We start from the raw sequence: 57,671 nt of genomic DNA on the forward strand, positions 1-57,671 counted from the left end.
TTCTTTAACCCGGTCCAGATAACCTTTTTGTACACGGTTTCCGGTTTCATTTAAGTGGTTGTTGAGGTAGGTGATGGAATCGCCAATGGCTGTCCACCTGATTACTTTTGCAGGGATAAACGAAAAATTAATAATGGTGCTGAATAAAAAGATTAAAATAATTCGGTTATAGTTTTTCTTGCTCATAAAGCCTTTATAATCATCCTGGTGTTTAAAAAATGCCTGGCGATGAATTTAAGAAGAATATTTTAGGTTTTATTGTGATGTTTGGTTAGAAAAGATGCTGAAAGATAGTGAATTTTAATTCCGGAGAGCCGTGAAGAAATATTTTAACGACTTAAAGTCCTTCAGTGTAAAAGCAAATGTTTAAAAATGGTTTAAGCATTTGACTAACCAACATTAATAAAGCACATATTTTACCGAAGAACGCTGTCAATTAAAAAATCTATGACAACCTCGTTATTCCCCTCCAATTACATCAATCAAAAAATTAATTGCGTCAGCAGAGTGAAGTGCTTTTGTTGATTGCATCGTCATATCTGCCGTTTCCGAAGCCCTTTTTAACATTTGTTTTTCATATGCTGAAATGGCCTCTTTACTATTTTGGAAATGATTATCCTTAAAACATTCACTAAGCTCTAAAGCATCGAGCATGGCCATATTTACTCCTTCGCCAGCATAAGGAGGCATTAAATGTGCTGCATCGCCAAGCATGGTTAAATTTGAGATGGTTTCCCAGCTTTGATCCAGCGGCATACAATATTGCGGGCGGGGAACAAAAGCAGCAGATGCATTTTCAAATAATTCAAGCCAGATCGGATCCCAGTCGGAAAATTCCCTTTTAAACCAGTTTACCACCTGGTTTTGATCAGAAAAGTTGATCCCTGATTCCTTAGCCCAGGCTTCCGCCGTATTGCATCCGGTATAAAATACCAAACTGCCATCACCTTTTGAACTTACGATTAATGATTTTTCATTTCCCATGGCAAATATTTTTCCGCCGTTAAGCAGGGCATGCATTTTAGGTGTGGCAGTTGCTGACGAATAAACAGCACCTTCAACAATGGTAATGCCTGAATAAAAGGGCCTAACAGGTGTAATATACGGTCGGATTTTAGAGTTTGCGCCATCAGCTGCAATAACAATATCTGCTGTTACAATATCCCCGTTTTTGAACTCAATCAACCACGATCCGTTATCGGGTTTAAGTGATACAAAGTGACTGTTCCAGATTACAGTATCCTTTTCTAATGAATCTAAAAGGATCTTTTGCAGCGGACCACGGTCTATTTCAGGACGGAATGCCTCTCTATTTTCCGTGTCATTATCCTCAAATACAATATTTCCATGCTGATCAACGATGCGGGTACGGTCTGCTCCGGGGCGATAATTGGCCATAAATGCATTCATAAGTCCGGCTGCCTGTAGCGCTGCAAGTCCCGATTCTTCATGTAAATCCAATGTTGCACCTTTTGGCCGTGCATTTTCGTTAGTGTCGCGTTCGTAAACGTTTATGTTAAAGCCATCCATTTGTAGCAAACGGGCTAAAGTTAAACCACCCGGACCAGCACCGATAATGGCAATTTTTTTATTTTTAATGTTGTTCATTGTTTTTTTGATTGGTGATGCCTTTAATTATAATCTCACAGCAGGTTAAAATCACCTCTTCCGTAATAATCTGTACCGGACGATCCAAATGATCGAAATATTCTGCTACCAGATCCTGAATAGGCGAGAAGAGTAATGCCCGGTGCACATCGTGTGGGAAATCGGGTATTAATCCGCCCTCCACATTTGTTTTTAAGAACACATGGATCGGTGCAAAAAACGCACCTTGCTGGATATTTTTCGTCTGAAAAGCCTTGTTTAAAAGTGGAGAAGATTTACCATATTGGATGAGTGAAAAAGCAGGTTTGTTGTTTTTGAGGTAGCTGAACGTGTTTAACCAGAGTTTTTTCATTCCTTCGGCAAAGCCCATTTCAGGATCGAAATCTTTTAACACTGCATTTTCATAAGTACCGAGTACTTCTTCAATAAACAGTTTTACCAGCAAATCTTCCTTGTTTTCGTATTTGATGTAAATGGTACGGGGCGATATATTGGCTGCCTTTGCAAGTTTTTGCATGCTGAGGTTTTCCAAACCTTCTTCAGAAATAATCTGTAAGGCAATGGATCGGATGGCTGCTTCTTTCTCTAAACTTTTAGGCCTCATTTTGTTTTATCATTTAATAAGCATCAAAAGTAAGTAAACGTTTGTTTACTTTTAAATTTAAAATAAATTTTGACAAATGGATTAATTTAGGGCTTACCGAAGAATAATTAACCATGTAAGAATATAAGATCATGTAAGCTTATATGTTTCTTAAATGCCTTAAATGGTTAAAAAATATAATAATAAATAAATGGTGATAAGAATTTATTGCATAACCTTGCCTCGGCTCGCCGCTGCCGAAGGGCTCTTTCTTTTTGGCATCAAAAAGAAACAAAACCGAGGCTTGCCGAGCTCATTAATGCAAATAAAAAAAGATAAACAGCTTATTAATAAAATGCCGGCTGAAAATTTTTCTTTGGGAGTCCGTGGTTTGGCTGGGCCATTGGAGCCCGAAAAATTTATTAGGCCGGGTTCTAGCTGAACGGGGATGAGGTGCTTTGGCCTGGCTGGGTGGAAATGCAAATACCAGTAAATTATTAATTAATAAATAATTACAAAATAACGTCAATGGTAGCTTGTTGAAGGACCTTCGATTACTCCTTTGCGAATCTTTTCGACAAGCTCAATATGGCAGCTTCTTGAGAAATACCTAAAGTAGTTTCCAGCACTAAAACTTATCTTTCATCCCGAACAAACCCATCAATCCTCCGGTATGAATAGCAAGGATTTTATCGTTTTTACCAATAATACCCTGTTTTTGTAAATCGACAATGGCATAAAACATTTTTGATGTATAAACCGGGTCTAAAAGCAATCCGGTTTTAGCAGTAAAGATTTTAATAGATTCGATCAGTTCGGGAGTGGTTTTGGCATAACCACCAAAATGATAATCGAGATGGAGTTCTAAATGATCCGAAAGGGGTGTGTATTTTTCTATTTCATCCTGAATAAATGATCCACCTTTTAACACCGGGATAATGTTGAGTTTGGTATTTAATTGATGTTGCTGTATCCCTTTTAGTAAGCCTGCTGCTGTAGTTCCTGTTCCGGCGGCACAGAAAATATGATCGTAAGTTTCAGTCAATTCGCTGATGATCTCTGCACAACCTGGTATGGCTTGGGGTGATGCGCCACCTTCATCAATAAAAAATGCCTGTTTATCATTCGCAAAATGTCGTTCAAATAACTTGTGTTTGTCCTTATAACTTTCCCGGTCAACAAAAATGAGCTTCATGCCAAATAAGCTGCATAATAATAACATCTCATTTTTAACTTCTTCGCCACGGACAAAAGCAGTCGATTTTAGTCCTGATCTTGATGCTGCCGCGGCCGTTGCCACCAGGTGATTGGAATAAGCCCCGCCAAAAGTGATTAAATGTGTTTTGTTTTCTTCTCTGGCTTTAGCTAAAATGTATTTGAGTTTGCGCCATTTATTGCCCGAAATGTAAGGATCAATCAGGTCATCTCGCTTTACAAAAAGATTGTTAAAAGGAGCCAACCCAATTTTTTGTACAGGACTATTTATTTCTTCGAACACGCGTAAAAATAAAAAACACCTGAGTATTTCAGGTGTTTTTAAGCATTATTATCTATAATAATTTATTATTTACCAATACCTAAACCAATCCCCGCATTAACCATGCTGTATTTGGCTTGTGTATATGAACCGTAAAATTTAAAGAAACCAAATTTCAGCTGAAAGCCTAAACTTGCCCTTACGCCATCAATATCAGTTTGTTTCACCGAAACCGGATCAACATAAGTTGCCGAAGTTGTAGCACTGGTGGCGAAACGATAAGTACCCAGAGCTTTTAAATTGGTGTTGGAAGTTTGATAACCCACACTTACAAATGGCGTAAAAAAGAGAATCTTTTTAGAAAAAATGGCATCAAAATTTACACCGTTAAATTTAGCGTCAATGCGTTGATCTGAATTTCCTGTATTGTCGATATCTAAAGGCAAGGTGTATTTATACTGAGTAAAACCACCTGCTATGGCAATATCTACCGGAATTAATTTTTCTGTTGATCCCATAATTAAAGGTAAAAGTTCCACTTTAGCACCAAAACCGATCATTGATAAACTTCCTAAATCACTACCGATTTTTATTTTAGGCATGGCCCTTAAAGTAACATCGATATTTTTGGGCAAACCTAAAGTAGCCTGGATTTGGGCAGATGGCACTACGTGAAAGCCCACGCCTTGTGGCAGGTTGAAAAATTTACCAGTAGGGATACCGTTGCTGGTGTAAATTTCCATTTTACCACCTTCATGGTCATCGCCAAAAGCAGTTGGTCCGATTGAAGAAGCGCCGGGAGCAGGTTTGATGTTACTTAAACCCAGGGTATTTACATCATAACTTCTGGCCGATTGCGGAACAAAAGCAGCGGAGGCCGAAACCCTGACATCGAACTTTAAAAAACCTTTTGATTGGGCAGTGTTCGACCAGCCATCGGTTAAACCGAGCCCCAGGCCTTTATATAAAGGGTCGAAATAAGCATTAACCAGTTTTGTCGCATCTGCCGGACCGCCTACAAACAAGCCTCCAACATCTTGCTGCGCACTCGCTTTTTGGGTCATTACCAATAAAAATAAAGCCGCCAAGGCCTTTAAAGAGTAGTATTTTTTCATATAAATGATTTAGGATGATTTGATTGTATTAAAGATAAGCCTCTTTTTCCGAAAACTGCAATCATTAAAAAATTCTTGAAGTTAAAAGTTTATTTTTGCCCCATGGAAAATGTGGTCGAATTGCAGGAATCAGAAGAGCAGGAATTATATGAACATTTAAAAATCATTGTCGATAAGGGGCAGTCTTTACTGCGCATTGATAAATTTTTGATGGTGCGTGTAGAAAATGCCTCGCGAAACCGTATTCAGAATGCAATCGATGCAGGCAACGTTCTGGTAAACCAGAAACAGATTAAAGCGAGTTATAAGGTTAAGCCTTTTGATGAGATTTCGATTGTTTTGCCTCATCCGCCACGCGATACCGAGGTTTATCCGGAAGATTTGCCGCTTGATATTATTTATGAAGACAGCGATCTTTTAGTAGTAAACAAGGCTGCAGGGATGGTGGTGCATCCGGGATTTAACAACTATACCGGAACGTTGGTTAATGCTCTGGCCTTTCACTTTGAAAAATTGCCTCAATTGCCCGGCAATGATGGCCGACCGGGTTTGGTGCACCGCATTGATAAAGATACCTCAGGTTTATTGCTGATCAGTAAAAACGAAAAGTCGATTACCCATTTAGCCCGCCAGTTTTTCGATCACAGCATTACCCGTAAGTACATTGCGTTGGTTTGGGGCGATATCGAAAATGATGGAACAGTAACCGGTTATATCGGCCGCAGTGCGAAAGACCGCCGTGTGATGGATATTTATGACGATGAAGAAAAAGGCAAATGGTCGGTAACGCATTATAAAGTATTAAAGCGCCTGGGTTATGTAACGCTGATCAGCTGTGAGCTCGAAACCGGCCGTACCCACCAGATCAGGGCACACATGCAGCACATTGGTCACCCGCTTTTTAATGATGCGATGTATGGTGGCGATAAAATTTTAAAAGGCACCACTTTTAATAAGTACAAGCAGTTTGTAGATAATTGCTTCGAATTATTGCCCCGTCAGGCCCTGCACGCACAAAGTTTAGGTTTTATTCATCCCACTACAAAAGAATATATGTACTTCGAATCACCATTGCCGCCCGATTTTAAAGCGGGCTTAACCAAATGGGAAAATTATATCGTTACATCATAAAATATGCTTCAGGAGTACCTCTTATTTAATGATGAATTTCAGGCAGCTGATGTTCCATTTTTAACGGCTGCCAACAGGAGCTTTAAATTTGGCGATGGCTTGTTCGAAAGCATGCGGATGATTAACAATAAGCTGCAGTTTGCCGATTTACATGCCGACAGGCTTACTGCCGGAATGAAAGCGCTTAAAATTGATGGTCATGCTTTAATGGACGATTATTTTTTGCGTCAAAAAACGGCTGATCTTACTAAACGCAATAAATGGAACGGCAATGTCCGCTTTCGTCTTTCCGTTTACCGGGGAGGCGCCGGCGTATATACGCCCGAAATTAATAAAGCCGGTTATGTTTTAGAGGGGATTCCTTTAAAATCATCAAATTATGAACTCAATAGCAAAGGTTTAATTATTGATGTTTATGATGAAATGACCAAACCGGTAAATAAGCTATCGAATTATAAAACAGCCAATGCTTTACTTTACGTGATGGCCGGACTTTTTAAAAGCCAGAACCGTTTGGATGAGGCCATGATCCTGAACCAACACGGATTTCTGTGCGAAAGCATCAGCGCCAACGTTTTTATAGTATATAACAAGCAGATTTATACGCCATCACTGGCCGAAGGCTGCGTAAGTGGTGTTATGCGTACGGCCATTATGCAATTATGCAAAATGAACGATATGCCTTTAATCGAAGCACAGATTAATCCGGAGATTTTAAAAGAAGCTGAAGAAGTTTTCATTACCAATGCCACGCAGGGTATCCAGTGGGTGATGGGTTATGGCAGAAAACGCTATTTTAATGAAGTTTCGAAATTTTTGAACGAAAAATTGAACGTTTTTTAGTTCATTGGTTCATTTGCCGTTGGTTTATTCGTCAGGTTAAGCGGTTAATTTATGCCAAACGTAAAATTACAAGCGGTCATTTCGAGCGAAGTGCAACAAAGTCGAGAAATCTGTTTAGATAGATCTCTCCACTCCGCCATGCTCCGGTCGAGATGTCAACTCTTTTGGAATTTCTTCGCCGTCAAGACTCCAGACTAAGAACTTCTGACTATTGCGATTAATCCGTACTAAACGCCAACCGCTCTCCTCCAACCGCACTACAACCTCATTCCCCTTAAAAAATCTTCGATCAGCATGCGCTTTTTACCTTCGTATTGGATGTCCAGCAATTTGATAAATCCATCTTTAGCCGCAAATTTTAAATAGGTTTTACCATCAGTTAAAAAACCACCGGCTGCAATACCCGGTTCCTTATCTTCGAGTTCTGCCTTAAATACCTTTAAAGTTTTATCATTAAGCGCAGTAAAAGCTGTTGGGTATGGACTTAAACCGCGGATTAAATTGTGAATGTGCTGTGCACTATTGTTCCAGTCGATTTTGCAGTCTTCCTTAAAAATCTTTGGTGCATGTTTTAAATCATCGCTTAGTGGCTGCGGTTGTTCTTGTACTTCACCTGCTTCAATGGTGTGGAGGGTTTTTACCAGTAAATTTGCACCAACAACCATCAGTTTATCGTGCAGGTCTCCTGCGGTTTCATCATCTGCAATGGCCACACTGTCACTCATAATGATATCACCTGTATCAATTTCCTCCTTAAGGAAAAAGGTAGTAACACCACTTTCTTTCTCCCCGTTAATAATGGCATGATTAATCGGTGCTGCACCACGGTATTGTGGCAATAATGAGCCGTGTAAGTTAATAGTTCCTTTGGCTGGCATGCTCCAAACCACCACCGGTAACATTCTGAATGCCACTACAACCTGCAGATCGGCCTGGTATGATTTTAATTCCTCAATAAATTCGGGATTCTTTAGTTTTTCGGGCTGCAAAACAGGAATTCCTTTTTCTACAGCGTATTTTTTTACAGCACTTTCGTTCAGTTTCTGGCCACGGCCGGCTGGTTTATCTGGTGCAGTAACCACGGCAACCACATCAAAACTGGCTTGTACTAAGGCATCTAAAGAAGCTACAGCAAAATCGGGCGTACCCATAAAAACTATTTTCATAAAGAAAGTGTTGTGTTTCTAAAAATAACGTGATACCCACGTTAAAGTTTTGCAAAATAACTAAAAATAAACCCATACTTATAGGCAAAAAATGGTACAAGGCAAAGATGTTGTTAAAGCAAGTGGATTGGTGTACGTAACTGATGCCATGCCTGGTATTTACCGTAAAGGCAAACCAGGTAAATTTCATTACGAAGATAAGGAAGGAAAAAAAATAACCGAAGAAAAGCACCTCGAGCGGATAAAAACGTTGGTTATTCCGCCTGCGTGGCAAAACGTGTGGATTGCCTGTAAACCCAATGCCTACCTGCAGGTTACCGGGATTGATGCAGCAGGCAGAAAACAATATAAATACCACAACAAATGGACCAGCCGCCGGTCGGAAGATAAATATTTCCGCTTGCTGGAATTTGGAAAGGCTTTACCCAATGCCAGAAAAAACCTGGAGAAAGACCTCCGCCGCAAAGATTTTGACGAACGCAAAGTACTCGCCATTTCGGTTGATGTGCTCCAAAAAACACTCATTCGTGTGGGTAACGAAAGTTATAAGCAGCTTTACGGCTCTTTTGGCCTTACAACCTTGCGTGATAAACACGTAAAAATCAACGGCAGTAAAATTACCATGGATTTTATAGGTAAAAAAGGTGTTCAGCAGAAAGTAGAACTGAATGACAGGTCTCTAGCTAAACTGGTTAAAAAATGCAGGGACATCCCAGGGCAGGAATTATTTCAGTTTTATACCCATGGAAAAGAACATAAAAGCATCGACTCGGGCAAAATAAATAATTATATCAGAGAAATTACAGGCGATGATTTTACCGCAAAAGATTTCAGGACCTGGGGCGGTACACTGGAAGCATTGCGCCAGTTTTCGAAATGCAGCGCCGATGAAAGTTTTAATTTAAACTCTAAAAAGGCCATTATAAACGTTTTGGATTGCGTTGCCAAAAAATTAGGAAATACAAGAGCTGTGTGCAAGAGTTCTTACGTATATCCTTTATTGCTTACCGCTTACGAGAACAATGAGTTAGGTAAATACATGAAAAAGATGAACAACAATAAAGTTATCGGGAAATTAGCTCTGGCGCATGATGAGAAAGTATTATTGTCGTTTTTGAAAGCGAATAGTAAATAAAAAACCCGTTATATTTGTTTTTTTATCCTCTATATGCAAATTAATCTTGACGATAACGCCACTGTTTTTTATACATTGATCGAAGAATCTCCAATGCCAATTGCATTATATGTTGGAGAAAAGATGGTAATTAAAGTTGCCAATAAAGCAATGCTTAAAGCATGGGGGAGAGATAATAGTGTTATCGGACAAGAACTTGCTATTGCACTGCCTGAACTAAAAGACCAGCCATTTTTAGGAATTCTGGAAGAGGTACGCCTCACCGGTGTTGCTTACGAAACCAAAGAAGACCGCGTATTGCTGATCAATGATGAAATACTGCAAACGTTTTATTTTGATTTTATTTACAAACCTTTAAAAGATGATAACGGACAAGTTTGGGGTATTGTTAATAATGCAACCGATGTTACTGAACTGGTAAATGCCAGGTTAAAAGTAAAAGCAAGTGAAGAACTTTTTCGAAAAATGATTCAGGATGCCCCGGTGGCGATTGGTATTTTAAGAGGAGAAAATTTTGTAATAGAGCAGGCAAACGAAGATCTGCTGAAATTGTGGGGAAAAACAAAAGACGTTATAGGGCTCAATTTAATTGATGGTTTGCCAGAACTAAAGGGACAACCCTTTCCCGATTTACTTGCCCAGGTTTATAAAACAGGTGTAGCCCACTATGGTTACGAAACCATGGCCAGGTTAGAAAGAGAAGGCAGGCTTCAGGATTATTATTTCAACTTTGTATATGATCCGATCCGCGATCAGCACAATGTGGTTACCGGTATCATGGTTGTAGCCAACGAAATTACTTCTTTGGTACACTCGCGTATGGAAATGGCCAAAAGCGAAGAACGTTTCCGGAATTTGCTATTGGATACCCCAATGGCCACGGGCTATTACGAAACAGAAGATATCATCATTTCTTTAGCCAACGATGAAATGCTGCGCTTTTGGGGTAAAGATAAAAGTGTAATTGGCAAACCTATGGAAGAGGCTATTCCTGAATTAAAAGGTCAGCCATTTATTGGTATTTTAAAAGAAGTTTATCGTACGGGTATTCCTTATCATGCCGATCAGCAGGAGGCCTTATTACCTGTTAACGGTAAATTGGAAAAAGTATGGTTTAATTTTACCTATAAGCCTTTAAGAAATGTAGATGGCAAAGTTTACGCCATTTTACACGCTGCGATGGATGTAACCAAACAGGTGCAGCTACAACAGCAAAAAGATGAGTTTTTAGGAATCGCCAGTCATGAACTTAAAACACCTGTAACCAGTATTAAAGCTTATGCGCAGGTATTAGAGCGGATGATCAGAAATGATGGTGATGAGAAAAAGGCTTCGATGGTACATAAAATGGATGTACAGTTAAACCGGTTAACCGGCTTAATCGGCGACCTGCTCGACGTGACCAAGATTCAATCCGGTAAAATGACCTTTAATCCGGTAAATTTTGATTTTGATCTTGCTGTGGCCGAAATTGCTGAGGAAATGCAGCACATTAGTGCCAGGCATCATATCCATACCGATTTGCAGGGGCATGCTAACGTTTATGCTGATAAAGAACGTATTGGGCAGGTAATTACCAATTTCTTATCAAATGCCATTAAATATTCTGCAGATGCCGATCAGGTTGATGTAAAAACTTACACAACAGACAACGAAATTATTTTAAGCGTAAAAGATTTTGGTATTGGCATATCGAAAGAATTACAGCACCTCGTTTTTGATCAGTTTTACCGTGTTGGCGGTCAGTTGCAGCATACTTATCCCGGTTTAGGCCTGGGACTTTATATTTCTTCCGAAATTATAAAAAGTGAAGGCGGAAGGATCTGGGTAGAAAGCGAAGAGGGGCAGGGTGCCACTTTTTATTTTGCTTTAAAAAGATGATTCCACTGATTTGATTAAATCAATGGAATCATCTGTTATTCTTTTGGTGCCTTTTTTATCGGGTGTACCGGTTGTTCTTCCTGTTCGCGCTGTTTAGCCGGATTATTGGTTTTTGGCGCTTTATTCGGCGTGCTGTCGTTTTCTTTCCTCACCGTTTTATGGTCAACAGGTTCCCTGCCTTTTGGCACTTCTTCCTGATAATTGCTTCCTGGTTTATCGCTTTTAACTTTTGGACCGCTCATGGTTATAGTGATTGAATAAATAAATTTTGAATGATTAAATGTTGTAAGTTTATAATGTTGTAAAGTTTAAGGTTGTAATGTTATAAAGTATAAAACCTGTAGGTAATAACAATTCTTAATCTGTTAAGTTTGAAAATATTCTCATCAGCGGCATTCCTTCCTTCATTCAATCAATCCCTCATTCTCTCATTCAATCAATCTCTCATTCAATCAATCCCTCAATCTCTCATTCAATCATTCTTTCCCTCAATCCTTAATTATACAGCAAATATTTTTTACGCATCGTTTTATAGGCACTTAATCCCGGTTCCCAGCTTGCCCGTATTTCTGCTTCGCTTTTTCCGTCAATTACCTGCTGTCTGAAATCGCCCACACCAACCAGTCTCTCAATTGTACCCATTTCTTTGCTCAGTTTGGTGTTAAAGAAATCTTCTTTTCGTGGCGATGCTTTGTAAAGTTCAATTAACCAGCTGATGTTTACCTGTTTCGATTTTATCAATTCTGCAGTATCATAATTTCTCAGATCCAGACCATAACAAACCTGATCCTGGAATAAAGGTGTTTCCGACATGCCTTTTATGCTTTTTGGCGTAAAACTGAAATCAAACTTACCTTTAAGGTATGGTGCCCCAACAATGGTAAAAGGAAACATCGTACCACGGCCATGGTTTAAATAAGTACCCTCAAACAAACAGGTAGAAGGATAAAGCAAAATAGCCTGCTGTGTATTCAGGTTTGGAGAGGGTTTAACGGGTAAAACATATTCCATATCATGGTTGTAATTCGCATTTTTAATAATCGTGATTTTACATTTCACTTTGTCTTTTAGCCAGCCCTCGCCGTTTAGCATCTGTGCATATTCGCCAACGGTTAAGCCATGTGCTATTGGAATGGGCTGTACACCAATGCCCGATTTAAATTTTGGGTCTAAAATTGGTCCGTCTATTAAATAACCGTTCGGGTTCGGGCGATCTAAAATCAGCAATGGTTTGTTGTTTACCGCACAGGCTTCCATTACATGCTGTAACGTATTAATGTAAGTGTAAAAACGTACGCCCACATCCTGGATATCAAAAACCATCACATCAACATCGGCCAGGTCTTCAGCCGTAGGCGTGCTGTGTTTGCCATAAAGCGAAATGGCCTTAATGCCTGTTTTTGTATCTACATCATCATTGACGGTAACGCCAGCGCTCGCATTGCCTCTAAAACCATGTTCAGGGCCAAATATTTTCTGGATTTTGATGCCGCGTTTTAATAGGCTGTCAACCGAGGTTTGCTCACCTATAACCGAAGTAGGATTTACCACCATACCCACACGTTTGCCTTTTAATAACGGAAGGTATTTTTCGGTCTGTTCTGCTCCCGTTTTCAAGGTTGATGGCAATTTTGGCGTCCTGATCATCAATTTTCTATTTTCAGGACTTTTTTTGCCAAGAGCTTCCTGTTCAAGTGGTTTTGGCTGTCCACAGGCAGATAATGCAATTAAGCTGGTTAAAGCAAAGCTGATGTATTTTTTCATTTTTTTATGATTCTAATCTTCCGGTAATTACAGCAAAACAATTTACCCTGTATTTTGATTTATGCTATTGGGATTTGTGCGAGCTGATCTTTAAAGTTGGTTATTTATTTTCAAAAATGCCATTTTTAAAAAGGAATTGAGCATTTTTGTTACTTAACAATTGATTAAATTGAATTTCGAATATTTCATAGCAGGGCGGATAGCCATTAAATCTGAGCGTACTTTTTCTAAACTGATTGTCCGCATTGCAATAGCAGGCGTAATGCTGAGCCTCGCTGTTATGATTCTATCCATTGCCATTATTAAAGGCTTTAAAACCGAAATTCAGGATAAAGTGAGGGGATACCTGGGTGATGTACAGATTACCCGTTACGACCTGAACAATTCTTTCGAACATTCGCCCTTTGTGTTGGATGCGGAAACCCAAAAAATGCTCAAAACCAATAGAGATATCGAGTTTTATTATCCTTTCGCTACCAAACCCGCCATTCTTTCGGCCAATAGTGAAATTGAAGGCATTAATTTTAAAGGGGTTGACAAAAGCTATAAATGGGATTATATCAAACAGCATATCATCAGCGGTACAATTATCGATTTTTCTGATAGTACGGCTGCCATGCAGGAATTGTTAATTTCAAATTACACCGCTAAGCGCTTAAAACTCAAAACCGGTGATGATTTCATTATGTACTTTGTTCAAAACCAGCTCCGTCCGCGGAAATTCAAAATCGTTGGTGTTTATGATATCGGGGTAGAAGATATTGATAAGGGATTTGTTTTGGGCAACCTGAATATCATCAAACGTTTAAATAACTGGCAGCCAAACGAAATTGGCGGCATCGAAATCAGGATTAAGGATTTTAACAAGCTAAAACCCGTTGCCGATAACATTTACGAAAAACTGCCGCGAAATTTACGTTCCTATTCTATTGAAGAAAATTTCCCTAATATTTTTACCTGGCTGGGTTTACTTGATGTAAATACAAATGTGATCCTGAGTTTGATGCTGATTGTTGGCGTTATAAACATGGTTACGGCACTATTGATTATGATTTTAGAACGTACCAACATGATCGGGATGCTAAAATCATTTGGGGCCAGCAACTGGAGCATTATGAAAATTTTCCTGTACAATTCGGCTTATCTCGTTGGAATTGGCCTGCTTTTAGGCAATATTTTAGGCTTAGGACTTGGTTTTTTACAGCAATCTACCCATATATTTAAGCTTAATCAGGCATCATACTTTTTAGCTTACGCACCGATAGAATTTCACTTTATGGATGTATTGCTGCTTAACGTAATTACGGTGGTGGTGTGTTTAACCGTTCTGATTATCCCTTCACTTTTAATCAGCAAGGTTTCTCCGTTAAAGGCCATCAGGTTTAAGTAATTCAAAAAAAACTTGGGTCACCAGGCAGATCAAAACCCGGTGCCCAAGCAAACCTAAACCTAAGCTCTTTTTAACTCAATTTATATTGGTGTGTTAATTGGTTCTCTTTAAAATATACTCGTAACTCATTGTAGCGTATGAGGTTGCCGGATCGATGTTTGTTTGTGGTTTCGATCTTCTTTTCAATGTTAAATCTGCACCGCTGCTTCTAATATCATATTCGCCGTTTAATATCATGCCCCAATCAAAATCTGCCGTCCAAACACCTTCATCAGCAAAATAGCCGATGCCGTTTTTAAAATTATAAGTGCCTTTGCCGCTTAATGATTTTAGGGTAGAGCCAACATCGGATGTAATATTAAATTTGCCGTCTTTTAACGAAATCGAAATTTGACGGGTTACCGGAACCGATTTCGCACTATTGCTGATTACCAGTACACCAGTATAATTACCGTCCATTAAAACATTAACACTTGTTGGCTTTTTACAACCGAAACACAGGCAAATGGCAAATAATAGCATGCTGATTTGAACTTTCATATCCCTTAAACGGGATTCAAAATGAAAACGCTACAATAAATTTAAATCCAGTCTGTTTCTTGTATGCTCTGGATAAATTCGGTACGTGGCTCGAGGTTAAGGTAAGGATAAGTCACCTTCGAAAGGTATAAGCCTGTTGGATGGGCGGGCAACGATAGTTTGGAGGGTTTTAAGCTGATCAGTTCACTTTCAAATTCATCCAGGCTGAGTTCTCCTTTACCAACCATTAACAGTTTACCCATAATAATGCGGATCATTTTACCCAAAAAGCGGTTGCTTGCAATGTGAAACCTGAACCGGTTGCCTGCAGGATTTACCAATAAACGGGCTTCCATTACATTACAGATGGTATGTTCGTATTTATCCGGATGGGTGCAAAAGGCCCTGTAATCTTTATATTGAGGTAAAAGTTCTACAACAGCTTTCATTTTATCAAAATCGAGATTATTGAGCTGATAAAAAGAACTTTGCGTACTTAAAAAGGGATCTTTACAGGTGTGTACAAAATAATCGTATTTACGCTGTACGGCATCGAACCTTGCATGGGGCTTTCCTTCCATTTTAATAATGTCGAATACCGCAATATTATAGGGCAATGCTTTGTTTAGGATGTAAAGCAGGTCGAAATCAATTTCTTTTTCAATATCGGCATGGAAAAAAAACTGACTTGCATGTACATGTGCATCTGTGCGGCCACAGCCATTAATGGCAATCGGCGATTTTAGGATTTTAGAAAGCGTTTGTTCAATAACTTCCTGAACGCTTTTAACCCCGGGTTGTTTTTGCCAGCCACTGTAGTATTGACCTTGATATGCAATATGGAAGAAGTATCTCATTATTTCGGTGCAATTTTACGGAAATTTTAGCAGCAGGAATATTAAATCCTATTTTTGCGGGGTAAAATTTAATCATGGATTTAATAAATTGTCCCTGCGGAAGCGGCATTACCTTTCAGCATTGTTGCCAGCCTTACCATTTAAAAGCGAAAACTGCACCAACTGCCGAGGCTCTAATGCGGTCGCGGTATTCGGCATTTGTAATGGCCAATGCCGATTATCTTTACGAAACTACACATAGCAGCAAAAGAAAAAACCATTCGAAAAGCGCTTATTTAAATAGTGCAAAAAATACCAGATGGCTTAAGCTCGAAATTATTTTTTCGGATTTTGATGTGGTGGAGTTTAAAGCCTATTACCTCAACAAAAAGTTCCAGACCGAGGTATTACATGAAAAATCTAATTTCAGGCTAGAAGACAGTAAATGGTATTATGTGGATGGGGATTTTTATTTATAACAAAAACTCAGTTACATTATCCGGCGTAATTACTTTATTTTCAGCATTTTCATAGGCATCTAAAAATGTTTTTGGAAATTTCGTATTAACTTTTGGATTCCATTTTATTTCATAAGCGCTCATTAATCCGTTTCTTTCTTCAATATAATCTATTTCCTGCTGGGCATGTGTACGCCAAAAATATTGGTTACAGTTAATTTGTTTATAAGCAAGAAACTTAACCCGCTCACTAATGACGAAATTTTCCCAAAGAGCCCCAATATCCTGTCTTAATACCGCCGGACTAAATTGATTAATCACAGCGTTTCTGATTCCATTATCGTAAAAATAAATTTTTCGACTTTTCTTTAGTTCATTTCTTAGGTTTCTACTTAAAGATCCGAGTCTGAATACAATAAAAGCCTTTTCAAGCAGATCGATATATTTCTCTGTTGTTTGATTATCCAAACCTGATAATTGGCCCAGTTCGTTGTATGATACCTCATTACCAACCTGAAAAGCTAAAGCCTGGATTAATCTTTCCATCTTATCTGGTTTTTGTATTTTCTCCCAGGTTAAGATATCTTTATATAGGTAACTATCTGATAATTGTTTTAACCGTATTTCTTCTCCGCCAGGGTTGTTTACAATTTCTGGATAGTAGCCATAAACCAGGCGATGGTGTAATAATCTTTTTTCGGTAAGTAAGCCATGCTCTTCTACCATTTCTCCAAAAGAAAATGGGAACAGATTATACTCCCATTTCCTGCCAGTAAGCGGTTCATTGATATGGTTGGCTAACTCAAAAGCTGATGAGCCTGTAGCGATTACCTTTACATCTTTAAGCTGATCAATAATTAATTTGATAGACAGACCGATATTATCAATTCTTTGCGCTTCATCTATTACCAGTGTTTTTGATTTTCCAAGTAGTGCACGTAACGATGTAGAGGTGGTATTATTAAGTATTGTTCTGATATCTGCATCATCACCATTCCACCACATAACCGGTTTAGTAAATTCTGAAGACAATTGTTGGATGAGCGTACTTTTTCCAACTTGCCTTGGACCTAAAAGTATGATTGCCTTTTCATCTTTCAGGTGTTTTTGAATGGAATTGGATATTGCTCTTAAAATCATATTCGCAAATTTAATATAAATTTTGCGAATGGAATCGCAAATTTCATATAAATTTTGCGATTTTACTCCTTTTAGCTATAATTGCTTTGCTTCATTCCAATATACATCCATTTCTGAAAGTGTCATATCAGCAAGGGCTTTACCATTTTCTTTGGCTTTACTTTCGAGGTACTGGAAACGTTTAATAAACTTCTTATTGGTTTTTTCCAGGGCGTTTTCAGGATTGATATTGATAAACCGCGCATAATTGATCAGTGAGAAAAGTACATCGCCAAATTCTGATTCTGCTTTTTCGATATCAATTGCTGTATGATCTGCAACATTAAATTCCGCTTTAAATTCCTGCAATTCTTCTTCTACTTTTTCCCAAACCTGGTTTTTATCTTCCCAATCGAAACCCACACCACGGGCTTTTTCCTGTATGCGTGCCGCCTTAACCAAGGCCGGTAGAGAAGAAGGAACACCTGCCAGTACCGATTTATTGCCTTCTTTCAGCTTAATCTGTTCCCAGTTGCGTTTTACATCTTCCTCGTTTTGTACTTCAACATCGCCATAAATATGCGGATGGCGGTTTACCAGTTTATCGCAAACCCCATTTAAAACATCGGTAATGTTAAAATCGTTCGTTTCTGAAGCAATTCTCGAATAAAACACCAGGTGCATCATCACATCACCAAGTTCCTTTTTAATTTCGTCTAAATCGCCCTCTAAAATGGCGTCGCTTAGCTCATAGGTTTCTTCTATGGTTAGGTGGCGCAAGGTTTCCATAGTCTGCTTTTTATCCCATGGGCATTGCGTACGCAAAGTATCTAAAACGGTGAGTAAGCGTGTAAAAGCATCGGCCGGATTGCTGGCGCTGGCAGGAATTGGATTGTTTGGCATGTTTTATTAATGAGGTAAATTATCGGACGCTAAAATACCAAACCCAGCTGATTAAGAAAAGCTGAAAAGGTACTCTGAACCATAAATATTTTGGTCCTGGACCGGGTTTGTACAAGTCTTCATAATTAATGCGGTGTTTAGCCGCATAAATATTGGCTGGTAAAATGGCCAGAAAAAAGATGATCAGTGCAATTCCTGTGTAATACCGCGTACTTTCTATTGCTAAACCGATGGCAAATAGAATTTCGAGCACACCTGTAAAAAGCACAATTTCTACCTTTTTAGGGATAAATAAAGGAATCATGGCCGCCATGCTGGTTTTAAACTTAAAATGCCCGATGGCTGTAAAAAGCAACATTACACCCATGGCAATATTGCCTGCAAAAATATTTCCTTTATCAAAGGTGGTGTGACTGCCAAAAGTTAAAAGTGCCACATATACCAGGAGTAGTACAAATAAAGGTTTCATTAAATTATTTTATCAGGTTAAATGCAATTAAGATGGTTGCTATAAACAATATCACCAGGCCTGATAAAAATATAAAATCTGCTGTTTTTTCCAGCCGCTGACTTGAAGTTTTTATCCTTCGCATGGCGATAAAGGATAAAATACAGCTGGTCATAAAAAACATCACGGCCGCTACGGCAAATTCATCAATTAATGAACCATCGGTAAGTGCCAGCTTTTTTAGGGAAGTGAGCACGATAAAGCAGATCCCCAGCAAGTTTGCAGAAGTACTTAAAATATGTGGCGATCTGTTTTCGGCCATTTTAATCTTTTTCTTCTAATTTAATCTTTTTAGTGATCCGGTAAATGCGTTTCTTTTTATCCGGTTTATGCTCTTCTCCCATTAAAATGCCCCATGGTTTAAGGTTATCTACCCGGTCGAAAATGATTTTTAACATCGCCAGGTAAGGGATGCATAAAAACATGCCCGATATGCCCCAGATCATTTCGCCAACCACAATACCGATAAAGGCAAACAAGGCATTTATTTTTACCTTCGAGCCTACTACCAAAGGCATCAACACATTTCCATCTATAGCATGCACACCTACAAAAGCAATTAAAACCAATAATACCTTACCGGCCCCGGCGGTAGCAAAGGTGATTAAACAGCTCACCAATAGTGCAAAAAATATCCCCAGGTATGGAACAACATTAAAAATACCGGCTACCAAACCCAAAAGAACGGCATATTTAACGCCTAACAAACTGAGTACGGTAATCATTAATACGGTAACGATCAGCATCTGCAGAAATAAGCCAATGATGTATTTTTTGATGATATACTGGATCTGACTTACAATTTCGGTTACTTTTTCTTTGTGTTCTTCTCTAAAAACAGAAGTTAAAAAGGTAAATAAAACCCTGCGGTAATTTAAAATGAAGAAAGTAAACAATAGTGTGAAACCTAAAAACAACAGGGTAGAAGATAGGGTAGCCAGGGTTGTGGCAACAATTGCAGCGCTTGTAGCCAATGCTTTTTCGGTACTATCATTTAAATAATCGAGCTGTTTTTGCGAGTTTACCCCAAAAGTATGCGAAATCCATTTCTGGAGCTCGTGGTACGAAACATTGGCTTTTTCTTTTAGTAAAGGCCAGTCTGCCCATAAATCGCTTAGCTGATTGCCAAAAAAGTAAATGATGCCGCCTATTACGGAAATCATCAGGATTACTGAAACCAGTGTTGATAAACTTCTTTTAAATCTTAACCTGTGTTCTAAAAAATTACCTACAGGGAGCAATAAAATTGCCATTAAAAAGGAGAAAAGTAAAGGCGCCAAAAGTGATTGGCCTAAAATGGCAATGTAGGTTAAACTTATTAAACAGAAAAGAACCAGTGCCAGTTTGGGTAGAAATGATAGTTTGTCTTTCATAAAATTTTAAATCCTGTTTAATACAAAATGCCCGACTAATTGTTTGATTAATCGGGCATTTAAATATAAGGCATTATTTTTTAAAAGCTGCTTGCCTGGTCTAAAAGTGAAATATCTTCAGGCGAGAGTTTTAGGTTTGCTGCATCGGTGAACGATTTTAACTGACTTAAATCGGTAACACTTGCAATTGGGGCCGTAATTGAGGGGTGATAAATTAACCAGGCCAGCGCTACAGAAGCGGGTTCTACCTTGTATTTATCTGCCACCTGATCAAGCGCTTTTAAAATCCTGAAACCACGCTCGTTCAGGAATTTTTTAACACCACCGCCCCGCTGGCTTTTATTTAAATCATCTTCACTGCGGTATTTTCCTGTTAAAAAGCCACTTGCTAAAGAATAATAGGTAACTACACCCAAGCCATGTTCCAGGCATATTTTTTCGTGTTCCTGTTCAAATTCTTCTCTATCGTAAAGGTTGTAACCAGGTTGATAAACCTCATAACGTGGAAGGTTATGCTCGCTTGAACTCAGTAATGATTCCTTTAACCGAGCGGCAGAAAAATTCGAAGCGCCAATCCAGCGTATTTTTCCGGCTTTAATTAATGTTTCGTAAGCACTTAAAGTTTCTTCAACGGGAGTGCTTTCATCATCAAAATGAGAAAAATAAAGGTCAATATAATCGGTTTGTAAACGGGATAAAGAATGTTCCACTTCATTAATGATGTAATCTTTCTTTAACGATTTTCCCTGACCCATATCTGAGCCAACTTTTGTAGCAATAATGATGTCGTGGCGTTTGTTCTGTTTTTTAAGCCAGTTGCCGATAATTGTTTCCGATTCACCACCTTTATTTCCGGGTACCCAGCGCGAATATACATCGGCAGTATCGATAAAATTAAATCCGTTTTCTACAAATTGGTCTAATATCTTAAATGATTTTTGCTGGTCGATTGTCCAGCCAAAAACATTTCCTCCAAATACAATGGGCGCAATATTTAAATCGGTTTTTCCTAAGGTTCTTTTTTCCATGATACGAATGTTAATGTTATGCTAACAAATTATATAGGCTGAGGTTTTATACAGTGGTCTGAATTATGTCAGGATATCGTAGGTTTTAACCGCAAAGTACACAGAGAGCAAGCGCTGGAGGGCACAAAAGTAAGTGGCTATTTATTCATAATTTTCTTTTGAAATTTTATCTTCCAACTTTCGGAGGGTTAGGAAGAGATTTTAGATAACACTATCTTCTGACTTTCGGACCTCCGACCCCGGACTTTTCCATCATCCATCTTACATTTTCCATCATTTACATCTCTTTAACTGCTCTAAGCATCTCCCTTTTCCCCGGTGCGCCTGGTAATTTTTCGATGGTAAACCCGCTGGCTTTAACTGCTCTTTTCAATTTCCCTGTAATGGCATAGGTAACAAAAGTTCCCCCTGGTTTTAAAAAACTGCAGGCATGCGCTATAATTTCATCGCTCCACATTTCGGGCTGGTGCTGAACAGAGAAGGCATCATAATAAATGAGATCAAATTTTTGGTCGGTTTGATATTCGGCCAGGGTGGTGTGCGGTATTTCCAATGCGCAAAGCGTGGTGAGTTTTTGAGGTGCTTTTAATGCATTTGGGTAATTGGTAATAAAATCAGACCAGATCCCTTCCGGAACATAACCCGAATAACCGGTTTGCTCAATTACTTCACAGGTAAGTGGAAAAGCTTCAATACTGGTATAATTGAGTTTAATGTGGTTTGCCTGGCAATATTCGAAGCTTAAAATAAAGTTTAGTCCGGTTCCGAAACCAACTTCTAAAACGGAAATTTCTGACCGGTCAGCCGAAACGAATTTTAAACCTGCATCAATAAATACGTGTTTACTCTCCTGTAATGCACCATGTTTACTATGGTAATGTTCGCCAATGGTTTCGTTATAAAGTGTGTTCGAGCCATCAGCAGTAGGAGTAATAATATTCATGGGCTATGATATATTGATTTTAAAGATATTGGTGCAAATATAGGAACAGGATTGATAGTATTTTAAATAGGATTGATAAGATTTACGGATTTCAGGATCATGTTTTATTCCGATACTTGTGTGCCGGTACTTGCGCCTTAGTATTTATCCTTTTACCTTTGATCTTTAAGCTTTCACCTTACATTAAACCCTAACATGGATATCGAATCCTTCAGAGAATATTGTTTAAGCCTGCCTGGCACCACCGAGGGCATGAAATGGGAACATTTGTGTTTTATGATTGAGGAAAAGATTTATGTAATTATCGCTATTGATGAGGGAAATAGTTTTTCAATCAAATGTAATCCCGATGAATTTGAAGAACTTGCAGCCAGAGGCGGCATCGCACAGGCTTATCATATGGCGAAAAGGCAATGGATTCAGATCGAAAATTTAGAAGTGCTAAACGATAAGGAATTAAAAAGCAGGGTGTCAGATTCGCGGGCGATGGTTTTGGCTAAATTGCCTAAAAAAACGCAGGCAAAGTACGCTTAGGTTTTATATCAGTTTTTCAACGTCAGCAGTTAACCAACATGCGTGTCTTTATGGTTTTTAAGCTGGTGATGGTAACTAATGTACCAGGCATGGAGGTTATTGTTTTGGCGCCTGCTTTTTCACTTCTTCCTCATTCTTAAACTCTTTCGATTTCATGATGTTGAATTTGTACATATCTTCCGTATTAACCAGTTTTCGGGTACATTTTTCAATATCAGTACCTTCCTGCCATAAGTAAGGGCGGAAACTATAAGTTTTAGAACCATCTAAATTGCCGATAAACTGGCTCCAGGAGTTCCAGCGGAGACCTTTGTAAAATTTAGAAAGATCACTATCGAAACAGAAAACAAGAAACTCACCATAACCTGCACCCAGCGGCTGCCAGGTTAAACTATTTGGTTCCAGGTAGTACACGTTTTTAATATCTTTACCCAAGCCTCCATAATTAATGGCAAAGAAACCACCAACTGCGTCATCAGCAATTAAGAGGTACGGCATATTATCGCCATATTCTTCAAGCGTTTTCCCTTTGTTCCACTCCGCAACGTTGCGGTTTAGCTTTTCGCTGCCCGAACCTAAAATCCTGATCCAGCCATTATCTACTAAAATACCGCCGGTGTTATAAATTACCGATCCTAAAGTGGCGTAAGTAGTCATCTGCGCATTATAAAGTACCTCTTTTGCTTTTGCAGAATCAACAGGCAATACTTCAACCTTGTTTTTGGCAGAATCAATCCATTTCTTTACGAGCGGCCAGGCAGGGTCTGTTTTATTAATTAGTGCATCAAGACTAATCAATTTATTTTCCTGGGCAAAACCTGTTAAAGAAAATAAACTTAAACCAAGGATAAGGAGTGATTTGATTGGGCTTTTCATTGACGGATACTTATGTTTTTTCAAAGATAGAATGATAATTAAGAATTGCCGAAAGGAGTTACATTAATTTTTGATTTGGAAGAAATATTGAATTTGGTTTAAGTGTTGGTTCGTGGCGACACGAACTAAGGCGAATAGTGTTGGGCACATGTATTTAAGTGCAGTTGGATGGTAACATCTGATACTGCTTATAAAACAAAACGTCCCGAAATAATCGGGACGCTTGCAATATAGGGATGATATAAATAATCTTTATGCGGTTTAGGGGAAAGCCTTAAGCCCTCCACCTTTAACCTTCTACCTTAATCCTACCACATTCTGATCCTATCCTCTGGTTTTTTATATAATTTATCGCCAGGTTTAACATCAAAAGCATTATACCAGGCATCCATATTTACAGGAGCACCAATGGTACGGTATGGACCTGGAGAGTGTGGATCGGTTTTAATTAACTGAGCAGCACTTTCTGGTAAAATATTACCTCTCCAAACCTGTGCCCAGGCTAAGAAGAAACGCTGATCTGGTGTAAAGCCATCAATTTTCTCGTTGCTTTGACCTTGTTTAGTCATTTTGAAAGCCGTGTAAGCAGCGTTTAAACCACCTAAATCACCAATGTTTTCGCCCATGGTTAATTTTCCGATTACATGTACGGTATCTAATACGGTGTAACCATCAAATTGCTCGCCTAAAGCCTTTGTTTTAGCATCAAATTTAGCTTTGTCTTCTGCTGTCCACCAGTTTTTCAAGTTACCGGCTGCATCGTACTGACTTCCGCTGTCATCAAAACCATGGCTCATTTCATGTCCGATTACCGCACCAATACCGCCATAATTAACAGCATCATCAGCATTTGGATCGAAGAAAGGGAACTGTAAAATCCCTGCCGGGAAAACTATCTCGTTTAAAGTAGGACTGTAATAAGCATTAACCGTTGGAGGCGTCATACCAAAACGTTTACGGTCAACCGGTTTACCCAACTGATCTACCATTTCGTTGTAACCCCAAACACTTGCATTGCGTAAGTTTTGGAAATAAGTGCCTTTGTTGATCGTTAAACCATCATAGTTTTTCCATTTTTCAGGATAACCCACTTTAGGAGTAAAAGCATGTAATTTAGCCAGTGCTTTTTGTTTGGTTTCAGGACTCATCCATTCTAAACCGTTAATTCTGATTTCGAAAGCCTTACGCAGGTTCACAATCATCTGGTTCATGCGCTCCTTAGCCTCTGGTTTGAAATATTTAGCCACATAAAGCTGACCCAATAATTCACCAATGGTGCCATCAGTTAAAGATGACATGCGCTGCCAACGTGGAGTTTGCACCTTCTGACCGGTTTGAGCTTGTGTGAAAGCAAAACTTGCCTTCACAAAAGGAGAACTTAAGCTTGATGCCGAACCTTTTAAAATGTTCCATTCCAAATAGGTTTTCCAATCTTCAACCGGAACAGATTTCAACATGCCATCTAAACTTGCCATAAATTTAGGCGACGAAACCAAAACCGTATCCTGGTTTTTGATTTTGAATTTAGGAAGATAAGTCGTCCAGTTAATATCCGGTGTTTTTTTATTTAATTCAGCAACGGTAAGTTTATTATACGTTGCGTAAGGATCACGCATTTCTAAACGGCTCATTTGCGCCTCTGCAAATTGTTTCTCAATTTTGTAAACCGTTGCAGCTTTTTGTTTTGCCTCTTCTGGGGAACTTCCTGTTAAGGTAAACAAGGTAACCATGTAAGTATTGTATGCATCGCGGATTTTAACACTACGGGCATCATCTTTTAAATAATAATCACGATCGGGTAGGGTTGTGCCGCCCTGACCAATGTTAACCATGTATTTATTTACGTTTTTACGGTCCTGGCCAACACCTAAACCGAACATTCCGCCGCCTAAACCATTGGTTCTCATGTAAGCCACCTGGTCTAAAACACCTGGAATATCTTTAATCTGTTTCACTTTTGCCAAATCAGCTTTTATTGGTGTGTAACCTAATTTTTCGATGGTTACGCTGTCCATTGCAGCCGTGTAAAAATCGCCAACCCTGCGTTTTACCGAGCCGGCAGGTGCCGATTTATCTGCAGCAGCATCTTCTACCAAAGATTTTACCGCATTGATATTGAAATCGCGAAGCTCGTTAAACGAACCCCAGCGTGTTTCTTTAGCAGGAACAGGATTATTTTTTACCCACGTACCACTTGCGTAGGTGTAGAAATCATCGCCTGGCTTAACGGATAAATCCATATTGGCAGGATCGATAAATTTTTTTGTTTGTGCATTTGCAGAAAAGCCAGCAGCGACTATACCCAGTGCCGCAAAATATCTTTTCAAATTTTGGTATTTCATTCGCTTAATAAGTTAGTATTTACTGCGAAATTTATGAAATACAAATCAATACCGGAACAATATAATAAGAATATTACTTGTTAAACCAATAGTAGATTTTTGCCAGGCCGAGCCGCCTGATCAATTCGGATGCTGAAAATGAGATTTTAATAGATTTCATGATTTTTAAATCTTTTATACACTATAATCTTTTATACACTATTAACATTTTTTAACAAATTTTATTGTGCGCTTGTAAAAATTATTGCTATTAAGAATGATTCGGGATAAACCATTTAATTTTCCATAAATTTGGTTTTTATAGATTAGAAAATGAGTGTGCAGCGTTCCATCGGATTTTTTAGTCCCGCCATCCGCTGTAGCCCCGAAGAAAAATCGGGGGCTGTCGCTGCTGCCGGGTTTAACTAACAGCATTTAAGGCGTTTGGCTACTGGATTACTAATCTCAACAATAAATCATGTTTTAGCAGATAACATAATGAGTCACACCCACGATAAAGAAGATAGCTGTTGCAGTAGTAAAGCGCATTCCGAACCAAAACATAATCACGATCATGCACATTCGCACGAGGAGGGCGATGATCACGACCACGATCATGGTGGCGATCCATCTGCATTTAAAACCTATTTGCCTGCCATTATAACACTGGCAATGCTGTTGATCGGAATTGCCTTCGATAATCTTTTTAAGGTACCTGCCTTTCAGGTCATCAGGCCTTACTGGTACATTGTAGCTTACCTGCCTGTAGGCATTCCGGTTTTGCGCGAGGTTTGGGAAACTTTTAAAGCGAAAGATTTTTTTACCGAGTTTTCCCTAATGTCTATCGCCACCATTGGTGCTTTTGCCATTGGCCAATATCCTGAAGGCGTAACCGTAATGCTTTTTTACACCATTGGCGAACTGTTTCAAATGGCTGCGGTAAACCGTGCAAAAAGGAACATTAAAGCCTTGCTCGATGTGCGTGCCGATGTAGCTCATGTATTCCGCAATGGAAAATACGAAGATGTTAATCCCGACAAGGTAGAAATTGGCGAAACCATACAGGTTAAAGCCGGAGAGAAAATTCCTTTGGATGGCGAACTGATCAGTGAAAAAAGCAGTTTTAATACCGCCGCATTAACAGGGGAGAGCAAGCCACGAACCATTAATAAAGGCGAAGCTATTTTAGCCGGAATGCTCAATATTGATAAGGTAATCGAAGTGAAAGTAACGAAGGCTTTTGCCGATAGTGCTTTATCGCGCATTTTGGAAATGGTACAGAATGCCACTACACGTAAAGCCAAAACCGAACTTTTTATCCGCAAGTTTGCAAAAGTGTACACCCCGATTGTTTTTTTCCTGGCGCTTGCATTGGTTACCATCCCGATTTTGGTTTTAGGTAGCGAATATCACTTTCAAACCTGGTTATACCGTTCGCTGGTTTTTCTGGTAATTTCTTGTCCATGTGCTTTGGTTATTTCTATTCCATTGGGTTATTTCGGAGGCATTGGCGCTGCCTCTGCAAATGGAATTTTATTTAAAGGCTCTAATTTCCTCGATCTGATTACCAAACTCAATACCGTGGTGATGGATAAAACAGGAACCTTAACCAAAGGTGTGTTTAGTGTACAGAAGATAGATAGCAGCATTGATGAAAAGGAATTTTTGAATCTGCTAACTGCTGTTGAAGCAAAATCGACACACCCGATTGCCAAAGCCATTGTTGAGTATGCCGGAGATCAGGAAATCCATCCTGCAGATAATATAGAAGAGGTAGCCGGAATGGGCTTAAAAGGAACTGTAAATGGTAAAGAGGTATTGGCCGGTAATGTTAAGTTGCTGGAGAAATTCAATATCGGTTTCGACGCCAAAGTAAAAGATATCGAAGAGAGCATCGTGGTTGTAGCTGTGGATCAGCGATATGCAGGTTATGTTTTAATTGCTGATGAGGTAAAAGAAGATGCTGCAGAAGCCATTAAACAGTTGCATGAAAACGGAATAAAACAGGTGGTGATGTTGAGTGGTGATAAATCATCCATTGTTAAAAAAGTAGCTTTGGGTTTAGGTATCGATACTTATTATGGTGATTTACTGCCTGAAGATAAAGTGGCTAAACTGGAAGAAGTTAAAACCGACAAAACTAAAGTGGTGGCTTTTGTTGGCGACGGAATTAACGATACCCCTGTTTTGGCCATCAGCGATATTGGTATTGCGATGGGCGCAATGGGAAGTGATGCGGCCATTGAAACAGCTGATGTGGTGATCCAGACAGATCAACCTTCAAAAATTGCAACCGCGATTAAAATTGGCAAGGCCACTAAAAATGTGGTGATCCAGAATATTGTATTGGCATTTGCAGTGAAAGCAATCGTCCTGATTTTAGGAGCAGGAGGCATAGCAACCATGTGGGAAGCCGTTTTTGCTGATGTAGGCGTAGCGCTTCTGGCTATTTTAAATGCAGTAAGGATCCAAAAAATGAAGTTTTCCTAGCAGGGTTAATTGTTTAAATTGGTTAATTGATTAACTGAGTCCGGACTGCTCTTTTTTTGATTTATTCGCATTATGGATAATGTTTTCGAGGATAATGTAAAATAATTTATCATTTGCAATACTAAGTAATTTAGTATATTTGGTTATGTCGAAAAAAACAGTTCCCTATTCAGTATTAGATGAAATCGATGAACCCGTTAAGCAGTTCAATGAGCTTGATGCATCGTTAACCTACAGCTATGCAAGCTACCTTAACTGGCTTTTTCCTGAAAGGGTAGAACTGATTGCAGGCAAAATCTTTAAGATGAGCCCGGCGCCATCAAGCGTTCATCAGGTGGTTGTTGGCAACATATTTCTTAAATTAGGTAACTTTCTTAAAAAACAGCCCTGTAAAGTTTTTATTTCTCCATTTGATGTTCGCTTTCCAAGAGAAAGTAAAGATGATAAGGAAATCTTCACGGTGCTCCAACCTGATATCTGCGTAATTTGTGATAGAAGTAAAATTGATGTCCGTGGTTGTATCGGTGCACCCGATCTTGTGGTGGAGGTTTTGTCGCCAGGCAATACCAGAATGGAGCTGCTTAATAAATATCATGTTTACGAAGAGTTCGGGGTTAAAGAATATTGGATAGTAAGCCAAAGCGATCAAAATATCTTAATTTACACCTTAAACGAGGATGGTAAGTTCCAGCCCTCTAAAATATTTACGCTTAGCGAAAAAATCACATCAACCGTATTGCCAGGTTTTGAGCTCGCTTTGGATGATATTTTTGAAGATATGTAAAATAATTTATCACTTATAATACTAAGCAATTTAGTATATTTGAGTATGTCGAAAAAAACAGTTCCATATCCAGTACTTGATGAAATCGATGAACCTGTTAGGCAGTTCAATGAGCTCGATGCATCATTAACCTATAGTTATGCAAGTTATTTAAATTGGCTTTTCCCCGAAAGGGTTGAGTTAATTGCAGGTAAAATATTTAAGATGAGTCCTGCGCCATCAAGGATACATCAAACAGTGTCTATCAATTTGTTAAAGCCCTTGATCAATTTTTTAGATGGCAAACCCTGTAAAGTTTATGCAGCACCTTTTGATGTCCGTTTCCCGAAAGGAAGCAAAGCTGATAAAGATGTGTTTACTGTGCTCCAGCCTGTATCTGTGTGATTTGTGATAAAAGCAAACTTGATGCCCGTGGCTGTATCGGCGCGCCTGATCTCGTGGTGGAAATTTTATCGCCTGGAAATTCAAAAATGGAACTGCTTCATAAATATCGCGTGTACGAAGAATTCGGCGTTAAAGAATATTGGGTGGTGAGCCAGAGCGATCAGAACATTTTAATTTATACTTTAAATGAAGAGGGTAAATTCATACCTTCAAAAATATTTACCCTGAGCGAAAAAGTCACTTCATCTGTATTGCCTGGTTTTGAATTGGCTTTAGATGATGTTTTTGATGACGTTGAGTAAGCAATCTGTACAAATGCACGATGGGTTTTAACTTGCACAAACCAATTTTTCTAGACCTGATTGAAGCGTAAAGCCCGCAGTCCCGATTCTTTACCGATCAACCGGTACTAAATTGTCATCGGGCGAGGACTTGCAGCGCAAAGCAGGACCAACTTTAAAATGAATGCTGCATTTGCTTTCCAAAAAATAAAAATCCTTATCTCCTACAAATACTGATATAAAGTGTAGCTGTTTTAGTCTTTCAGCTTTCCGCTTACTTGGCTTTGGTCTTTCAGCTTAATTAGCTATTTTTGAACTTTTAATACATTCATGAGCATATCCACCAAGTACAATCCTGCAGAAACAGAAGATAAATGGTATAGCTATTGGCTATCGAAGAAGTTTTTTCATTCAGAACCCGATGAGCGTGAGCCTTATACAATAGTCATTCCGCCTCCAAATGTTACGGGGGTGCTGCACATGGGACACATGCTTAACAATACCATTCAGGATGTTTTAATCCGTAAGGCCCGTATGCAGGGTAAAAATGCATGTTGGGTACCCGGAACCGACCATGCTTCTATAGCTACCGAAGCAAAAGTAGTGGCGATGCTAAAAGAGCAGGGAATCGATAAAAAAGACCTCTCGCGGGAAGAATTTTTAAAATACGCCTGGGAATGGAAAGAGAAATACGGTGGTATTATTTTAGAACAGTTAAAGAAACTGGGCGCAAGTTGTGATTGGGATCGTACCCGTTTCACAATGGAAGAAGATCTTTCTGAAGCCGTGATTGATTCGTTTATCCACTTGTACAAAAAAGGATGGATTTACCGCGGTATCCGCATGGTTAACTGGGATCCGGCGGGGAAAACCGCTGTTTCTGATGAAGAAGTGATCCGTAAAGAAGTAAACCAGAAATTATATTATATTAAATATCTGATTGCGGGGACTGAAAATCAGTTTTTAACAATCGCCACAACGCGTCCGGAAACAATTATGGCAGATGCTGCCATTTGTATTAACCCGAACGACGAACGTTTTACGCATTTAAAAGGCAAAAAGGTTTTTGTGCCTCTGGTTAATCACGAAATTCCGGTTATTGAAGATGATTATGTAGATATCGAATTTGGTACCGGTTGTTTAAAAGTTACTCCGGCACACGATTTGAACGATTATGAACTGGGCGTTAAACACAATTTACCGGTTACCGATATTTTAAATGATGATGGTACCTTAAACGAACTTGCGGTTATTTTAGTGGGTGAAGACAGGTTTGTTGCCCGCAAGAAAATTGCCAAAATGTTGGAAGAAGCCGGTCATTTAGAAAAAGTTGAAGATTATAAATCGCAGGTTGGTTTTTCTGAACGTACCGATGCCGCTATCGAGCCAAAACTTTCGATGCAATGGTTTGTGAAGATGAAAGAGATGGCACAGCCGGCTTTAGATGATGTTTTGAATGGTGAAGTAAACCTGATCCCGAATAAATTTGAAAACACTTATCGCCACTGGATGGAAAATGTGCGCGATTGGAACATTAGCCGTCAGTTATGGTGGGGACAAAGAATCCCGGCCTGGTACGATGATAAAGGAAACTGGGTGGTTGCCAAAACAAAAGATGAGGCTTTAGAAGAATTCTGGAAGAAAAAACACCTGGACGAGAGTTGTTCGGACGCCGAAAAAGCCGGATTTAAACATCAATTAGAGCCATTTATAAGACAAGATGACGACGTGATGGATACCTGGTTCTCTTCGTGGTTGTGGCCGATTTCTGTTTTCGATGGTTTTAAAAATCCAGAAAATAAAGACATTAATTATTACTATCCTACAAATGATCTGGTTACTGCACCAGAGATTTTATTCTTCTGGGTAGCGCGTATGATTATGGCCGGACATGAGTTTATAGGCAAAAAACCATTTACCAATGTTTATTTAACGGGGATTGTTCGCGATAAATTAGGTCGTAAAATGTCTAAATCGCTTGGTAACTCACCTGATCCGATCGGATTGATCGAAAAATATGGTGCGGATGCCGTTCGTGTAGGAATGTTAATGTCATCACCAGCCGGAAACGATTTAATGTTCGATGAAAGTTACTGTGAGCAGGGACGTAATTTTGCCAGTAAAATCTGGAATGCTTTCCGTTTGGTAAAAGGATGGGAAGTAGACGAAAATCTGTCGAATCCGAATACGCAGGCCATTTCCTGGTTCGAAAACCGTTTTAACGAAGCGTTGGTAGAAATTGAAGCCAACTTTAAACAATACCGTTTATCGGAAGCTTTAATGATCACCTACAAGCTGGTTTGGGATGATTTCTGCGCATGGTATTTAGAAATGGTAAAACCTGCATATCAACAGCCAATTGATGCCGAAAGTTATAAAGCTACGATTGCATTTTTTGAAAATATTATCAAATTATTGCATCCAAATATGCCTTTCATTACTGAGGAATTGTGGCATGATGATTTATTCGCCGAAAGAGGAGAACTGGATTGCTGTATTGTGGCTGAATTCCCTAAAGGGGGTACTTTCGACGAGAAATTGTTAAAAGACGCAGAAGTAATTAAAACGGTTATTGCGGAAATCAGAAATGTGAGGAATCAGAAACAGATTTCTCCTAAAGAGGCATTGCCGTTAAGCATTAAGGTAAACTCCGATCTGGATTACGAAAAATGGTTAAATATTGTTTTCAAACTGGCCAACGTAACAGAAGCAGAAATTGTAAACGATAAAATTGTGGGTGCAACTGCATTTATGGCCGGAAAGGATGAATTTTTTATCCCGCTTACCGAAAATATCGATGTAGAAGCTGAACGCGAACGTTTAAATGCCGATTTAATCTATTTACAAGGCTTTTTAAAGTCGGTTGATTCGAAATTGAGCAATGAACGTTTTGTTCAGAATGCAAAACCAGAAATTATTGCCAACGAACGCAATAAAAAGGCCGATGCTGAAGCAAAAATCAAAATTATTGAAGAAAGTTTAGCTATACTGAACTAGAAAAATAAATATTATTCGATAGTAAAAGCCTTTCAGTAGAAAATCTGAAAGGCTTTTTTTATGTGTTGATGAGTAACAAAAAATAATTATTTCAAACGTTTTCCTCGTCTTTATAAAAGCAGGTTACTGTATTAAAAACCAGCTTGATTAATGTTTAATGACTGTTATTGCTACAGTTAACTATTGTTTTAAAATAAGGTTTCAAAAATATTACTTGTGAAAATTTAAGGTTTACTTTTATTAACCATATTTTAGATTTTATTAAAACGGTTTACCAAATCGTGAACTATTTAAGTGATAATCTAACCTAATATCCTCGAATGGAAAATTCCAGAAGAAAATTTATTAAGCAATCAGCAATATTTGCTGCAGCTACTTATGCAGGCACCATGGGCATGAGCGCCAAAAGTTATGGCCGTATTATTGGTGCTAACGATAGGGTACGCGTTGGTGTTGTTGGATTTTCTGACCGTTTTAAAGATACCCTTTTACCTTGTTTCCTGAACCACAACAAGGAACTGAATTTCGATATTGTTGGCCTTTCTGATTTGTGGAACTACCGGAGAGACCTGGGGATAGCTCACCTGAAAGCTAAATTCGGGCACGATATTAAAGCCTGCCGCAATAACGACGAACTTTATGCCACAAAAGATCTCGACGCCGTAATTATCAGTACGGCCGATTTTCAGCATGCTTTACATACCATTGAAGCCGTGAAAGCCAGTTGCGACGCTTATGTAGAAAAACCTTTTGCCGAAACCATGGACGATGCCAAAGCGGCATTTAAAGCGGTTAAAGCGAGTAAACAGATCGTGCAGATTGGTTCGCAACGGAGAAGCGGGGAGAATTATACCAATGCGGCAAAGTTTATCCAGGATGGAAAATTCGGACCGATTACAGCGGTAGATCTGGTTTGGAACGTAAACCAGCCAGGCAGATGGCGCCGGCCCGATCTGGTAGCGAAACTGAAAGAAGAAGATATCGACTGGAAACGTTTCTTGTTAAACCGCCCCAATGAAGCATTTGATCCACGTAAATATTTAGAATACCGCCTGTTCTGGCCATATTCTTCTGGAATGCCTGGCCAGTGGATGAGCCATCAGATTGATACCGTACACTGGTTTACCAATTTAAAACACCCGCGCAGTGTAGTGGCCAATGGTGGTATTTATACCTGGAAAGATGGTCGTAGAAACTGGGATTCGATGGTTGCAGTATTCGATTACGGTCAGCCTGATACCACTGATGGTTTTCAGGTAACTTTTACTTCACGCATGCAGAACAGCGTAGGTGATGTAGGAGAAGTTTATTATTCAAATGGTGGAGAACTGAACCTGATCACCAATAAGGTTTCACCAAAAGGAGGGTTAAGACAGCAAGAAGCTTCAGCTATGGGTATGAAAGCCAATCTTCTGCCTGAATTCGATCTTAGCAAAACCGAAGTTAAAGCCGCAACCGGTGCCAATATGGGTGGCGACGCCCTAACCTCAGGCCATATGCGCAACTGGATGGAATGTGTACGTAGCCGTAAAACGCCAAATGCACCTGTTGAAGCCGGTTATTCGCACTCTATTGCCAATATCATGACCAATGCCGCCGTAAGAACCGGAGCAAAAGCCATTTTCGACGAAGGCAAACAAGAAGTAATTGCAAACGGAAAAGTATTTAAATATTAAAATAAGAAATATCGTCATTGCGAGGCACAGTTCACCCCGAGTTCGGGGAAGCAATCTATTTAGCAAAAAAGATTGCTTCGTCATTCTTCCTCGCAATAACGGCAAGAAAAAAGCTATCATGTTAAAACTTAAAAAATATAGTATCCTGGCCCTTTCCCTGATCAGTCTTTCGGCCGCTGCCCAAAAAGCAAAACCCCTCTTTGATGGAAAAACATTAACCGGCTGGAAAGCCGTAGCAGGCGCAGCACCGTACAAAGTTGAAGATGGTATGATTGTAGGCTCCATGACCAAAGGCACACCAAACTCGTTCCTGATCACCGAAAAAGAATACGGCGATTTCATCTTAGAACTGGATGTGAAACTCGAAGGCGAAACCACCAATTCGGGTATTCAAACCCGTAGCCATATTAAACCAGAAGGAAATAACGGCAAAGGTTTGGTTTTTGGCCGTCAGGTAGAAATAGATCCTACACCGAGGGCGTGGACAGGCGGAATTTATGATGAAGCCAGAAGATTATGGCTGTATCCTTTGGAGCTTAATCCATCGGCCAAACCATTGTACAAAAAGAATGAATTTAACCACTACAAAATAGAATGTATCGGCAACGAACTCAAAACCTGGGTAAATGGAACGCCCGTTGCTTATGTAATCGACACGCTGGATAAATCTGGTTTTATTGGTTTACAGGTGCATGGTATTGGCAATAATTTAGATAACGATGGCAAGAAAGTTTATTTCAAAAACATCAATATCCAAACTGAAGGTTTAAAAGCAAAGGCTTTTCCGAAAGGGATTTATACGGTTAATTTAACGCCAAATACTTTGTCTGCCTACGAAAAATCGGAAGGTTATAAACTCCTGTTCGATGGTAAAAGCAATGCCGGATGGATTGGTGCCTATAAAACTACTTTCCCCACCAAAGGATGGAAAATTGCCGATGGTGTAATCAGTGTAGAGCCTTCAGGCGGTGCAGAATCAACTAATGGTGGTGATATCGTAACCAAAGAGGAATTTGCTGCTTTCGATCTGTCTTTCGAGTTTAAACTGACGCCAGGAGCTAATAGTGGTGTAAAATACTTTGTTACGCTGAGCGAAAAAAATACAGGTTCAGCTATCGGGCTGGAATACCAGGTTTTGGATGACGAATTACATCCTGATGCCAAATTGGGCAGGGATGGAAACCGTACTTTGGCATCGTTATACGATTTAATGACGGCTAAAAAAGAAGCCCGTTACCTGCGCCCAATCGGTAGCTGGAATAACGGCCGTTTGGTAGTGTACCCGAACAATAAAGTAGAACATTATTTAAATGGTGTAAAGGTGCTGGAATATACACGCGGCTCTGAAGAATTTAAAAAACTGGTTGCCATTAGTAAATATAAAGATTGGAAAAACTTTGGCGAAGCGCCAAAAGGACATATCCTGTTGCAGGATCATGGCAATAAGGTAGATTTCAGGACCATTAAAATTAAAACTTTGTAAGGGAAGCGTTTATTTTTTGAAAATGAGCGTTAGTTGAATATGGCAGCCTGCAGTCCCGCTTTTGCTTATAGTCCTCGTTCGTGCCTCACTGCGGGCTATTTAGCTCAATCGGGTTTATGATTAACGTTTTGTACAGAACCGATCCATAAGCACTGAAAGAAATTAAATAGCCCCGACATACGCGAAAATACTTTTTGCTACATTTCCGGCGGGTATAGCAGCTACCGGAAACAAAAAGATTGCAGCATTGGCGGGACTTCACTCAAATAGCAGCAGAGGCTGTGCGCTCCAATAAATTAAAAAATACTATTAATTATTATATCATGCATCGTCGGTCTTTTGTAAAGCATACTGCTTTGTTAGGTTCAGGTTTATTAGTTGGGAATCAGGTTTTTGCTGATCTTTATGCAGATCAGGTGTATAATGTAGCTATGATTGGCTGTGGCGACCGGGGTAAAGGTGTGTTGTCGGTCATTAAATCCATGCCGGCAAAGTATAATATTAAAGCCTATTGCGACCTGCTCGATTTCAGGCTTAAAGAAGCCGAAAAATATGTGCCAGCTGATGCAAAAGCCATAAAAGATTACCGCAAAGTGCTGGATGATAAATCCATTGATGCGGTTTTTATTACTACACCGCTAAGCGAACATTTTAAAATTGCCAAAGATGCCGTGCTTGCAGGTAAACATGTGTATGTAGAAAAAACCATGACTTACAATATCGCACAGGCGCTTGAACTTAAAAAACTGGTAAAAAAATATCCTGCTCAGGTTTTTCAGGTTGGCTACCAATACCGTTATTCGCCGCTTTATTTTAAGGTGAAGGATATGATCCAGAGTGGTTACCTGGGCAAAGTTACGCAGATCGATTGCCGTTGGGACCGTAATGGGAACTGGCGGAGGGCAGTTCCGGATCCGGCTTTGGAGCGTAAAATCAACTGGCGTATGTACAAGGAATATTCAGGCGGTTTAGCTGCCGAGTTACTCTCGCATCAGATTGATTTTATCAACTGGGCTTTCGAAACACAGCCTGATGAAATTATGGGATCGGGTGGGATAGATGTTTTTAAAGATGGTCGCGAAACTTACGATAACATACAGGCCATCCTGCGCTATAATGAAAAAGGCATGATTGGCAATTTCGGTGCCACCTGTGGCAATGCGCACGATGGTTACCTCTTTAAAATAAAAGGCACCAAAGGTTCGGTTTCTTTACTGACCAATACGGGCTTATTTTATCCTGAAGAAAGTACCAAAAAAGAGTTAGGTATTGTTGACGGGGTTACCGGGGCAACAAAAATTGTGGTGAATAAAGATGGCGGGATCCCGATTTTAGATAAAGCTACCATTGATGGTACTAATTATGCCTTGGATGAATTTTATAAATCTATTTCCACTAAAAAAGAACCTGCATCAAATATCAATACCGGAACGCAGGCCGCAATTTGCGTAGCCATGTGTAACGAGGCAATTTATAGTGGTAATAAGCAGGTTTGGAAGAAAGTTTATGATGTATAATGCTTGTTATGCTTGAGTATATATCAGATGGTCGTCATTTCGAGCGGAGCGCAGCAAAGTCGAGAAATCTATATAGATCTCTCCATTCCACTGCGTTTCAGTCGAGATGACGCCCTTTCTTGGTCGGTGAGACAGCAATCGATAGATGAATCTAATTCAGCGAAAATTCCATAAAAAACATCGTCATTTCGAGCGGAGTGCAACGTAGTCGGGAAATCTATATAGATCTCTCCATTTCACTGCGTTTCAGTCGAGATGATGCCCTTTCTTTGGTCGGTGAAACACCAACCAATAGATGAATCTAATTCAGCGAAAATTCCATAAAAAACATCGTCATTTCGAGCGGAGTGCAACGTAGTCGGGAAATCTATAGATCTCTCCGTTCCACTGCGTTTCAGTCGAGATGACGCCCTTTCTTTGGTCGGTGTCTCACCAACCGATAGATGAATCTAATTCAGCGAAAAATTCCATAAAAAATATCGTCATTTCGAGCGGAGTGCAACGTAGTCGGGAAATCTATATAGATCTCTCCATTTAACTGCGTTTCAGTCGAGATGACTCCCTTTCTTTCGTCGGTGAGACACCAACCGATAGATGAATCTAATTCAGCGAAAATTCTATAAAAACATCGTCCTTTCGAGCGGAGTGTAACGTAGTCGAGAAATCTATATAGATCTCTCCATTTCACTGCGTTTCAGTCGAGATGACGCCCTTTTCTAATGGTCGGTGTCTCACCAACCGATAGATGAATCTAATTCAGCGAAAAATTCCATAAAAAACATCGTCATTTCGAGCGGAGTGCAACGTAGTCGAGAAATTTATATAGATCTCTCCATTTCACTGCGTTTCAGTCGAGATGACGCCCTTTCTTGGTCGGTGAGACATCAATCGATAGATGAATCTAATTCAGCGAAAATTCCATAAAAAATATCGTCATTTCGAGCGAAGTGCAACGTAGTCGAGAAATCTATGTAGGTCTCTCCATTTCACTGCGTTTCAGTCGAGATGACGACTTTTTTATTAAGGTCGTTTTCCGAGCCTCCGTGTCAAAATTATTATTACAATCCCAAATAATCCGGCATTTCCTGTGCAAAATTAAAACGGCCCCTCTCCAGGTCCATTTTTGCATAAACATGCTGTAAACCATTGGTTAACACAATCCATTTAGCCTGGTGGATAGAATTGTACCTTGCTGCCTGCTCAAAAACCGATTGCGTAATCTTAACCTTTGGTGCTTTGCATTCAATCAGCATCAGCTTTTCGCCTGCCGTATTGTACACCAGAATATCGCTCCGTTTTTGTAACTGGTTTAAAACCAAACCGCCTTCAATCTGGATCAACGTTCTCGGGAATTTCTTTTCTGCAATCAGGCTTTGAATAAAATGCTGCCTTACCCACTCCTCTGGCGTAAGCACCAGGTGTTTTTTCCTTAACTCATCGAAAATAAAAACAACCCCATCTTTCTGGCTAATTTTAAACGGATAAGGCGGAAGGTTAAGCGGTGTAGGGGTGAACATTTTCAGTTTTCGGTTTTCAGTTTGCAGTTCTCAGTTAACAATTCGCAATTTGCAATTAACCAATTTCAACAGTTAACCGATTAACCATTAATACAGTTTGCAATTAACAATGTAACAATCCATCAATTTAGCTCCAAAGTTAGTTAATTTTAAAATACGTAAGCAAATCTCAAATCCAGTGTCTTATATCTCTTAATTTATAAACATTTACCTAAATCCTAAAAGCTAAATTGTAATTTTACGGGCAATGACTGCTGCCGAAATTATTAAAGATATTAAAGCCCGAAAGTTTAAGCCTGTGTACCTGCTGCATGGTGAAGAATCTTACTATATCGATCAGGTAACCGATTATATTGAAGATAAACTGCTCAATGATGCTGAAAAAGGCTTCAATCAAACGGTTTTATACGGCAAAGATACCGATATGGCAACGGTTTTGGGCGCGGCAAAGCGTTACCCCATGATGTCTGATTACCAGGTGGTGATTGTTAAAGAAGCGCAGGATTTAAAATGGGGCAAAGAAGACAGTTCGAAAGAGGGCGAATTTGTACTCAATTACTTCGAAAAGCCGCTGCCCAGCACTATTTTGGTATTGGCCTATAAATATGCCAATTTCGATAAGCGTAAAAAAATTTACAAAGCAATCAACAAAAGCGGACTGATTTTCCAGTCAGATCCCGTTCGCGATTATAAACTGGTGCCCTGGATCGAAGAATTTATCAAAGAAAAAGGCTACAAGATCGATCAGCAGGCCTCGGCGCTAATGGCCGAATATTTAGGCACCGATTTATCCAAAATTGCCAACGAGATTGAGAAGTTAATGCTGAATGTTCCAAGAGAAACGGCAATTAGCACCGATCATGTTCAGAAAAATATCGGGATCAGTAAAGAGTATAATGTTTTCGAACTTCAAAAGGCTTTGGCGATCCGCGATGTGCTGAAATGTAATAAAATCATTAATTACTTCGCCAGTAACCCAAAAGCCAATCCAACTGTAATGGTTTTAGCCAATTTAGGCGGTTACTTTACCAAACTGTTAAAATACCATTACATTCCAAATAAAGCCGATGCCGCATCAGCATTGGGTGTACCACCCTTTTTTATTAAAGATTACGAAATGGCCGCACGCAATTACAATACCGGCAAAGTTTTCCAGGTAATCGGTCTGCTCCGCGAATACGATTTAAAAAGCAAAGGTTTGGATAGTACCGGAAATGTAGATGATGGTGAGCTGTTAAAAGAGCTTGTTTTCAAGATTGTGCACTAATCTGTTATTAAGAGAATTATTCTACACGCTCTGTCAAACGTTTGCGCAGTTTTTCAGGATTTTAGTCTCGCCAAATATCATTATTTTAGAACCTGATAGCCCGTTAGGGGTGCTAACCATTTCTAAATACAAATGAAAACTAAAATCTTTTTACTGTTGGTGCTTCAGTGCATGAGTACTTTTATTTATGCGCAAACTTTAAAATCTTATAACCTTTCCTTTCCCAGACTGGCCAGTAAATGGGATGAGGCCATGCCTTTAGGCAATGGCATGCTTGGTGCTTTAATTTGGGAAAAGAACAGTAAACTTCGCCTTTCGTTAGATCGTGCCGACCTTTGGGATGAACGGAAAGCCCTTGATATCTCAAAACTTAATTTTAAATGGGTAGAAGAACAGGTGCATTTAAATAATTATGCTGCCGTTCAAAAAATAGGCGACGAACCTTATGATAACATTCCGTACCCAACCAAACTGCCAGCTGCGGCAATGGAATTCGACATTTCAAAACTGGGAAAAGTTAAATCAAACGAACTGGATATAGAAAAGGCCTTAAATACCGTGAAATTCGAAGATGGAACGGTTTTTAAATGTTACATCCTTGCTACCGGGGCGCAGGGTTATTTTAGTTTCGAAAACCTTAAATCAACTGCAATTTTACCTGACTTAATTGTTCACAATTACAACAATGGCAAAACAGAAAAAGGCGATAACAGCCATGCCGGAAGTGGTTTGCAAAAACTAGGTTATGCAAAAGGAACCGTTACCAATACTCAAAATAGCATCCGTTATCATCAGCCTACTTTTCAGGGACATTATTATGAGGTACTGGTACAGTGGAAAAAAATGCCGGGCGGGAATATAACCGGCTCGTGGACCATCAGCAACGATAAAACAGCAACATTAGCCGCAATTTCTGCTACTGCAAAAGAACCTACAGGTTGGGTTAGTCATATCAAATGGTGGAAAGATTTTTGGAGTAAATCAAACATTACGGTTCCAGATCAGCTGATCCAGAAACAATATTATTTAGAAATGTACAAACTGGGCTGCGTGGCCAGAAAAGGGGCACCTGCAATTACCTTACAAGCCGTTTGGACAGCCGATAATGGCAGTTTACCACCCTGGAAAGGCGATTTTCATAACGATTTAAATACCCAGTTGAGTTATTGGCCAGCTTACACCTCCAATCATCTGGCAGAAGGAGCCACCTTTACCGATTGGTTATGGAAAATCAGGCAAAGGAACCTTACCTATACCAGGCAGTATTTTGGTGTTGAAGGTTTAAACGTTCCCGGGGTAATTACCTTAAACGGCGATCCGATGGGCGGATGGATCCAGTATGCGCTTTCGCCAACCGTTAGCGCATGGACTTCGCAGCATTTTTACTGGCAGTGGAAATACAGCATGGATGATGCTTTCCTTAAAACCAGGGCATATCCTTATATCCATGAAGCAGCAACATATCTGGAGAATATTACAAGACTAAAAGAGGGAAAACGCATGTTGCCGCTAAGCTCTAGCCCGGAGTATAACGACAACAGCATCAAAGCCTGGTTTTTAAACTGGACCAATTTCGATCTTTCATTGGCAAAGTTCCTGTTTAAAGCAGCATCCGAGGTTAGTAAAGCCAATGGCAAAACAGAGGAGAGTACACATTGGTTGGAAATACTCAGTCAATTGTCTGATTATGAAATTAATGAAACCGGATTTACCATTGCTCCCGGATCAAATTTAACCAGCTCGCACAGGCACATGTCGCAGTATATGGCCATTTATCCGCTCGATTTATTGGATGTTAATAATGAAAAGGATAAAACCATTATCGATAATTCTTTAAAACGTTTAGAAGAAATTGGTACACGTGCCTGGTGCGGTTATTCCTTTAGCTGGATGGCTTCTTTATACGCCCGAGCTTATCAAGCTGATAAGGCGGTAAAACAACTCGAAATTTTTGCTTCGAATTTCTGTTCGCCGAATAGCTTTCATTTAAATGGCGATCAAAAAGGAGGGCAGTATTCAGGTTTTACCTACCGCCCTTTTACCTTAGAAGGGAATTTTGCCTTTGCCCAGGGTGTTCAGGAATTGTTATTGCAAAGCAGGGGCAATTACATTCAACCTTTTCCGGCAGTACCACAAAGCTGGAAAAACGTTTCTTTTAATAATTTACGTGCCGAAGGTGCTTTCCTGGTGAGTGGCATTAAAGAAAACGGCGTTCCAACCCAGGTTAAAATTTATGCAGAAAAAGCCGGATTATTAAGAATTAAACTACCCTTTAAAACTTATGTTGTCAGAAATCTTCCGGCCGGGCTTATAAAAATGGGTGATGGTGGCATTGCAGAAGTCAACCTGAAAAAACAGCAAACCGTAACTTTCGAAAACGGCTATGAATAAGGGTTACTAAACTTGAATTTTGGTGCCGAAAAATCAGCAGAATTTCAGTTGAAATAAAAAAGCAGAGGGGGTAAATCATCCCGGAACCCCCCTCTTATGGTCATCTTTAATAGTACAGTTAGATAATAACTATATGAGTAGGTACAACATCCCTATTTTTCCTAACTCGAGGTGTTTAGTTACCTGTATATTAAATTGTATGATTACACAAAAATATCTTACAAAAGGCTGTACCGGAATAGATGATAGGTGAATAGGTATAATTACTCTATGAATGATGTTTTCGCCTCTATGAATAAATTTGATTTCCTTTATTATCTACGTTAATTCTGTAATCTTTATTTTTCAGGCCCGACACGATGATAAATGGTTTACTGACTTCATTTCCTTCCTGATCCATTATTGTTTCTGTCATTTTTTTTACTTCGATATCTACAAACCCTGATTGTTTGAAGAATGATTTTACTTCATCAATTTCATAAAATGTAAAATCGAGCTGTGTCCAGGGCAAGTGTGCACCAAAGTTTTTTTCAACAAAGGCAAGGTTCATTTTTCCCTTTGGTTTTAATACCCGGTAAATTTCTGATAAGTACAATAAAGGATCCGGCCAGAAATAAATGGTATTGGCCGTAAAACAACAATCGAAATAAATATCTTCAAAACCGGGCTTGTTATCCGTTATTTTAGCAAATTGCACTACGCTGTTTCCATTTTTATCATTCGGGAAGGTCTCGTTTATCTTCAGTTCGGTATAATATGCCCCCAGATAACTGATGTTTTCTGCTTTTTGAAAAAGACAGGAGAGGTGTTCGGTACCGGTTGGGCCGATTTCCAGTACATAATCATCATTTTTCAGGGATAAATCCTGTACTAATTTAAAAATCAGGGTGTTTTTGGGTGGGAGAACGTTAATTTTTAAGTCTGGCGTTAATGTATTGAGGTTTTGCTCTTCCATAGTATAGGTTATTAATCTTTCGCGCTTCATTTCGCAATCCGGGCAAAATTGAAAATTAGCTCCTGTACGCTTTTACATCAAAAGGATTTTCTTTTACAGAAAATAGAATTGTGGATAACCCCATTGCATTAGTTCGGCTTTTTTTATGATAATTGCCCTTATGGGAATCAATGTAGGTAAGGATTACGGCGCCTGGAAAAGGGTTGGGGGGAGCTTTGATGAGTTTCCGGTGCAGGGAGGATTGGTTACGGAAAGAAAGGAGAAATACAATTTTTCTTTTAGTGATGCAGAACTGGTGCAGATCAATATTCCTGATATTTACATCGTGTACGGCGACATTATGTTTAAGCAGCAACAGATGTATTTCAGGCCCACTTACGATGTGCCTGATATGATTAAACTACGTTTTACTTTATCGGGTAACGGAACCATATTTAACCGCGTAAACAAGCAGAAATATATTTTTAATTCCAACCAGCAGAATATTATTTATATGCCCGAGCTGGATGGTACAGGAGAATATGATACCGGGCACAGCTACCGTTTTTTTGAGGTGCATTTTGCTAAAGAAAAATTTTTGCAGCTGGCAGAACATTCTACCCGGGCATTGCAGTTGCTGGCAGATTATGCAGATACCGGGCATTATACACAGCTGGCAGACCAGAACCTTCCCATTTCATGGGCCATGCAAAACTGCATCAGGGATATCCTTAATTGTGAGTATCCGGAAGGGTTAAAGCGGCTCTTTATCGAGTCGAAATGTATAGAATTGCTTGTGCTTCAGGCAGAGGCTTTTGAACAGGCCATTACCCAAAAACAACCTGCTGCTTTACGCTCTGATTACGACAGGGAATGCCTTTATCACGCAAGAGATTACCTCATTGCCAATATTCACCAGCCACCTTCCGTTGCTGAGCTGGCCAAATTGTGCGGTATTAACGAATTCAAACTTAAACAGGGCTTTAAAGGATTGTTTGATAACAGCATATTCGGCTATTTAAGTGATTACAGGCTTAACCATGGAAAAGAATTGCTGCTGGAGGGCCGGTCGATAAAATCAGTGGCTTTTATGCTCGGTTATTCATCAGTACAACATTTCAGCAATGCTTTCAGAAAGAAATTTGCAATAACCCCGGGTAAGTTGAAAGGTTAAAAGGGAATTGTTCATACGGTAAAGCACGGATTCTTCTAAACAAGCTGACATAAGGCGCTAAACAATTTTTACAATGTGTTTCCTCGCGATAGACCAAGTCCCAAAAAAATAATTACTAATTTTAGGTGATATCTGATCAAAAAATGCCACTTACTATATAAAACATAGTGATCATGACAGCAACATCTATTCAGGAGAAACAGAGCAGTCGGGAGGCGCTTTTTATGAAACTCTATCAGGAGGCTTTTCCTTTGGTGGCCAGGCACGTAAGCCGGATGGGCGGATCATTTGAGGAAGCAAAAGACATTTTTCAGGATGCACTGGTTTTGTATTACGAAAAAGTACAGGTTTCGGGCTTTGTACCGAAGTATCAGGAAAAAGCCTATTTATTGGGGATTGCCAGATATTTATGGGTGAGGCGTTTTAAAGAAAACAACAGGCAGGTTACCCTTGATGTTCAGGACTTTATTTTTAATAAAGAAATCGATTTAACAGATGTTCAATATGAAGAAGTGTCTTCACAGAAACTGATGAATTTGCTGGAGCGCGCCGGGCAGAAATGTATGCAGCTGCTCAGTGCCTTCTATTATGAAAAGCTGGATATGGAAACCCTGGCCAGCCGCTTTGGTTTTTCAGGCGCACGGTCTGCAACCGCCCAGAAATTTAAATGCCTAGAAAAAGTTAAAGAAACAGTTAAAGAAAAATCCTTAAAGTATGAAGACATCGTTGCATGAGCTCCGCTCAATAGAGCACTATCTTTTGTCGGATAATAAGGATGGCGAAAGTTTCCTTTTCGAAGCAAAACTTATCCTGCAGCCCGAATTGGAAAAGCGGGTTTACTGGCAAAACAAAACATACCAGATGGTGCGGAACTATGGCCGCAAACAACTGAAAAATGAACTCAATAACATACACGAAACGCTGTTTAACACCGATGAACATCAAAGCTTCAGGCAAAAGGTAATGCGTTTGTTCCGTAAATAACTACTCAATTTAAAATTTATAACCATGTTCCTGATACAGGAGCAAAGGCATCGCTGTGCCTTAAATTTCAAAACAATATGATGGATATTAGCAAAGAATTCCGCCTTTATGCGGTAAAACACCAGGGCTTAAACAGCCTTTACGTAGATCAGTACATGGCCAGAACACCTGCCTATACCACACCGGTTGCAATGACGCCCTATATTACCGAAGAACGGCAGTTAAACGTGGCACAGATGGATGTTTTTTCGCGGCTGATGATGGACAGGATTATTTTTTTAGGTGAGGCCGTTAATGAGCAGAATGCCAATGTAATACAGGCACAACTGCTTTTTTTGCAGTCTGTTGATGCACAAAAAGACATTCAGTTATATATCAATTCGCCGGGCGGTTCGGTTTATGCCGGCTTTGGCATTTACGATACCATGCAGTTTATTGCGCCTGATGTGGCCACCATTTGTACCGGCATTGCACTGTCTATGGGTTCAGTACTCTTATGTGCAGGAGCTGCCGGTAAACGTTCGGCCCTGCAGCATTCGAGGGTCATGATCCATCAAACCTCCAGCGGGGCAGAAGGTACCGCCATTGATATGGATATCAGAATCAGAGAGGTATTAAAAGTGCAGTCGGATTTGTACCATATTCTGGCTAAACACAGCGGACAAACCTATGAACGGATAAATGAAATTGCCAGCCGCGATTACTGGATGAGTGCCATCGAAGCAAAAGAATTTGGAATGATAGATGAAGTGCTTAGCCGTGATCTTTAATAAGAAAATACCGGTCTGTTTCTGGCCCTGGATGCCAGCGGCATTTTCGCCCCGGGTGGCAGTAACTGTTCAAGTGGAAACTACTCACATGTGATGGAAGCGCATTGACAATGGATTTGAAGTCATCAGGGTTTCTTTAAGTCGTTATACAAAAGCAAACAAAGTTGGTGTGGCCGCGTCCACATTTAAAAGCCTGGTATCAGGTACTGCATATAAAGCTGGATTTCCTGCAGCGCGTTTAGCAAAGGAAATTATATAAAGCTATAATCCCTATAGGTTTTATATATTTGCATGCCCAAAGCCAGCTGGCATTGGACATCTAGCTTTATTGATTTGCTTTTGAAATTAAATGATAAGATTAAATAATATAACCAAAACATTTGTGTTGCGCGACAGAACAATAACCGCGCTTTCAGGTGTTTCGATAAATGTACCCAGGGGTAAAATATTTGGCGTAATAGGCGCCTCAGGAGCAGGTAAAAGTACGCTGATCAGGTGTGCAAACCTGCTGGAGCAACCCACATCCGGAGAAGTGTATATCGACGGGAAAAACCTGATGGAACTCTCGGGCGCTGAGCTCGCCAGAGAACGCAGGCAGATCGGAATGATATTTCAGCACTTTAACCTGCTCTCTTCCAGAACCGTTTATCAGAATGTGGCCTTTCCGCTCGAACTGGAAGGGGCTTCGAAAACAAAGATCCGGGAACGGGTTTCTGAACTGTTAAATTTTGTTGGCCTGGCTGATAAACATGCAGATTATCCGGTAAACCTTTCTGGCGGGCAGAAACAGCGGGTGGCCATTGCCAGAACTCTTGCTGCAAGTCCGAAGGTATTGCTTTGCGACGAGGCCACCAGTGCACTTGATCCGGAGACCACCACTTCCATTTTAAAACTCTTAAAAGATACCAACGAGAAATTTGGCATCACCATATTGCTCATTACGCACGAAATGCAGGTGGTAAAGGCCATTTGCGATGAAGTAGCCGTCATCAGCGGGGGTACACTGGTAGAGCAGGGTGCGGTAAGCGAGATATTTTCACATCCCAAGAGCGAACTGGCCAGAAAATTTATTTCATCTTCCATTAAGGTATCGCTGCCTAAGGAATATGAGGAACGCATTAAGTTAAATACTGCCCAATCAGGTAATCCCATTATCAAGCTCACTTTCAATGGCGATTCTGCCGATAGTGCGGTACTTTCGGAGGTTGCAGGACTCTTTGGTGTAAACAACAATATCATTACCGCGCAGATTGAGCATGCAGCCGGTATCAAATTTGGGACCATCCTGGTAGAAGCACAGGGTGATGCTGAAAACCACACGAGGGCAATCAATTATTATAAAACTTTAAATATCGGTGCGGAGGTGCTTGGTTATGTCTGAATCTATGATTAGGCTCTTATTGAGCGGTACACTCGAAACCATTGTAATGACTTTTGTTTCGGGTTTCTTTGGTTTTGTTTTAGGCCTGCCAACCGGGATATTGCTTTTTATTACACGCAAAGGGCAGATTCTGGAGCATCCGTTGTTAAACCGCGTGTTAGCCATTGTGGTAAACATTTTCAGGTCTATTCCATTTATTATTTTGATCGTTTGGATGATTCCTTTTACCCGGGCCCTGGTTGGTACTTCAATTGGTGTAAAAGCGGCTTTAGTTCCCTTAAGCATAGGTGCAGCGCCGTTTATTGCCAGGATGATCGAGAATAGCTTGCTGGAAATTCCTTACGGACTTATCGAAGCCGCAAAGGCTCTGGGGGCAAGGCCAATGCAGATTATCAGAAAAGTATTGCTGCCCGAAGCTTTACCGGCCATTATCAACAGTGCATCAATTACCCTCATTACCCTTGTGGGTTATTCGGCAATGGGCGGTGCCGTTGGTGCAGGCGGATTAGGGCAGATTGGCTATCAGTATGGCTATATCGGTTACGATGTTTTGGTAATGGTTACCGTTTTGGTATTGCTGGTCATCATCGTTTTCCTTATCCAGTTTGGGGGCGACCGCCTCTCTAAATATTTTGATCACAGAAAATAAAATCCTATAAAATGAATATCACTTTCAAAAAACGTTTTAATTCAGCGTTAATATTAGCCATAACTCTTCTTGCAGCCTGCAGTGGCGGGGCTAAAAAAAATGATCCCAACCACATTATTGTCGGCGTAGAATCCGGTCCCGAATACACCATTGCACAGGTTGCCCAAAAGGTAGCCAAAGAAAAATACAATCTTGATGTGGAGCTGGTGCAGTTTAACGATTATGTAATGCCTAATGAAGCGCTTCATCAGGGCGATATTGATGCCAATGCCTATCAGAATAAGCCTTACCTGGATGTACAGGCGAAGCAGCGCGGCTATAAATTTGCCATAGTAGGCAACACTTTTGTTTATCCAATTGCAGGTTACTCCCGTAAAATTAAAAGCCTGAAAGAGCTTAAAGATGAGAGTACCATCATTATCCCGAACGATCCCACCAACAGCGGCCGCTCTTTATTGCTGCTTCAAACAGCCGGACTTATTAAACTTAAAGCGGGTGTTGGCCTTTTACCAACCCTTAATGATCTAACCGAAAATCCTAAGAAACTGAAAATCCTTGAACTTGAAGCACCTCAGCTTCCACGATCGCTGGATGATACCAATGTTACCATTGCGGTAATTAACAATACTTTTGCGGCACCTATTGGTCTGGTATCTACCCGTGACGGCCTTTTTATAGAGGATAGTAAATCGCCTTATGTAAATGCCATTGTGGCCCGCGAAGACAATAAGGATGACGACAAGGTTAAACGTTTTGTAAAAGCATATCAATCACCCGAGGTAGAAGAAGCCGCAAAGGTTGCTTTTAAAGGGGGAGCGATAAAAGGCTGGTAGAAGATAACTATTCCTTTATTTTAAATAATATTTTAATGGCTGCCTGCTGGTTTGCCTTTGTATGAAATCTTTATAGCGACAAGTCTAAAGTTAATTTTTAATACGCAATAAGGCGTTAAACAGATCATAGCTTGAATCAAATGGAATTCCCCTCATAGTTAAGTATTATCAGGGGAATTTTTTTGTGTTTAATTTAATGTTATAGATAATTAAATGAATATTTTATACTATACATCAAGAAATGAGGATAGATATTCCGGAATAAGCCTTTTTTAAATTTTTGATTCATCGTTCTTCTATTTAAAATGTAGTTTTTAGCCTATAGTTCAATCTGAATGTGAGCGTTTGTATGTGTTTTTTGTAGATAAATTGTGTCTTGATGGCTGATTTTATTGTATATTTTAGAAAAAATGTTCTTTTCATAGCTTAATAAGTTTGGTTTTAAACTTAATAAGTACTAAGTCGAGCTTATTAAGTGCCAACGAGGGTGAAATAAGTATCAACGAGGGTGAAATATGTTCGGCGCCGAGCTTATTTAGTGTTAATTAGGGTAAAATAAGTGCCAAATCGAACTTATTTACTGTCAATGAGGGTGAAATAAGTATCAACGAGGGTGAAAAAAGGTCGGCACCGAGCTTATTTAGTGCCAATGAGGGTGAAATAAGTATCAATGAGGGTGAAAAAAGGTCGGCGCCGAGCTTATTTAGTGTTAATGAGGGTGAAATAAGTATCAACGAGGGTGAAATAAATACTAAATCGAGCTTATTAAGTATTAACTAGGGGATGGCAAGTTTTAACAGTTAAATTTTTTCAACTTGCCAATGTAGCATCAATATTAGTTAAACATCCCGTGAATTGTTGATTTTTGGCCGTTCGGTATTTATGAAAAGTAAACCTTTATTATCATATCTAATAAATTTTAAAAACTCAACTATTAATTTTTGAAAGGTTAGATTTATTTTTAAACCATGAAGCTAATTACTTACACAGAAGTTTTCCAACTATGACTTTAGAATCAAATCAAAAGAGATATTGAGGCAATCATATTAAAAAACCAGTGCATTTTAAGCCTTTTACGCCCCTCTATAATAAGGTCGTAGTCGTTTAAGATAATCATTTTCAGCTATAAACTGATTTAGCTTTATGAGTTTTTCAGGCTTAACAGTGATTGCAAACCCTTTACTAATTAAATCAGCATGCGTTAACATAAGTCTTCGAATCGGTAATGCTAGAACAGCGTGATCGTCTAAAAAAGAATAAATATCATCTGATATATATCTTTCAATCCAAAAATCCAGACTTCCGTTGTCGCATTCTTGTGAGATTGTTTCCCACATAATCGGTATATCAGGCTCAAAAAAAGTTCTATATCGATAATTGATATTTTCTCGTTGATGCCTAAGCCATTCATATGGATTAGTTCCGTTAATATTATTTGATTGTAAAAAATCAGTAGCGGCAAAATAATTTTTAAAAAGATCAATTGCTGCCATATGATCTGGCTTTCCTAGAGCTATAGGCTTATGAGATATATTATTTTCAAAATAGTATCCGTCTCTTTCTTTTCTTACAAACCCAAGTCTGTTGCAACATAAAGAGCATCTAAGTAAGTAATAAACAGAATAATATAATTTAACAGTGGCCCAAGAAAAATTCTTTTTATTAGTCGCAATAATGCCTTCGTTCAAGCTTATAATACCTTTATAATAAAAATCCAAACAATCATCTAGCATAGCGGACTCAAAGAGTGCGACATGGGTAGCATTAAATATAAAACTTTTAATCTGACCCTTAGTTAATGACAGCCACACAGCTTCATTATTACCACTTAAAATGTGTTCAAAATTAATTTGGGTTCTTAGTCTATCAGAACTCATATTCGTCTTGTTCTGGTGCCTCGGCTAATAAATTGCCTTCCAAATACTCTTTAATTGCCAAGCGAGCAGATTTCCCATCTGTGCCTTTGATAATGGATTGAGTTAATAGTTCGTTTTTATCTAATTGTAAAAGATTTTTAAAAGTTTCTACAGAAAACGATTTCCTATCACTACATTTTGGCAATAGTTTTTCGGCAAAAAATTCAATAGCAGCTACCACACCAGAGCTTTGCAGGAAAGGATTTTTAGATTTTAATCCCCACAATTCTTTTCTCTCGTAAAAGAACTTAATAGCAGTGAAGTAATTTAAAAAAATAATTTTCTGTCTGTTTAAGTCTGTTATGTTGTAATTAAAAAACAGTCCGTTAGGTTTCAGATAGTTTTTTAATGTCGTGATGAATGAGGATAAATCCACAATTCCATATCCGACAGGTGAACCAGGGAATCGAATGAGTTTATAATATGGTGATTCCTCGTTCTCATTTAATTCTGTTGCAATATCTTTTGATCTATTTACGGCGTGCTCTTTGTCCGATTCAACAATACCAAATAGGTCATAAATAAGACTTTTTGCAACTGGCTTCTGCTCCGTATTAATATTTAAAAAGATCTGCGCAGCGTCTTTAGTTGAAAGTCCAATTGTAAAAGATACCAGAACATCTCTCTCGCCTACACTCGGGTCAATGTCTAATGCTGCTTGTAGCCCAGCTAACCGATGCTGGCCATCAATAACCTGTGCTGAAAAAGGGACAATTGGAATATCAATTTTTCCGTCAATATATATGATCTTATGCGCACTTTCATTCCAATTTAATATAAATGTGTTAAAAAAGTTCTTTCCCTGCAAGACGTATTCTCGTATTTGTTTAACACGTATGTTACTTAAAACCCTTTGTACCGCACCTTCTTCATTATCTCGACCTCGAACCGCTACATAACTTATTTTTAAAATGTCTTTCACCTTCATTGGTTGAGTATAGACATCAATTCCATTGAATTTTGTGTTTAGGCTTTCGCTTTTATGTAATCTTATTTTTGCCATGTTTTTGTTTCTTAGATACCAAATATATCACATTCATTCATATCGTGACATAACAATAATGAAATGTCTTTTACATTCAATAAAAAAGGATTTTAAAACTGATTCCAAGATTTTTCAATTCTGATTGGGCAAACTTTTAATGTAGAAGATAAGTTCTCCCTAGTCATTCAGTAATACATATGTATCTATCAATCCATTAAGTTAAAAAGCTCTTTTGACTAGCAAGCTAAAACAACGGGATAATGAAAAATGATATTTACAGTAGATATAATCGTCATTCCTTCCATAGAATTATTTCCCCATTGTTTCGTTTAATTATTCATTCTGGTCCATGCGTCATAGAGAATACAAAAAGAATTCGGAAGACACCGGTCGCGTGTTTATCTATAGCCTATAACTTAAAGTATTGCTTATTGTTTGTAAACAATAATTTTTATCGTTCCTTTGCCCTGACATTTGTTCATTTCAAAATTCATACCGATCCTTTTAAGGATCTCTGGCAATTTTGTTACGTTGTAGGTTCTTGGATGACTAACATATTTAGGTTATCTTGATTTATGAAACTTATGTCCCGAACACCTTATATTCTCTCTATTTCGAGAAGAGTATCAACACCATTTCTAAGTGCTAACTTTTTCAAAGTATAAACGAACCTTTCAATTTCTCGCTCAATTATTATTTCGTAATCTACACTCATCAAATTGAAATCATTAGGCAATAGATTAGATATTGCGTAGTTGATGCCAGATAGTGTTGTTGGAAAATCAATGAATATTAATTTTCCATCTTTAATTTCGGTGTCCAAATTAATATTTCTTGGTCTACCAGCATATTGGAATGAAACAGTCTTTGTTTGATAATTGCGTTTTAGCTGAGCAAATTGCAAGTTTACATCTGTATTCAGTCTATTTGGTATTATCACTTTAATTATGCAATTTTTATATTGTACCGATTCATAATCAAAGCCATCTTGATCAATAATATATTTGCAAGTTGGTAATAGTAAATTCTCAAAATAACCTGAGGCTAGTGTGGCTGAAGGGAAAAAGTTCACATCAGAATCGATTTGATGTTTAAATAACTCACTTACTTTGCTTATTGCCTCAACAAAACTTGGTGCATCATTTTTTTCAAATCTTGCTAATGTGATTCCTGATATATCTGATAATATTTTTAGTTTTTTATCTACAACAAATGCACATTTCGAAATTCCCAAACGTCCAATAAATAAGCCCAACTCAAACAAGACATTATCTCTTGGTTGTAAAACAACATCACCACGATATTCTACCTTATCATCTTGTGTGCCTAAAAGAATGCCAAAATCAAATTGAAGCGAAGCCCTTAATAAATCTGTCAAAAAATTGTTGTTTATTTTAAACACCGATGAATCCCAAACACTATCATTCCAAATTACTACTTCGAAGTCTTTTTCTAGTATTGTTTTTGCCGCTTTCGCCAGCCCCAATTCTTCGGATGATGAACCAATAAATATTCTTTTCTTTTTCATTACGAATAAATTAATTCTCCTTTTTCAAAATAACCTAAATATAACTCCTTATGCACATCGGCGATTAATTCATCAAGATCTGATTTGATTTTCCTCATTTCCAGAATAGTATTTTCTGTAAGAGGATTTTCGGTTCCATTTGGACTTTTTACACTTTGTCTAAACCCTGAATCCGTAATTAGCCTTAGTAATTGATTGCTTATTGTTTTGGCAATTTTAATTTCATTTCCAGTTGTATAATATAGATCATTATTATCAATCGAATGAACAATGGTTGTTAAATGGAAACTGCTTAAATCAATTTTCTCATCAGAATCAGCTTTTAATGTTTTAAGCAAACGAATTCCCTTTCTTGAGCCATCATTCGTAATATCTCCTTTCGAATTTACTTGATTAATGTGGGCAAATGGATAATCTAAAATCTTTTCATTTTCTACAAAATCAAACAGATAAATACCGCGATAGTATTCATTTTTTGTGTCTTCGTATTCTTTAGAATTTTGCCAAAAACAAAAAACTATGTCAACTTTTCTGCGAAGTGCTTTATTAAAAATTGAAATACTCTTTTTGCCTGTTTTATCAACCTCATCGTATATGTTCTCCATTATCGTCGTCGATTGCTTTCTTAATTTTTTTATATCATCATTAGGATCTGATTCAGTATATGGATTATCATTTGGAACACCATAACCAGTAAAATGGTACCTGTCAATGATTGTCAATAAATCGAAATCACTGTGTACTTTTATATTAGTAGAAGTCATAACCGATCCTTGAGTTCTATAAGCTCTCGAAAAATGAAGTTCTAGACCAGCTTCTAGATGATTTTGAACTCTTTTTGCTGCCTCAAGAGTTCTATCGTTGTATTTTTTATCTATCCTTACCATCGATTCCATTAAATATTTTATATCTTTTGGAATACTTGTCGAATCAAATGATTTTGTAAGAACTGATTCATTTAATTCATTATCAAATCTTCTCGCTTTAAGATTTTGTAATCTTTTTTCGTAATCTATTGCCATATAATAAGATTCATATTGTTGCTTGGGTTTATTGCAATTTTTTTGCTATAAAGTAGGTTTTAGAGGATAAACTATTATAGTTCTAAAATAAAAAGATTAAATAACGTGACAATACGGTAAACCGTAAATACTGATATTTAAGTATGCGAACCGACTTGCGAATTAATGAATGTATGAGAACTGGTAATTGCAAAGCAATCGGATTCGATCTGTTTTACACAAGCTACTTGTAAAATGAAATAATTATCGTCATTAAGTACAAGTCATCTAGTCCAATGGCATAATGACTAATATTTGCGTTAGTAATGTAAAACGAGCTCTTAATCTCCTGATATTTCCCCATTCTTTTCAACCTATTTTCTAATCCGTTCTGTTTTGTTAGTTTTGGGCTTTAAATAAAGAAATACAATGAACCATTGGTTAGTCAAATCAGAGCCTTTTAAATACAGTTGGGAAAAATTTAACGAAGATGGCCGTACCTTTTGGGATGGTGTGCGCAATTATCAGGCGAGGAATAACCTGAAAGCCATGAAAGAAGGCGATTTAGTGCTTTTTTATCACAGTAATGAAGGTAAAAACGTGGTGGGTATTGCCAAAGTGGTAAGGGAATTTTACCAGGATCCCACTACTGATGATGCCAACTGGGTAGTGGTCGATTTATCGCCCGTAGAAAGCCTGAAAAATCCGGTTTCCTTAGAACAGATCAAAGCTGAACCAAGTTTAACAGATATTTCTTTAGTGCGCCAGGGCCGTTTATCGGTAATGCCGCTTAAAGCTGAAGAATTTGATAAAATTTTGGAAATGGGGGCGTAGTTTTAAGTCCTTAGTCTGTAGTCCAAGTCTTGAGTCGGAAGTTTGGAGTCTGTTGAACGGGGGCTATGGCTATGAAAAAGTTTGGAGTTGGGCGTTTGGAGTTGGGAGTGGATTGATCGATTTTAGTCCGAAACGATTAGTCAGGTTAAGATTTGAAGTTTGGTTTCAGTTAACCGGTTTAAACAATTAATCGGTTAACCAATTATTACAATTAACCAATTCACCAATTTATACAATTAACAATTCACCAAATTAACCGCTCTCCAATGAAAATTTTCTTTTTATCATGCTGTCTTTTTATCGCTAACCTGTTTCCAAACAGCGTTAAAGCGCAGGAATTTATCAATTATCAGGTAAAAGTGGTTTCTGATTCTTTACCCGCGGTAAAAGGTACCTTAGAGAAAATTTCTCCCGAAGGTGTTGCCGTTAACGATGGTTATGGAAACTACATTATGCTCCGTGCTAAAAACATCATCAGCATCCGCTTAAAGAAAAGGGGCATTACTACCGGCAAAGGATTTCTGATCGGGACACTTGCTGGTGCGGCAATTGGCTCTTTGGCTTTTACAGATAACAATAGTGGATCTGGCGACGAGCAACTTGTAACATTTTTGGCCGCTACCACTTTAGGCGCATCGGTGGGTACAACTTACGGACTGATTGCTGAACTTAAAGCAAAAAAAATGTTTTTAAGGGTGAATAAAGATGAAAAATTATTTGCCGCTGAGTATAAAAAACTGGAAATCTATTCCAAAGCTTACTATATTGATAAACCTTAGGTGTTTAGTCCTGAGTTTTGAGTTGATTTACCGGTTTGAAGTTTGCCCTCAGTTAACCGATTTAGACAATTAATCAATTAACCAATTTATACAATTAACCAACTACCAAACCCTAATATGAAAAAGTCTATATGTTTTACCATCGCTTTTTTCCTCTCTCTAAGCCTTACCATGGCGCAAAATGTGAAACCTTACATCGCCGTTTTAAAAACCAAACACGGTAAGCAAAAAGGAATTTTATATAAGGTAGATTCAACTCAGGTGATTCTAAATCACGATGGCGAATTTGTTACCGTCCCCTTAAACGAAATCAAAACCGTACAGATCCGCACGATAAAAAAAGGTTACAGGGGAATGAACCTGATCAAAATAGGTACGCAAAACCCTGATCAATACACAATAGATAAGCGTGGCAAATTGGTAGATAAATGGGGTAAAGAAGCACCAACATTAGAAGAAGAAGCCGGAACCACGTTTTTCTCTGTTATTTTTACTGCAATTGCTAACGCTGTTGCGCTACCCATCCATGCCATTAACCCTAATGTGGCCAGGTTTAATCTTTATCAAAAAGAATCAGGTGAGTTAAACGAACTCAGTTATTATTCCATTTATTACCAGGCAAACCCCGATGTTCTGGCCGAACTGCGAAAAATGAAAAACATTTCGTCTACAATTAAGCGATAGGGGCAGGACATTAGGTGTATTGCGTGAGCGGTTTGGCTTCAGTTAACCAATTAACCAATTTATGCAGTTAACCAATTAACCAATTACCTAATGACCAATGAACTAATAAACTACTAAACCAGTCTGTTTCTCTTACTTAGAGTAATCCCCAGTGTCATTACAATACTCGAGCCCAATACCACCAGGAACAAAAACGGCGTACCCACTTCCTGGATTTTTAATGATGCAGGCAGGTTAAAGTAAAGCAAAATGCTGATCAGTCCGCGGGGGGCGATGTACAAAATCGGACTCAGGCTTTCCTTTTTGAATATCTTGAGGAAGAGGATGCGGATGATATAAATCGAGATCAAAATAAAAAAGCCATTGGCCAGTACAATCTTATTGTTCAGCTCACCTATATTCATGGTAAAGCCGAAAATAACAAAGAAAAAAGTACGGAGAATAAAAGCACTTTCTGCCGATAACTGGTAAAGCTGAGATAAATCAGCCGTTAAATTCTTGTATAAAAAGATGCTCCTGAACCAGGCGTGCCGGATGGTATCGGCATTGTTCAGGAATAAACCCGTACTCAAAATCAGCACAAGGGAGGACAGGTGGTAAGACTGACCGATGGCATAAACCAGGATCAGTATGGCAATAATCAGGAAGAATTTAATGTGGTGTACCAGCCGGCCCATAATATACAGCAGCACCACACAGGCAATGGCCGATAGCAAAAGGATGAGGAAGGTACTTAAGCCCAGGCCAATAAATGCGGAGGTATTGATGGAATGGTTGGTAATGGTGAAATTAAAAATAATGATCCCCAGGATATCAGAGAAAGAAGATTCGTAAATCACAAACTCTTTATCCTTATTGCTCAATGCCGCTGCAGATGGTATGGCAATGGCCGAACTGATTACACTAAAAGGGATGGCATTG

Annotated in this window: 53 protein-coding genes (2 of these 53 running past the window's edge); 27 read left to right on the top strand and 26 right to left on the bottom strand. The window is 39.0% G+C overall.

Features of this window, described 5'->3' with window-relative positions:
- The 5 genes from ABD769_RS06475 to ABD769_RS06495 form a co-directional block, all read right to left on the bottom strand.
- Positions 1 to 186 carry the start of an SGNH/GDSL hydrolase family protein gene (locus ABD769_RS06475; protein ID WP_344850415.1) on the bottom strand. 669 nt of this gene lie to the left of the window's left edge, so 186 of the gene's 855 nt are visible here — the first part of the coding sequence; its start codon is at positions 184 to 186; the stop codon falls past the left edge of the window.
- A gap of 273 nt (positions 187 to 459) precedes the next feature.
- The gene (locus ABD769_RS06480) at positions 460 to 1,608 is read right to left on the bottom strand and encodes an FAD-dependent oxidoreductase (protein ID WP_344850416.1); all 1,149 of its coding nucleotides are present in this window, start codon (positions 1,606 to 1,608) and stop codon (positions 460 to 462) included.
- Entirely contained in the window at positions 1,595 to 2,212 is a 618-nt protein-coding gene (locus tag ABD769_RS06485) for a TetR/AcrR family transcriptional regulator (protein WP_344850418.1), read from the bottom strand. Before ABD769_RS06485 ends, ABD769_RS06480 begins: the two co-directional genes overlap by 14 nt.
- 607 nt (positions 2,213 to 2,819) lie before the next feature.
- Positions 2,820 to 3,689 (bottom strand): 1-aminocyclopropane-1-carboxylate deaminase/D-cysteine desulfhydrase, encoded by an 870-nt coding sequence (locus tag ABD769_RS06490; protein ID WP_344850421.1) that lies wholly within the window; start codon positions 3,687 to 3,689, stop codon positions 2,820 to 2,822.
- 65 nt (positions 3,690 to 3,754) lie between these two features.
- On the bottom strand, positions 3,755 to 4,783 hold the full coding sequence (locus ABD769_RS06495) for a DUF6588 family protein (protein WP_344850423.1): 1,029 nt from the start codon (positions 4,781 to 4,783) through the stop codon (positions 3,755 to 3,757).
- 102 nt (positions 4,784 to 4,885) lie between these two features.
- Here ABD769_RS06495 and ABD769_RS06500 point away from each other — a divergent pair, with 102 nt between their 5' ends.
- Positions 4,886 to 5,914, top strand: coding sequence for an RluA family pseudouridine synthase (locus tag ABD769_RS06500; protein WP_344850425.1), 1,029 nt, complete (start codon positions 4,886 to 4,888; stop codon positions 5,912 to 5,914).
- A gap of 3 nt (positions 5,915 to 5,917) precedes the next feature.
- Positions 5,918 to 6,757, top strand: a complete 840-nt coding sequence (locus ABD769_RS06505; protein ID WP_344850427.1) for an aminotransferase class IV — start codon at positions 5,918 to 5,920, stop codon at positions 6,755 to 6,757.
- 257 nt (positions 6,758 to 7,014) lie between these two features.
- Here the strand turns inward: ABD769_RS06505 and fmt are convergent, their stop codons facing one another.
- Positions 7,015 to 7,923: a methionyl-tRNA formyltransferase gene (gene fmt / locus ABD769_RS06510; protein ID WP_344850429.1), complete on the bottom strand. Its 909-nt coding sequence runs from the start codon at positions 7,921 to 7,923 to the stop codon at positions 7,015 to 7,017.
- 91 nt (positions 7,924 to 8,014) lie between these two features.
- Between fmt and ABD769_RS06515 the strand changes: the two genes are divergently transcribed.
- On the top strand, positions 8,015 to 9,058 hold the full coding sequence (locus ABD769_RS06515) for a DNA topoisomerase IB (RefSeq protein WP_344850431.1): 1,044 nt from the start codon (positions 8,015 to 8,017) through the stop codon (positions 9,056 to 9,058).
- Between the two features lie 33 nt (positions 9,059 to 9,091).
- On the top strand, positions 9,092 to 10,939 hold the full coding sequence (locus ABD769_RS06520; protein WP_344850433.1) for a PAS domain-containing sensor histidine kinase: 1,848 nt from the start codon (positions 9,092 to 9,094) through the stop codon (positions 10,937 to 10,939).
- A 35-nt stretch (positions 10,940 to 10,974) separates the two neighbouring features.
- Here ABD769_RS06520 and ABD769_RS06525 read toward each other — a convergent pair whose 3' ends face one another.
- Together ABD769_RS06525 and ABD769_RS06530 are read right to left on the bottom strand one after the other, a co-directional pair.
- Positions 10,975 to 11,181 (bottom strand): hypothetical protein, encoded by a 207-nt coding sequence (locus tag ABD769_RS06525; RefSeq protein ID WP_147229336.1) that lies wholly within the window; start codon positions 11,179 to 11,181, stop codon positions 10,975 to 10,977.
- A gap of 253 nt (positions 11,182 to 11,434) precedes the next feature.
- Positions 11,435 to 12,703, bottom strand: a complete 1,269-nt coding sequence (locus tag ABD769_RS06530; RefSeq protein WP_425568852.1) for an exo-beta-N-acetylmuramidase NamZ family protein — start codon at positions 12,701 to 12,703, stop codon at positions 11,435 to 11,437.
- A gap of 169 nt (positions 12,704 to 12,872) precedes the next feature.
- On the opposite strand from ABD769_RS06530, the gene ABD769_RS06535 reads away from it, so the two are divergent.
- Positions 12,873 to 14,093, top strand: a complete 1,221-nt coding sequence (locus tag ABD769_RS06535; protein WP_344850435.1) for an ABC transporter permease — start codon at positions 12,873 to 12,875, stop codon at positions 14,091 to 14,093.
- Positions 14,094 to 14,186: 93 nt separating this feature from the next.
- On the opposite strand, the gene ABD769_RS06540 is transcribed toward ABD769_RS06535, so the two are convergent.
- Both ABD769_RS06540 and ABD769_RS06545 read right to left on the bottom strand, forming a co-directional pair.
- Positions 14,187 to 14,633 (bottom strand): hypothetical protein, encoded by a 447-nt coding sequence (locus tag ABD769_RS06540; RefSeq protein WP_344850437.1) that lies wholly within the window; start codon positions 14,631 to 14,633, stop codon positions 14,187 to 14,189.
- Between the two features lie 41 nt (positions 14,634 to 14,674).
- Complete coding sequence (locus tag ABD769_RS06545; RefSeq protein WP_344850439.1) at positions 14,675 to 15,469, bottom strand: tRNA pseudouridine synthase A; 795 nt, start codon at positions 15,467 to 15,469, stop codon at positions 14,675 to 14,677.
- A 74-nt stretch (positions 15,470 to 15,543) separates the two neighbouring features.
- On the opposite strand from ABD769_RS06545, the gene ABD769_RS06550 reads away from it, so the two are divergent.
- On the top strand, positions 15,544 to 15,927 hold the full coding sequence (locus tag ABD769_RS06550; protein ID WP_344850440.1) for a YchJ family protein: 384 nt from the start codon (positions 15,544 to 15,546) through the stop codon (positions 15,925 to 15,927).
- Here ABD769_RS06550 and ABD769_RS06555 read toward each other — a convergent pair.
- The 7 genes from ABD769_RS06555 to mnmC2 all read right to left on the bottom strand — a co-directional run bounded on the left by ABD769_RS06555 (position 15,922) and on the right by mnmC2 (position 21,780).
- Complete coding sequence (locus ABD769_RS06555) at positions 15,922 to 17,046, bottom strand: ATP-binding protein (RefSeq protein ID WP_344850441.1); 1,125 nt, start codon at positions 17,044 to 17,046, stop codon at positions 15,922 to 15,924. The genes ABD769_RS06550 and ABD769_RS06555 overlap by 6 nt on opposite strands.
- A 75-nt stretch (positions 17,047 to 17,121) precedes the next feature.
- Complete coding sequence (gene mazG / locus ABD769_RS06560) at positions 17,122 to 17,928, bottom strand: nucleoside triphosphate pyrophosphohydrolase (RefSeq protein WP_344850442.1); 807 nt, start codon at positions 17,926 to 17,928, stop codon at positions 17,122 to 17,124.
- A 19-nt stretch (positions 17,929 to 17,947) separates the two neighbouring features.
- Positions 17,948 to 18,397, bottom strand: coding sequence for a DoxX family protein (locus ABD769_RS06565; protein WP_344850443.1), 450 nt, complete (start codon positions 18,395 to 18,397; stop codon positions 17,948 to 17,950).
- A gap of 4 nt (positions 18,398 to 18,401) precedes the next feature.
- Positions 18,402 to 18,698, bottom strand: a complete 297-nt coding sequence (locus ABD769_RS06570) for a hypothetical protein (protein ID WP_344850444.1) — start codon at positions 18,696 to 18,698, stop codon at positions 18,402 to 18,404.
- A gap of 1 nt (position 18,699) precedes the next feature.
- On the bottom strand, positions 18,700 to 19,809 hold the full coding sequence (locus ABD769_RS06575; protein ID WP_344850446.1) for an AI-2E family transporter: 1,110 nt from the start codon (positions 19,807 to 19,809) through the stop codon (positions 18,700 to 18,702).
- An 80-nt stretch (positions 19,810 to 19,889) separates the two neighbouring features.
- Positions 19,890 to 20,837, bottom strand: a complete 948-nt coding sequence (locus tag ABD769_RS06580) for an aldo/keto reductase (RefSeq protein ID WP_344850448.1) — start codon at positions 20,835 to 20,837, stop codon at positions 19,890 to 19,892.
- 277 nt (positions 20,838 to 21,114) lie between these two features.
- A complete protein-coding gene (mnmC2, locus tag ABD769_RS06585) occupies positions 21,115 to 21,780 on the bottom strand; it encodes a tRNA (5-methylaminomethyl-2-thiouridine)(34)-methyltransferase MnmC2 (protein WP_344850450.1) in 666 nt (221 codons plus the stop codon).
- 195 nt (positions 21,781 to 21,975) lie between these two features.
- Between mnmC2 and ABD769_RS06590 the strand changes: the two genes are divergently transcribed.
- Positions 21,976 to 22,314: an MmcQ/YjbR family DNA-binding protein gene (locus ABD769_RS06590; RefSeq protein ID WP_344850451.1), complete on the top strand. Its 339-nt coding sequence runs from the start codon at positions 21,976 to 21,978 to the stop codon at positions 22,312 to 22,314.
- 96 nt (positions 22,315 to 22,410) lie between these two features.
- On the opposite strand, the gene ABD769_RS06595 is transcribed toward ABD769_RS06590, so the two are convergent.
- Both ABD769_RS06595 and ABD769_RS06600 read right to left on the bottom strand, forming a co-directional pair.
- A complete protein-coding gene (locus ABD769_RS06595; RefSeq protein WP_344850453.1) occupies positions 22,411 to 23,190 on the bottom strand; it encodes a DUF2625 family protein in 780 nt (259 codons plus the stop codon).
- Positions 23,191 to 23,498: 308 nt separating this feature from the next.
- Positions 23,499 to 25,532, bottom strand: a complete 2,034-nt coding sequence (locus ABD769_RS06600; RefSeq protein WP_344850455.1) for a M13 family metallopeptidase — start codon at positions 25,530 to 25,532, stop codon at positions 23,499 to 23,501.
- A 477-nt stretch (positions 25,533 to 26,009) separates the two neighbouring features.
- On the opposite strand from ABD769_RS06600, the gene ABD769_RS06605 reads away from it, so the two are divergent.
- From ABD769_RS06605 to ABD769_RS06640, 8 genes are all read left to right on the top strand, one after another.
- Positions 26,010 to 28,001 (top strand): heavy metal translocating P-type ATPase, encoded by a 1,992-nt coding sequence (locus tag ABD769_RS06605; protein ID WP_344850457.1) that lies wholly within the window; start codon positions 26,010 to 26,012, stop codon positions 27,999 to 28,001.
- A 145-nt stretch (positions 28,002 to 28,146) separates the two neighbouring features.
- Positions 28,147 to 28,785 carry a Uma2 family endonuclease gene (locus tag ABD769_RS06610; RefSeq protein WP_344850459.1) on the top strand — a complete coding sequence of 213 codons (639 nt, stop codon included), beginning with the start codon at positions 28,147 to 28,149 and terminating at the stop codon, positions 28,783 to 28,785.
- A gap of 45 nt (positions 28,786 to 28,830) precedes the next feature.
- A complete protein-coding gene (locus tag ABD769_RS06615) occupies positions 28,831 to 29,169 on the top strand; it encodes a Uma2 family endonuclease (protein WP_344850461.1) in 339 nt (112 codons plus the stop codon).
- A complete protein-coding gene (locus ABD769_RS06620; RefSeq protein ID WP_344850463.1) occupies positions 29,166 to 29,471 on the top strand; it encodes a Uma2 family endonuclease in 306 nt (101 codons plus the stop codon). The genes ABD769_RS06615 and ABD769_RS06620 overlap by 4 nt, the downstream gene beginning before the upstream one ends.
- Before the next feature lie 309 nt (positions 29,472 to 29,780).
- A complete protein-coding gene (locus ABD769_RS06625; protein ID WP_344850465.1) occupies positions 29,781 to 32,447 on the top strand; it encodes a valine--tRNA ligase in 2,667 nt (888 codons plus the stop codon).
- A 320-nt stretch (positions 32,448 to 32,767) separates the two neighbouring features.
- Positions 32,768 to 34,123, top strand: a complete 1,356-nt coding sequence (locus ABD769_RS06630) for a Gfo/Idh/MocA family protein (RefSeq protein WP_344850467.1) — start codon at positions 32,768 to 32,770, stop codon at positions 34,121 to 34,123.
- A gap of 118 nt (positions 34,124 to 34,241) precedes the next feature.
- Positions 34,242 to 35,606, top strand: a complete 1,365-nt coding sequence (locus ABD769_RS06635; protein ID WP_344850469.1) for a 3-keto-disaccharide hydrolase — start codon at positions 34,242 to 34,244, stop codon at positions 35,604 to 35,606.
- Between the two features lie 323 nt (positions 35,607 to 35,929).
- Positions 35,930 to 37,123, top strand: coding sequence for a Gfo/Idh/MocA family protein (locus tag ABD769_RS06640; RefSeq protein ID WP_344850470.1), 1,194 nt, complete (start codon positions 35,930 to 35,932; stop codon positions 37,121 to 37,123).
- A gap of 1,058 nt (positions 37,124 to 38,181) precedes the next feature.
- Here the strand turns inward: ABD769_RS06640 and ABD769_RS06645 are convergent.
- Positions 38,182 to 38,640, bottom strand: coding sequence for a type I restriction enzyme HsdR N-terminal domain-containing protein (locus ABD769_RS06645; protein ID WP_344850472.1), 459 nt, complete (start codon positions 38,638 to 38,640; stop codon positions 38,182 to 38,184).
- 247 nt (positions 38,641 to 38,887) lie between these two features.
- Here ABD769_RS06645 and holA point away from each other — a divergent pair, with 247 nt between their 5' ends.
- The gene (gene holA / locus ABD769_RS06650; RefSeq protein WP_344850474.1) at positions 38,888 to 39,907 is read left to right on the top strand and encodes a DNA polymerase III subunit delta; all 1,020 of its coding nucleotides are present in this window, start codon (positions 38,888 to 38,890) and stop codon (positions 39,905 to 39,907) included.
- Between the two features lie 132 nt (positions 39,908 to 40,039).
- Positions 40,040 to 42,298: a glycosyl hydrolase family 95 catalytic domain-containing protein gene (locus ABD769_RS06655; protein WP_344850476.1), complete on the top strand. Its 2,259-nt coding sequence runs from the start codon at positions 40,040 to 40,042 to the stop codon at positions 42,296 to 42,298.
- Positions 42,299 to 42,587: 289 nt separating this feature from the next.
- Here the strand turns inward: ABD769_RS06655 and ABD769_RS06660 are convergent, their stop codons facing one another.
- Positions 42,588 to 43,253: a class I SAM-dependent methyltransferase gene (locus ABD769_RS06660; protein WP_344850477.1), complete on the bottom strand. Its 666-nt coding sequence runs from the start codon at positions 43,251 to 43,253 to the stop codon at positions 42,588 to 42,590.
- A 160-nt stretch (positions 43,254 to 43,413) separates the two neighbouring features.
- On the opposite strand from ABD769_RS06660, the gene ABD769_RS06665 reads away from it, so the two are divergent.
- From ABD769_RS06665 to metQ, 7 genes are all read left to right on the top strand, one after another.
- On the top strand, positions 43,414 to 44,406 hold the full coding sequence (locus ABD769_RS06665) for a helix-turn-helix domain-containing protein (protein ID WP_344850479.1): 993 nt from the start codon (positions 43,414 to 43,416) through the stop codon (positions 44,404 to 44,406).
- A gap of 173 nt (positions 44,407 to 44,579) precedes the next feature.
- Positions 44,580 to 45,140: an RNA polymerase sigma factor gene (locus ABD769_RS06670; protein WP_344850481.1), complete on the top strand. Its 561-nt coding sequence runs from the start codon at positions 44,580 to 44,582 to the stop codon at positions 45,138 to 45,140.
- Positions 45,121 to 45,390, top strand: a complete 270-nt coding sequence (locus ABD769_RS06675) for a hypothetical protein (RefSeq protein WP_344850483.1) — start codon at positions 45,121 to 45,123, stop codon at positions 45,388 to 45,390. The genes ABD769_RS06670 and ABD769_RS06675 overlap by 20 nt, the downstream gene beginning before the upstream one ends.
- A gap of 80 nt (positions 45,391 to 45,470) precedes the next feature.
- The gene (locus ABD769_RS06680) at positions 45,471 to 46,160 is read left to right on the top strand and encodes an ATP-dependent Clp protease proteolytic subunit (protein WP_344850944.1); all 690 of its coding nucleotides are present in this window, start codon (positions 45,471 to 45,473) and stop codon (positions 46,158 to 46,160) included.
- Between the two features lie 349 nt (positions 46,161 to 46,509).
- On the top strand, positions 46,510 to 47,541 hold the full coding sequence (gene metN, locus ABD769_RS06685; protein ID WP_344850485.1) for a methionine ABC transporter ATP-binding protein MetN: 1,032 nt from the start codon (positions 46,510 to 46,512) through the stop codon (positions 47,539 to 47,541).
- A 4-nt stretch (positions 47,542 to 47,545) separates the two neighbouring features.
- The gene (gene metI, locus ABD769_RS06690; RefSeq protein WP_425568853.1) at positions 47,546 to 48,190 is read left to right on the top strand and encodes a methionine ABC transporter permease MetI; all 645 of its coding nucleotides are present in this window, start codon (positions 47,546 to 47,548) and stop codon (positions 48,188 to 48,190) included.
- Positions 48,191 to 48,201: 11 nt separating this feature from the next.
- A complete protein-coding gene (gene metQ / locus ABD769_RS06695; protein WP_344850489.1) occupies positions 48,202 to 49,023 on the top strand; it encodes a methionine ABC transporter substrate-binding lipoprotein MetQ in 822 nt (273 codons plus the stop codon).
- Positions 49,024 to 50,096: 1,073 nt separating this feature from the next.
- Here metQ and ABD769_RS06700 read toward each other — a convergent pair.
- The 4 genes from ABD769_RS06700 to ABD769_RS06715 all read right to left on the bottom strand — a co-directional run bounded on the left by ABD769_RS06700 (position 50,097) and on the right by ABD769_RS06715 (position 54,474).
- Positions 50,097 to 50,900, bottom strand: a complete 804-nt coding sequence (locus tag ABD769_RS06700; protein ID WP_344850490.1) for a hypothetical protein — start codon at positions 50,898 to 50,900, stop codon at positions 50,097 to 50,099.
- Positions 50,890 to 51,942 (bottom strand): DGQHR domain-containing protein, encoded by a 1,053-nt coding sequence (locus ABD769_RS06705; protein WP_344850492.1) that lies wholly within the window; start codon positions 51,940 to 51,942, stop codon positions 50,890 to 50,892. Before ABD769_RS06705 ends, ABD769_RS06700 begins: the two co-directional genes overlap by 11 nt.
- Before the next feature lie 580 nt (positions 51,943 to 52,522).
- A complete protein-coding gene (gene cap12 / locus ABD769_RS06710) occupies positions 52,523 to 53,452 on the bottom strand; it encodes a CBASS system CD-NTase-associated NAD(+) hydrolase Cap12 (protein WP_344850494.1) in 930 nt (309 codons plus the stop codon).
- Complete coding sequence (locus ABD769_RS06715; RefSeq protein ID WP_344850495.1) at positions 53,452 to 54,474, bottom strand: hypothetical protein; 1,023 nt, start codon at positions 54,472 to 54,474, stop codon at positions 53,452 to 53,454. The genes cap12 and ABD769_RS06715 overlap by 1 nt, the downstream gene beginning before the upstream one ends.
- A 408-nt stretch (positions 54,475 to 54,882) precedes the next feature.
- Between ABD769_RS06715 and ABD769_RS06720 the strand changes: the two genes are divergently transcribed.
- From ABD769_RS06720 to ABD769_RS06730, 3 genes are all read left to right on the top strand, one after another.
- Entirely contained in the window at positions 54,883 to 55,287 is a 405-nt protein-coding gene (locus ABD769_RS06720; protein WP_193421662.1) for an EVE domain-containing protein, read from the top strand.
- Positions 55,288 to 55,553: 266 nt separating this feature from the next.
- The gene (locus ABD769_RS06725; RefSeq protein WP_344850498.1) at positions 55,554 to 56,066 is read left to right on the top strand and encodes a hypothetical protein; all 513 of its coding nucleotides are present in this window, start codon (positions 55,554 to 55,556) and stop codon (positions 56,064 to 56,066) included.
- Positions 56,067 to 56,183: 117 nt separating this feature from the next.
- Positions 56,184 to 56,750, top strand: a complete 567-nt coding sequence (locus ABD769_RS06730) for a hypothetical protein (protein WP_344850500.1) — start codon at positions 56,184 to 56,186, stop codon at positions 56,748 to 56,750.
- 113 nt (positions 56,751 to 56,863) lie between these two features.
- On the opposite strand, the gene ABD769_RS06735 is transcribed toward ABD769_RS06730, so the two are convergent.
- Positions 56,864 to 57,671 carry the 3' portion of a cation:proton antiporter gene (locus ABD769_RS06735; protein ID WP_344850501.1) on the bottom strand. Its footprint extends 371 nt past the window's final position, so only the last 808 of its 1,179 coding nucleotides appear in the window; its start codon lies off the right edge, out of view; the stop codon is at positions 56,864 to 56,866.

The organism is Pedobacter jeongneungensis, from assembly GCF_039538295.1.
Classification (GTDB): Bacteria; Bacteroidota; Bacteroidia; order Sphingobacteriales; family Sphingobacteriaceae; genus Pedobacter; species Pedobacter jeongneungensis.

What these genes read in the sequence shown, in the direction of transcription:
- ABD769_RS06540 (WP_344850437.1), bottom strand. Translation starts at nt 14,633, where the DNA reads ATGAAAGTTCAAATCAGCATGCTATTATTTGCCATTTGCCTGTGTTTC.
- ABD769_RS06665 (WP_344850479.1), top strand. Translation starts at nt 43,414, where the DNA reads ATGGGAATCAATGTAGGTAAGGATTACGGCGCCTGGAAAAGGGTTGGG.
- ABD769_RS06610 (WP_344850459.1), top strand. Translation starts at nt 28,147, where the DNA reads ATGTCGAAAAAAACAGTTCCCTATTCAGTATTAGATGAAATCGATGAA.
- mnmC2 (WP_344850450.1), bottom strand. Translation starts at nt 21,780, where the DNA reads ATGAATATTATTACTCCTACTGCTGATGGCTCGAACACACTTTATAAC.
- metQ (WP_344850489.1), top strand. Translation starts at nt 48,202, where the DNA reads ATGAATATCACTTTCAAAAAACGTTTTAATTCAGCGTTAATATTAGCC.
- ABD769_RS06550 (WP_344850440.1), top strand. Translation starts at nt 15,544, where the DNA reads ATGGATTTAATAAATTGTCCCTGCGGAAGCGGCATTACCTTTCAGCAT.
- ABD769_RS06500 (WP_344850425.1), top strand. Translation starts at nt 4,886, where the DNA reads ATGGAAAATGTGGTCGAATTGCAGGAATCAGAAGAGCAGGAATTATAT.
- ABD769_RS06590 (WP_344850451.1), top strand. Translation starts at nt 21,976, where the DNA reads ATGGATATCGAATCCTTCAGAGAATATTGTTTAAGCCTGCCTGGCACC.
- ABD769_RS06570 (WP_344850444.1), bottom strand. Translation starts at nt 18,698, where the DNA reads ATGGCCGAAAACAGATCGCCACATATTTTAAGTACTTCTGCAAACTTG.
- ABD769_RS06605 (WP_344850457.1), top strand. Translation starts at nt 26,010, where the DNA reads ATGAGTCACACCCACGATAAAGAAGATAGCTGTTGCAGTAGTAAAGCG.
- ABD769_RS06680 (WP_344850944.1), top strand. Translation starts at nt 45,471, where the DNA reads ATGGATATTAGCAAAGAATTCCGCCTTTATGCGGTAAAACACCAGGGC.
- ABD769_RS06600 (WP_344850455.1), bottom strand. Translation starts at nt 25,532, where the DNA reads ATGAAATACCAAAATTTGAAAAGATATTTTGCGGCACTGGGTATAGTC.
- ABD769_RS06530 (WP_425568852.1), bottom strand. Translation starts at nt 12,703, where the DNA reads ATGAAAAAATACATCAGCTTTGCTTTAACCAGCTTAATTGCATTATCT.
- ABD769_RS06635 (WP_344850469.1), top strand. Translation starts at nt 34,242, where the DNA reads ATGTTAAAACTTAAAAAATATAGTATCCTGGCCCTTTCCCTGATCAGT.
- ABD769_RS06575 (WP_344850446.1), bottom strand. Translation starts at nt 19,809, where the DNA reads ATGAAAGACAAACTATCATTTCTACCCAAACTGGCACTGGTTCTTTTC.
- ABD769_RS06545 (WP_344850439.1), bottom strand. Translation starts at nt 15,469, where the DNA reads ATGAGATACTTCTTCCATATTGCATATCAAGGTCAATACTACAGTGGC.
- ABD769_RS06580 (WP_344850448.1), bottom strand. Translation starts at nt 20,837, where the DNA reads ATGGAAAAAAGAACCTTAGGAAAAACCGATTTAAATATTGCGCCCATT.
- ABD769_RS06615 (WP_344850461.1), top strand. Translation starts at nt 28,831, where the DNA reads ATGTCGAAAAAAACAGTTCCATATCCAGTACTTGATGAAATCGATGAA.
- ABD769_RS06495 (WP_344850423.1), bottom strand. Translation starts at nt 4,783, where the DNA reads ATGAAAAAATACTACTCTTTAAAGGCCTTGGCGGCTTTATTTTTATTG.
- ABD769_RS06515 (WP_344850431.1), top strand. Translation starts at nt 8,015, where the DNA reads ATGGTACAAGGCAAAGATGTTGTTAAAGCAAGTGGATTGGTGTACGTA.
- ABD769_RS06670 (WP_344850481.1), top strand. Translation starts at nt 44,580, where the DNA reads ATGACAGCAACATCTATTCAGGAGAAACAGAGCAGTCGGGAGGCGCTT.
- ABD769_RS06725 (WP_344850498.1), top strand. Translation starts at nt 55,554, where the DNA reads ATGAAAATTTTCTTTTTATCATGCTGTCTTTTTATCGCTAACCTGTTT.
- ABD769_RS06505 (WP_344850427.1), top strand. Translation starts at nt 5,918, where the DNA reads ATGCTTCAGGAGTACCTCTTATTTAATGATGAATTTCAGGCAGCTGAT.
- ABD769_RS06630 (WP_344850467.1), top strand. Translation starts at nt 32,768, where the DNA reads ATGGAAAATTCCAGAAGAAAATTTATTAAGCAATCAGCAATATTTGCT.
- cap12 (WP_344850494.1), bottom strand. Translation starts at nt 53,452, where the DNA reads ATGAAAAAGAAAAGAATATTTATTGGTTCATCATCCGAAGAATTGGGG.
- ABD769_RS06485 (WP_344850418.1), bottom strand. Translation starts at nt 2,212, where the DNA reads ATGAGGCCTAAAAGTTTAGAGAAAGAAGCAGCCATCCGATCCATTGCC.
- ABD769_RS06660 (WP_344850477.1), bottom strand. Translation starts at nt 43,253, where the DNA reads ATGGAAGAGCAAAACCTCAATACATTAACGCCAGACTTAAAAATTAAC.
- ABD769_RS06520 (WP_344850433.1), top strand. Translation starts at nt 9,092, where the DNA reads ATGCAAATTAATCTTGACGATAACGCCACTGTTTTTTATACATTGATC.
- ABD769_RS06640 (WP_344850470.1), top strand. Translation starts at nt 35,930, where the DNA reads ATGCATCGTCGGTCTTTTGTAAAGCATACTGCTTTGTTAGGTTCAGGT.
- ABD769_RS06480 (WP_344850416.1), bottom strand. Translation starts at nt 1,608, where the DNA reads ATGAACAACATTAAAAATAAAAAAATTGCCATTATCGGTGCTGGTCCG.
- ABD769_RS06625 (WP_344850465.1), top strand. Translation starts at nt 29,781, where the DNA reads ATGAGCATATCCACCAAGTACAATCCTGCAGAAACAGAAGATAAATGG.
- ABD769_RS06555 (WP_344850441.1), bottom strand. Translation starts at nt 17,046, where the DNA reads ATGATTTTAAGAGCAATATCCAATTCCATTCAAAAACACCTGAAAGAT.
- fmt (WP_344850429.1), bottom strand. Translation starts at nt 7,923, where the DNA reads ATGAAAATAGTTTTTATGGGTACGCCCGATTTTGCTGTAGCTTCTTTA.
- ABD769_RS06705 (WP_344850492.1), bottom strand. Translation starts at nt 51,942, where the DNA reads ATGGCAAAAATAAGATTACATAAAAGCGAAAGCCTAAACACAAAATTC.
- ABD769_RS06700 (WP_344850490.1), bottom strand. Translation starts at nt 50,900, where the DNA reads ATGAGTTCTGATAGACTAAGAACCCAAATTAATTTTGAACACATTTTA.
- metN (WP_344850485.1), top strand. Translation starts at nt 46,510, where the DNA reads ATGATAAGATTAAATAATATAACCAAAACATTTGTGTTGCGCGACAGA.
- ABD769_RS06645 (WP_344850472.1), bottom strand. Translation starts at nt 38,640, where the DNA reads ATGTTCACCCCTACACCGCTTAACCTTCCGCCTTATCCGTTTAAAATT.
- mazG (WP_344850442.1), bottom strand. Translation starts at nt 17,928, where the DNA reads ATGCCAAACAATCCAATTCCTGCCAGCGCCAGCAATCCGGCCGATGCT.
- ABD769_RS06675 (WP_344850483.1), top strand. Translation starts at nt 45,121, where the DNA reads ATGAAGACATCGTTGCATGAGCTCCGCTCAATAGAGCACTATCTTTTG.
- holA (WP_344850474.1), top strand. Translation starts at nt 38,888, where the DNA reads ATGACTGCTGCCGAAATTATTAAAGATATTAAAGCCCGAAAGTTTAAG.
- ABD769_RS06655 (WP_344850476.1), top strand. Translation starts at nt 40,040, where the DNA reads ATGAAAACTAAAATCTTTTTACTGTTGGTGCTTCAGTGCATGAGTACT.
- ABD769_RS06565 (WP_344850443.1), bottom strand. Translation starts at nt 18,397, where the DNA reads ATGAAACCTTTATTTGTACTACTCCTGGTATATGTGGCACTTTTAACT.
- ABD769_RS06715 (WP_344850495.1), bottom strand. Translation starts at nt 54,474, where the DNA reads ATGGCAATAGATTACGAAAAAAGATTACAAAATCTTAAAGCGAGAAGA.
- ABD769_RS06720 (WP_193421662.1), top strand. Translation starts at nt 54,883, where the DNA reads ATGAACCATTGGTTAGTCAAATCAGAGCCTTTTAAATACAGTTGGGAA.
- ABD769_RS06595 (WP_344850453.1), bottom strand. Translation starts at nt 23,190, where the DNA reads ATGAAAAGCCCAATCAAATCACTCCTTATCCTTGGTTTAAGTTTATTT.
- metI (WP_425568853.1), top strand. Translation starts at nt 47,546, where the DNA reads ATGATTAGGCTCTTATTGAGCGGTACACTCGAAACCATTGTAATGACT.
- ABD769_RS06525 (WP_147229336.1), bottom strand. Translation starts at nt 11,181, where the DNA reads ATGAGCGGTCCAAAAGTTAAAAGCGATAAACCAGGAAGCAATTATCAG.
- ABD769_RS06730 (WP_344850500.1), top strand. Translation starts at nt 56,184, where the DNA reads ATGAAAAAGTCTATATGTTTTACCATCGCTTTTTTCCTCTCTCTAAGC.